Source organism: Larkinella terrae, assembly GCF_009668025.1.
GTDB lineage: Bacteria > Bacteroidota > Bacteroidia > Cytophagales > Spirosomataceae > Larkinella > Larkinella terrae.
In genome coordinates, this window is the sequence record NZ_WJXZ01000001.1 from 807872 (window position 1) to 865542 (window position 57671).

General features: G+C 54.1%; 41 protein-coding genes (1 of these 41 cut by a window edge). 23 read left to right on the top strand and 18 right to left on the bottom strand.

The annotated features are described in order from the left end of the window. From GJJ30_RS03340 to GJJ30_RS03360, 5 genes are all read right to left on the bottom strand, one after another. A protein-coding gene (locus GJJ30_RS03340) for a hypothetical protein (RefSeq protein ID WP_154173118.1) crosses the window boundary here: on the bottom strand, positions 1–120 show its 5' portion. It extends 1584 nt beyond the left edge of the window; 120 of the gene's 1704 nt are visible here — the first part of the coding sequence; the start codon lies at positions 118–120; the stop codon falls past the left edge of the window. Positions 121–188: 68 nt separating this feature from the next. Next, positions 189–701 (bottom strand): hypothetical protein, encoded by a 513-nt coding sequence (locus GJJ30_RS03345; RefSeq protein ID WP_154173120.1) that lies wholly within the window; start codon positions 699–701, stop codon positions 189–191. Positions 702–970: 269 nt separating this feature from the next. After that, on the bottom strand, positions 971–2956 hold the full coding sequence (locus GJJ30_RS03350) for a caspase family protein (protein ID WP_154173122.1): 1986 nt from the start codon (positions 2954–2956) through the stop codon (positions 971–973). 4 nt (positions 2957–2960) lie between these two features. Continuing rightward, positions 2961–3677 carry an anti-sigma factor gene (locus tag GJJ30_RS03355; RefSeq protein WP_154173124.1) on the bottom strand — a complete coding sequence of 239 codons (717 nt, stop codon included), beginning with the start codon at positions 3675–3677 and terminating at the stop codon, positions 2961–2963. 11 nt (positions 3678–3688) lie between these two features. Continuing rightward, positions 3689–4705, bottom strand: a complete 1017-nt coding sequence (locus tag GJJ30_RS03360) for an RNA polymerase sigma factor (protein WP_154173126.1) — start codon at positions 4703–4705, stop codon at positions 3689–3691. Between the two features lie 116 nt (positions 4706–4821). Between GJJ30_RS03360 and GJJ30_RS03365 the strand changes: the two genes are divergently transcribed. After that, complete coding sequence (locus tag GJJ30_RS03365; RefSeq protein WP_154173128.1) at positions 4822–7869, top strand: CHAT domain-containing protein; 3048 nt, start codon at positions 4822–4824, stop codon at positions 7867–7869. Positions 7870–7924: 55 nt separating this feature from the next. Here GJJ30_RS03365 and GJJ30_RS03370 read toward each other — a convergent pair whose 3' ends face one another. Then, positions 7925–8128 (bottom strand): hypothetical protein, encoded by a 204-nt coding sequence (locus GJJ30_RS03370; protein ID WP_154173130.1) that lies wholly within the window; start codon positions 8126–8128, stop codon positions 7925–7927. Positions 8129–8302: 174 nt separating this feature from the next. Here GJJ30_RS03370 and GJJ30_RS03375 point away from each other — a divergent pair, with 174 nt between their 5' ends. Next, positions 8303–8842 (top strand): RNA polymerase sigma factor, encoded by a 540-nt coding sequence (locus tag GJJ30_RS03375; protein WP_154173131.1) that lies wholly within the window; start codon positions 8303–8305, stop codon positions 8840–8842. After that, positions 8839–9519, top strand: a complete 681-nt coding sequence (locus GJJ30_RS03380) for an anti-sigma factor family protein (protein ID WP_154173133.1) — start codon at positions 8839–8841, stop codon at positions 9517–9519. Before GJJ30_RS03375 ends, GJJ30_RS03380 begins: the two co-directional genes overlap by 4 nt. On the opposite strand, the gene GJJ30_RS03385 is transcribed toward GJJ30_RS03380, so the two are convergent. Beyond that, complete coding sequence (locus tag GJJ30_RS03385; RefSeq protein ID WP_154173135.1) at positions 9498–12329, bottom strand: CHAT domain-containing protein; 2832 nt, start codon at positions 12327–12329, stop codon at positions 9498–9500. The two genes, GJJ30_RS03380 and GJJ30_RS03385, sit on opposite strands and share 22 nt — an antisense overlap. 366 nt (positions 12330–12695) lie before the next feature. Between GJJ30_RS03385 and GJJ30_RS03390 the strand changes: the two genes are divergently transcribed. The 8 genes from GJJ30_RS03390 (at position 12696) to GJJ30_RS03425 (ending at position 21042) form a co-directional block, all read left to right on the top strand. Then, complete coding sequence (locus tag GJJ30_RS03390) at positions 12696–13133, top strand: hypothetical protein (protein ID WP_154173137.1); 438 nt, start codon at positions 12696–12698, stop codon at positions 13131–13133. A gap of 4 nt (positions 13134–13137) precedes the next feature. After that, a complete protein-coding gene (locus GJJ30_RS03395; protein ID WP_154173140.1) occupies positions 13138–13725 on the top strand; it encodes a hypothetical protein in 588 nt (195 codons plus the stop codon). Between the two features lie 2 nt (positions 13726–13727). Further along, positions 13728–14291, top strand: coding sequence for a hypothetical protein (locus GJJ30_RS03400; RefSeq protein WP_154173141.1), 564 nt, complete (start codon positions 13728–13730; stop codon positions 14289–14291). A 27-nt stretch (positions 14292–14318) separates the two neighbouring features. After that, entirely contained in the window at positions 14319–15218 is a 900-nt protein-coding gene (locus tag GJJ30_RS03405) for a porin family protein (RefSeq protein WP_154173143.1), read from the top strand. Between the two features lie 18 nt (positions 15219–15236). Further along, positions 15237–16256, top strand: coding sequence for a vWA domain-containing protein (locus GJJ30_RS03410; protein ID WP_154173145.1), 1020 nt, complete (start codon positions 15237–15239; stop codon positions 16254–16256). Positions 16257–16280: 24 nt separating this feature from the next. Next, positions 16281–17417, top strand: coding sequence for a hypothetical protein (locus tag GJJ30_RS03415; protein WP_154173147.1), 1137 nt, complete (start codon positions 16281–16283; stop codon positions 17415–17417). Between the two features lie 4 nt (positions 17418–17421). Then, positions 17422–20217, top strand: coding sequence for a tetratricopeptide repeat protein (locus GJJ30_RS03420; protein WP_154173149.1), 2796 nt, complete (start codon positions 17422–17424; stop codon positions 20215–20217). A gap of 90 nt (positions 20218–20307) precedes the next feature. Then, positions 20308–21042, top strand: a complete 735-nt coding sequence (locus GJJ30_RS03425) for an outer membrane lipoprotein-sorting protein (protein ID WP_154173151.1) — start codon at positions 20308–20310, stop codon at positions 21040–21042. 196 nt (positions 21043–21238) lie between these two features. Here the strand turns inward: GJJ30_RS03425 and GJJ30_RS03430 are convergent, their stop codons facing one another. From GJJ30_RS03430 to GJJ30_RS03445, 4 genes are all read right to left on the bottom strand, one after another. Then, the gene (locus tag GJJ30_RS03430; RefSeq protein WP_154173153.1) at positions 21239–22243 is read right to left on the bottom strand and encodes a cytochrome c family protein; all 1005 of its coding nucleotides are present in this window, start codon (positions 22241–22243) and stop codon (positions 21239–21241) included. Between the two features lie 204 nt (positions 22244–22447). Then, positions 22448–26482 (bottom strand): ATP-binding protein, encoded by a 4035-nt coding sequence (locus tag GJJ30_RS03435; protein ID WP_154173155.1) that lies wholly within the window; start codon positions 26480–26482, stop codon positions 22448–22450. A gap of 138 nt (positions 26483–26620) precedes the next feature. Further along, positions 26621–27580: an amidohydrolase family protein gene (locus GJJ30_RS03440; RefSeq protein ID WP_154173157.1), complete on the bottom strand. Its 960-nt coding sequence runs from the start codon at positions 27578–27580 to the stop codon at positions 26621–26623. Positions 27581–27672: 92 nt separating this feature from the next. Further along, positions 27673–29463, bottom strand: a complete 1791-nt coding sequence (locus tag GJJ30_RS03445) for a serine hydrolase domain-containing protein (RefSeq protein WP_154173159.1) — start codon at positions 29461–29463, stop codon at positions 27673–27675. A 178-nt stretch (positions 29464–29641) separates the two neighbouring features. Here GJJ30_RS03445 and GJJ30_RS03450 point away from each other — a divergent pair, with 178 nt between their 5' ends. The 8 genes from GJJ30_RS03450 (at position 29642) to GJJ30_RS03485 (ending at position 44278) form a co-directional block, all read left to right on the top strand. Next, on the top strand, positions 29642–30043 hold the full coding sequence (locus GJJ30_RS03450; RefSeq protein ID WP_154173161.1) for a T9SS type A sorting domain-containing protein: 402 nt from the start codon (positions 29642–29644) through the stop codon (positions 30041–30043). A gap of 263 nt (positions 30044–30306) precedes the next feature. Next, entirely contained in the window at positions 30307–31626 is a 1320-nt protein-coding gene (locus tag GJJ30_RS03455; protein ID WP_154173163.1) for an esterase-like activity of phytase family protein, read from the top strand. A gap of 208 nt (positions 31627–31834) precedes the next feature. Further along, complete coding sequence (locus GJJ30_RS03460) at positions 31835–35038, top strand: TonB-dependent receptor (RefSeq protein ID WP_154173165.1); 3204 nt, start codon at positions 31835–31837, stop codon at positions 35036–35038. A gap of 272 nt (positions 35039–35310) precedes the next feature. Then, positions 35311–35658 (top strand): hypothetical protein, encoded by a 348-nt coding sequence (locus GJJ30_RS03465; RefSeq protein WP_154173167.1) that lies wholly within the window; start codon positions 35311–35313, stop codon positions 35656–35658. Positions 35659–35928: 270 nt separating this feature from the next. After that, positions 35929–37398, top strand: coding sequence for an arylsulfatase (locus GJJ30_RS03470; RefSeq protein WP_154173169.1), 1470 nt, complete (start codon positions 35929–35931; stop codon positions 37396–37398). A 493-nt stretch (positions 37399–37891) separates the two neighbouring features. Next, positions 37892–39070 (top strand): Gfo/Idh/MocA family protein, encoded by a 1179-nt coding sequence (locus tag GJJ30_RS03475; RefSeq protein WP_229312927.1) that lies wholly within the window; start codon positions 37892–37894, stop codon positions 39068–39070. Between the two features lie 99 nt (positions 39071–39169). Further along, entirely contained in the window at positions 39170–43387 is a 4218-nt protein-coding gene (treY, locus tag GJJ30_RS03480; RefSeq protein WP_154173173.1) for a malto-oligosyltrehalose synthase, read from the top strand. A gap of 117 nt (positions 43388–43504) precedes the next feature. After that, on the top strand, positions 43505–44278 hold the full coding sequence (locus tag GJJ30_RS03485; RefSeq protein ID WP_154173175.1) for a 3-hydroxybutyrate dehydrogenase: 774 nt from the start codon (positions 43505–43507) through the stop codon (positions 44276–44278). A gap of 9 nt (positions 44279–44287) precedes the next feature. Here GJJ30_RS03485 and GJJ30_RS03490 read toward each other — a convergent pair whose 3' ends face one another. Beyond that, positions 44288–46024, bottom strand: a complete 1737-nt coding sequence (locus GJJ30_RS03490; RefSeq protein WP_154173177.1) for an alpha-amylase family protein — start codon at positions 46022–46024, stop codon at positions 44288–44290. A 179-nt stretch (positions 46025–46203) separates the two neighbouring features. Between GJJ30_RS03490 and GJJ30_RS03495 the strand changes: the two genes are divergently transcribed. Together GJJ30_RS03495 and GJJ30_RS03500 are read left to right on the top strand one after the other, a co-directional pair. Next, positions 46204–46893 (top strand): DUF421 domain-containing protein, encoded by a 690-nt coding sequence (locus GJJ30_RS03495; protein ID WP_154173179.1) that lies wholly within the window; start codon positions 46204–46206, stop codon positions 46891–46893. A 9-nt stretch (positions 46894–46902) separates the two neighbouring features. Further along, positions 46903–47595, top strand: a complete 693-nt coding sequence (locus GJJ30_RS03500; protein WP_154173181.1) for a DUF421 domain-containing protein — start codon at positions 46903–46905, stop codon at positions 47593–47595. A 178-nt stretch (positions 47596–47773) separates the two neighbouring features. Here the strand turns inward: GJJ30_RS03500 and treZ are convergent, their stop codons facing one another. Both treZ and GJJ30_RS03510 read right to left on the bottom strand, forming a co-directional pair. Then, positions 47774–49651, bottom strand: coding sequence for a malto-oligosyltrehalose trehalohydrolase (gene treZ, locus GJJ30_RS03505; protein ID WP_154173184.1), 1878 nt, complete (start codon positions 49649–49651; stop codon positions 47774–47776). A gap of 13 nt (positions 49652–49664) precedes the next feature. Continuing rightward, positions 49665–51272, bottom strand: a complete 1608-nt coding sequence (locus GJJ30_RS03510; protein ID WP_154173186.1) for an alpha-amylase family glycosyl hydrolase — start codon at positions 51270–51272, stop codon at positions 49665–49667. A 230-nt stretch (positions 51273–51502) separates the two neighbouring features. On the opposite strand from GJJ30_RS03510, the gene GJJ30_RS03515 reads away from it, so the two are divergent. Continuing rightward, positions 51503–52555: a methyltransferase gene (locus GJJ30_RS03515; protein ID WP_154173188.1), complete on the top strand. Its 1053-nt coding sequence runs from the start codon at positions 51503–51505 to the stop codon at positions 52553–52555. A 189-nt stretch (positions 52556–52744) separates the two neighbouring features. Next, a complete protein-coding gene (locus GJJ30_RS03520; protein WP_154173190.1) occupies positions 52745–53188 on the top strand; it encodes a response regulator in 444 nt (147 codons plus the stop codon). 7 nt (positions 53189–53195) lie between these two features. On the opposite strand, the gene GJJ30_RS03525 is transcribed toward GJJ30_RS03520, so the two are convergent. The 4 genes from GJJ30_RS03525 to GJJ30_RS03540 all read right to left on the bottom strand — a co-directional run bounded on the left by GJJ30_RS03525 (position 53196) and on the right by GJJ30_RS03540 (position 57640). Next, the gene (locus GJJ30_RS03525) at positions 53196–54320 is read right to left on the bottom strand and encodes a DmpA family aminopeptidase (RefSeq protein ID WP_154173192.1); all 1125 of its coding nucleotides are present in this window, start codon (positions 54318–54320) and stop codon (positions 53196–53198) included. Positions 54321–54431: 111 nt separating this feature from the next. Then, positions 54432–55280, bottom strand: coding sequence for a 3-keto-disaccharide hydrolase (locus tag GJJ30_RS03530; protein WP_154173194.1), 849 nt, complete (start codon positions 55278–55280; stop codon positions 54432–54434). A gap of 100 nt (positions 55281–55380) precedes the next feature. After that, a complete protein-coding gene (locus GJJ30_RS03535; protein WP_154173196.1) occupies positions 55381–56490 on the bottom strand; it encodes an AI-2E family transporter in 1110 nt (369 codons plus the stop codon). Between the two features lie 124 nt (positions 56491–56614). Further along, complete coding sequence (locus tag GJJ30_RS03540) at positions 56615–57640, bottom strand: AraC family transcriptional regulator (RefSeq protein WP_154173198.1); 1026 nt, start codon at positions 57638–57640, stop codon at positions 56615–56617. Positions 57641–57671: the final 31 nt, after the last annotated feature.

Here is a 57671-nt window from a genome sequence, read left to right on the forward strand (position 1 = left end):
GCGCAACAAACTAACTAATCCACTGGTCGGCGGCGCCTGAGCCGACGCCGACACACTTATCCAACTCATCAGGAATCCGAGAATCCATCTCGTAAACCGGATACCGTTCAGTTTTTTCATCCCTTAAAATTTGTTTTGTCCGACCGAAATTGCCGACCAGATAGCGTAGCTGTTGAGACCAATGAGCGTTATTTACTTCCCAGAATATACCCGATCCGCAAGCCGCCGACCGGCGTGACTGCCCCGCCAAAAATCCCGGCATCTTCGCTGCCAACTCCCAGAGCAAAACCGCCCGCGATTCCGAGACAAGGCTCTATCGTGAATTTGTTTTTGATGATGAATTGATACCCCGCAATACCGCCCAGTTGAACGATTCCGACACCGGCGTTGAGATCGTCTTCGATAAAATCATTGAATCGGACGTACCACAGCAAAGCCGTAGGGGCGACCCAGAATCCGGCCGGAGCTTTCTTTTCCTTGTTCAGCAAGCCATAAAACCGGTATTCTCCTTTTACACCCAAAGCTGTAATACCGACGGTGGGCAGCGGGTAAATGGTCGCGCCGACGTAAAATGAATTTTTGTCATTCAGGACTTTTTCGTAGCCGACACTAACCAGCGGGGCATACTTGATAATCTTGTCCTGCGCCCGAACCGCGTTGATTACCAGGCAAAAAGCGAGCAGCAAAAGTGCTTTTTTCATGAATTTGGTAGTTTATTAAGTTAGCAATACATTCCCGGTGGCCTTCCGATTACCAGCCGTTTCGATCCTTTATCGTTCCCGAAAAGCCCGATTGTCAGGTGGGGGTTAAAAATTTTTTTTTGTATTTCGTTGGTCCTGCGCCGGTGCCCAAAAGGTTGCTTCCTTCTGCGGGCATTTTGGTGACAGCGTGATTGCAGAAAATGATAAAAACCGCAACGCCCACTCAGGTGACGATGAGCGGGCGTTGCGGTTTTACGAAAAAGAAGACGTCAGAGAGTTTTTTCCGGGACAACCTTGAACGTCACGGTCGTGGTGGCCATTTCGTCGGATGGAATGGGGGTAGGACTTTCACCGCGATAGGTATTGCCAACGAAAAACGCAAACGGATTTTGGGCTCCGGCGGAGCGATCGGCACCCCGGCTCTCCACCGTTGGTCGCAACTCGAGCGGACGCGGAGTGGCAATGATCTTGTAGAATTCAGTCCCGTACGGCGGATTGAACGCAAAGTAAAAAGGCGGACTTTTTTGCCCCGCCGGGATCAGCAATCCATCGATCTGGTCATCGGCGGTTTCGTCAGGAAGCAGGATCGACAGGCGACCACCCGGCGGTATATTGATCAGGGTAATGTACACATCCCGGTCACCTTCGTTGTAAATCGTTAGCTGTCCCTGAACGTCGCTCGGAAATTGCGGAAAAGCGGTTTTCAGGAGGGTAACGGTGTCTGCAGTCACGGAACCGGTTGTCGAGTCAGCCTGAACGCGGACCGGAACAAAGTCGGCCCGAATCGCGTAGTGCGGATTGGTAAACGACAGATTTCGGATCACCTTCGCCTGACCGTAGTCGATAATCCGATTGACGCAATACGCCACGGCATCGGGGGCCTTCAGGAGCACGGAATCGTAGGGCTGATACGTGTCCGTGTGCCGCAGGAGCAGGTAGTTTTGGCTTGTTTCAATCCGCAAATCACCGCTTTGTCCGACTAAAATAGCCGGTTGATTGCCCAGTGCCTGGCTGAGAGTTCGCTGTAATTCAGCAGGGACATTTTTTGCAATCTGTACCTTAACGCGCCAGTTCCCGAACGCTTTTTCCGTTTCCACCGCCCGGATTTCGGCGGGCAAACCGGCCACGCGCCCGCTGTCGATCCTGACCCACGACCGGGTTAGTGACCCATTCACTACGTGGCCCGTAGCGAGGGGTGCTTTCCCTCTGGCCTGGCCCGATTTGGGGTAAAAAGCGATTTTGGCGCGGTTGTATACGCCCGCTACGTAACCGCCCGCTACTTCGATCAGTTGTTCGCCCGCATTTTTTATCGCAGTCAAACTCAACACCGGTTGGTACGCCGTAAAACTTCCGCCCAGCACCCGTTCTCCCCCATCACCTTCCAGCGTTGGATTTTGCGTATTCGGATCAATAAAGGCAGCGGCTTTGCTGAACATCCGGGCGTAGGTATCATTGCGTTCCAGTTGCCGAAAAGCACAACTCACTGCGTACGTCAGGGCACCAATGGGTTTTCCCTGGTCATCGGTCAGATCGTAGTTGAGCTGGTTGGGCAGGCAAGCGGTCATCAGAATAAACTTTCCAAGCCCCGGGCCGGACGACGGAACCCTTTTTTTATCTAAATAGCCCGAACCTATTTCACCGCTTGCCGCCGTTCCTCCGGTTTTTTTGACCAGCACCGGTCGGATCGGCGGTTTTCCGCCCCGGACCGAACCTTCGCCCCGGTTGATCGTTCCTGAATGACACGAGTCCATGAGGAGTAATAAATGCCCGTTTGGCCCGATTCGGCGTCTGATTCGGTCAATCCAAAGACCAATCTGATCGTCACGAATGTGTTTTTCACCCTGACCGGTTTCACTGGGTGTATCGTATGCGACAAAGGCTTCGTCGTATTTCACATCGCCTTCGTCATCGATTTCATCGCCATTGTCGTCGGGAACCTGCTGTCCGTGACCGGAAAACAGAATAACGACTTTATCGCCGGGCGTTAAACTGGCAATGAATACCTCCATTCGCCGGTGAATTCCGGCAAAGGTGGCCTGCTGATTGGGAAGGACGCTAATGTTCTGATTGAGAAAACCGTGTTCCTGAAGAATCGTTTTCATGAGCACCAGGTCGCGATCGGCGGGCGTGTTGGGCCACCCCAGCCCCGCGGCCCGGTAGTTGGCAATTCCAATTAATAGCGCCCGTTTGGCAGGGGCTGCCCAAACCGGAACCACCAGCCAAATGCCCACCAGGAGACCCATCACTCGTTTCATACCATCAGGAATCAAGTCGGGCCAATAACCGCTGGGCAGCCTGACGGGAGGTATGATTGGGCTCGGCCGCAATTTTTCGCAGCAGCGGTTTGAGCTGTTCCCTATCGTCGGTTAGAAGATAAGCCAGACACAGATGCCATTCGGATTGCTGTCGGATGGTCGGAATGTCGGATTTCATCGCTTCCTGAAAGCTGGCAACGGCTTTTTCCGGTTCGGAGAGCTCCAGTTGAATCAACCCTCTCTGGTACGAAACGCACGCCAGCGACTGATTGGGCACTTTTTCGAGTGCCGCCAGCGCCTGTTCGTATTCCTTGTTTCGGCGTAATTCGATTACTGCGTCGATGGCTTCAGGACAGGCGGCTTCGCCCCGGGTTCCCAAATCGGGTTGGTAAAAGTCGTCGTAAAGGTCCTGATTGGAGTTTAACGAGAGCCGGTAAGCTCCCCAGCCTGCCAGTACCAGCACGATCGAAGCCGCAATTTGGTAAATGAGTCGCTTGCTGATCCATGCCTGCTCCACCAGAACTCTTTCCTTTTTGGACTGGCGCAACTGCTCCAGCGTGGCCAGATGTGCCAGACTGGTTTCGACTTTCTGAAAAGAGGCCACCCGCTTTTGCAGCGCCGGGTCGGATTGCAATCTGGCTTCAAAAGCCGCCCGGCGGTTTGAAGGAAGGGTGTCGTTCAGATAGGCCAGAATGTCCCGGGTTTCTTTATCGGAGGCCATGCTTATAAAAATTAATCATCGGAATTGTCAAGTAAATCTCGAAGGCGACCCATGCAACCTCGGTGTAAAGTTCGAACATACCCGTAGGATCTGCCAATTTTCTCAGCTACTTCCTCCAGCGAATATTCCTCCACGTGATGGTACCAGATGATGGAGGCACAAGGCTCTCCTAGCTTGGGAATCGTGGCCCGTAATTTGTCTATTTCGTAATGGTCATCCGGTTCGGGAGGGGCGTTTTCCAATTCTTCATTCCCATAAACGGGTCTGACTTTAATATCCAGCCAGCGGAACCGGGCAATATTCATAAAGAAAGAACTCATCAGAGCAGGTTCACCGCCCTTTTTGGTTTTGCTGCGGTCATACCATCGGTAACCGCTCTTCAGATCATAAGGTCCTTTTTTTATTTTTTTAAATAACTCCCTTAACGAGATGGACCAGACCAGCTCGGCATCCGATTCCTGTCCGCTGGATAGCGTAACCATGTGCTCGGTCGGGCCGTACGTCCGGTTTTCAAAACCCTGATACGCTTTGGCAAAAACCGGTCCCTTTATTCCTTTAATCACCTCATGCACGGCCCGTTCCGAAGGGGATTTGCCATTGATTAATTCCCGTAAATCGGTTGCCGACTTGTGCTGTACGTCCAGCCGGGTTCGTTGCCGGGCCTCACCAAACGCTTCTTCAATTTTAGCAAGCTTTTGCGTCACCTGCTCCCGGAAGTAAAGCCCGTAATCTGCTTCGGTTTCCCTTAATCGGTCCACAATGGCCGGAATGTCATCCGAGGTCAGCATTTTTTTTATTTCGTCATCCGACTCATCAAACAAGTCGCCGTACCGCGCCACAAAATCGTCAACCCAGTCCGCTACCGGTTTCTGGCCCCGCTCCAGCAGGTCGGCATAATCCGCGGCCCTTCGATTGGCGTATTCAAACTTTTCAAAAGCTACCCACATGACAAAAGCCATATAAAACCCCTTATCCTCCTCGACTTTGGCCCCATTTGAAGAAAATAAAAAATCTAAAATTTTGGCCATTGTTTAGGTGCTTTTTTCCGATTGAAAGGCACAATATACTTATATTTCCAAAATAGTGACATTTGTTCAACCGCCAGAAAACGAAAGAATAGAAAAAAATTGCACCGGCATTCTTTATGCAGAAATACGTACAAAAAGGAATTCTTTCGGGCCTTGTCCTGCTGCTGAGTCCACTGGCCTTTGGGCAGAATTTATTTACCAGACAAGTCAAAGTAATGGCGCTGATCCGTGATCAGTCTTACGCCGAAGCCCTTTCAATTGCCAAACCAACCGTCGACAGCCTTGAACAACTGCCTGATCATAAAAACTTTTTCTACGTAACCTGGGCCGGTTTACTGACCAATCTTTACCAATTCAACAACCGGGACGATACTGCAAAGATCTATTCGGAACGTACCGTAGCAGCCGCGGGGCAGCTGTTCGGAAGAAAGGACTTTCGATACCTTGAACATCTTGAAAATCTGGCCTTTATACATTTAGGACTGGGTGCGCTGCACGATGCCGATTCGCTTTACAACTCGGTGTTGACCGCCCGGGCTGAAATTGGGAAAGATAACCAGCGATACGCCCAGACCCTGACCGGGCTGGCGAAAGTCTATTTCACGATGGGGCGCTATGGCGAGGCAAAACCGCTTTATGAACAATCCCTGGCGATCAGCAAGGCAACGTCGGGTGAAAACACCGGTTCGTACGGAAAAGCCCTCACCCATCTGGCATTTGTCCACAAAACAATCGGGCAGTCGGCAAAAGCGGAACAGCTCTACCAGCAGGCGCTGGCCATTCATAAAGCAAATCTGGGCAAAGGAATCAGCCCTTCGGCCGAAGCACTCAACAAAGCCCTGTATGCCGAAACACTGGATGAATTGGCTTACCTCTATCAGGAATTCCAGCAACACGACCGCGCAGGACTACTTTTTCTGGAAGCGTTGCAGTTGCAAAAAGAAGCCTTTGGCGAGCGGGATGCCAATTACTTGGCTTCTTTGAATAGTGTGGGAACCTATTACGCATCCACCAAGAATTATACGCTGGCCGAACAATACTACCGGAAAGCGTTACAGTTGCAAAAGGAGGTATTGGGAACAAAGCATTCGGATTACGCCATTACGCTAAATAGCCTAGGTAACCTTTTTTTAAATAAAAACGAGTCCGCGAAGGCCGATTCCATTTTTCGGGAAACCACGCGCCTTCATGCCGAGATTTTCGGCAAAAACCACATTGGATACGCAATCGCCCTGAATAATCTGGCCCTCACTTCAACCAAATTAAACCGATACCCGCTGGCCGATTCGCTTTTCCGGCAGTCGCTGCAGATTTGCCGGGATTTATTTGGTTACAATCACATCCGCTACGTCACCTTTTTAAATAACCTGATCCGGCTGCAAACCCTGATGGGAAACGACTCGGCCGCCGATTCGCTGCTGCGCTCCGGAATGAAAATTGAACTGGCCTTAACCAGACAATACAACCAGTTTTTATCCGAATACGAGAATAATCAGACGCAGCGCCAGTTCACGGCTTTTCACGAATTTCAGGCTTCGTTCTACACCCAAAACCGCCAGCGGTTTCCGGAATCCATTGGCGCTTTTCTGAATACGTCCCTGCATCGAAAAGGAAACCTGCTGCAAAATCTGGAACTGCTGCGCCAGCGGATCGCCAGCAGTGGCGACACGGTTTTGACCCGCCTGTTTGCCGACTGGCAGAATCAGAAACGACTGCTGGCGCTTTACCTGCAACAACCCGCCCGGAAGCGAACGGTCAATCTGGTTCATGAAACGGAAAAAGCCGATCGACTGGAAAAAGAGCTGCTACGCCAGTCGCAGGCTTTCCAGCAGGCTCAGAATCTGGAAGATATTCAGTGGACCGCCATCCGGGACAGCCTGAAATCGAACGAGGCCGCCATTGAATTTATTCGCTTTGCCCACACCCGCAATAACCGTCCAACCGACTCCACCCTCTATGCCGCGCTGATCGTTCGGCCCGGTGACAGGCATCCCCGGCTGATTCCGTTGTTTGAAGAACAGAAATTGAGTTTGCTGTTGCAGAAAGCCCAGAAGAGCAAAACCGGTCCGGGGCAGCTGTACGCCCTGCGCACTTCGACCCTTTTATCCGGTTCGATGGCGGTGGATGGGCGACAGGTCTATCAACTGGTCTGGAAACCGCTGATGCGTCATCTGGATGGTGTCAATACGGTTTATTTTTCGCCCGCAGGGCTGTTACACCGGATTTCGTTTGCGGCCCTGCCCGTTTCTTCGGATTCGCTCCTGTCCGAACGCTTTACGCTCCACCAGCGGTTTAACCTCCGCAGCCTGGTCGAAAAAATCCCGCCCCTATCGCCCCAGAACGAATGGCAGGTGATTGCCTTTGGCGGAGTAACCTACAAAGCAAAACCAGACAACAACCCTCCAGCGCCCAAAACCGCTCCGGTTTCGGGACCACTGATGGCGTACCAACTGCCGAAGCCTGCCCAAAAACGTGGGAACCGGGGCGATTTGCTGATCGATCTGCCGGGCACCTTGGAGGAAATCAACGCCATCGATTCGAGTCTTCGCCATCGCACCCGGGAAGTAAAGTTGTTTCAGGGTTGGGATGCTACTGAAGAAGCCTTTAAAGCTATTGACCAAAAGCGCTCCCCGACGGTCATTCACCTGGCTACCCACGGTTTTTTCTTTCCTGCGCCCCAGCCAAAGCCGGACCAGCCGGTAGCCGTGGCGAGTCCGTCGAGCGCAAATACCTGGCGGGGCGCGGAAGATCCGCTGCTGCGGTCGGGGCTGCTCCTGGCGGGTGCCGAGCGGGCCTGGCAGGGACAATCATCGCTCGAGGGAGCGGAAGACGGTATTCTGACCGCTTACGAAATTGCCCGCATAAACCTGACGGACACGGAATTAGTGGTTTTGTCGGCCTGCGAAACGGGCTTGGGCGATGTGGTGGGCAGCGAAGGCGTTTACGGACTCCAGCGGGCCTTCAAGCTGGCGGGTGCCCGGCGGCTGATCATGAGTTTATGGAAAGTGCCCGACAAGGAAACCACCGAGTTCATGAACGAATTTTACCAGCAGTGGCAACCGGGCGTTCAGGCGAATCAGGCTTTTCGGAATGCGCAGCGGACGCTCCACCGGCGTTACCCGAAGGAGCCCCGGAAATGGGCGGCTTTTACGCTGGTGGAATAAAAAAAGTCCCGGCCTGCAGACCGGAACTTAACCTAAAACGTACGTACGTATTTCTTCATTTTCCTCCCCCGTGCCCGCCTTTTGGCGGTTTGGCCGACGGATTGTCCGGATCATCCGGATCGTCGGCAGCGTGCGTTGACGATGGAGATTGCGGAATCAGTTCTTCCTGGCAGGAAGTCAGGGTGAGTGTGCCAAAAATCAGCATGGCAAGCCCAAGGCGGCCAAAAAGTGTTTTGGCTGCAAAAGTTACATTTTTCATTTTTGATCGAGATTAAAGTGATGGCTTTAACCCGATGGGCCCCTCGGATCGTCGTCCAGTACCCTTCATCGTCGGCGAGCGGGCGGATTGTCAGATGGGGAGAAAAATTTTTTGTAACTTTTTTGAAGGCTGCTGGCAGTAACCTTTTGAACGAGTCGTTGTCTGTTCTGCATTATGCCCAGATTTACTGAAAGCGAGGTGGTGACCGCCTATAAAACCGGTCTTCAAATTGAAAGCGTTACCGAGTATATGTATAGCACGTACTACCCCACGATCCGCGAACTGTGTCGTCGGCTGGAAGGGAATGTTCAGGATTGTGAAGACCTGTTCCAGGAAACGCTGCTTATTTTTATCGAGCTGGTTCAGGCCGGTCGCTACAACCCACACGGGAGTGCTACGCTGAAAACGTATCTGTACTCCATTGCCCGAAACGTCTGGTCCGGGCGCTGGAAACGCTCCGTCCGTCAGCAGAATTGGGAGAAAAATTTTGCGGACACTTTTTATCCGGAGCAGGACACGATTGACCTGTACATCAATCAGATGACAGCGATGCAAATGCTGAATCAGCTCGGTGAGCCCTGCCGAACGATTATCAGCCGGTATTACATCGAAGGCTTCAGCCTGGATGAAATTGCCAGGGAACTGGATTTGAATGAACCCACGGTGCGGCAACGAAAATTTCGCTGTCTGAAAAAACTAAGAGATATGCTATGACATCCGACAACGACATGAACGAAATGGATCAGATTGAAGCCTACTTAGCGGGTCGGCTTGCGCCAGCGGAGCGGCAGCAGGTAGAGGAAAAAATTCAGTCTGATTCCGGTTTTTCGAAAAAAGTGGAAAGTATGCGACAAGTCACTCAGCTGTTGCGGAGAGCCGATATCCAACAGCGTACCCAGGTCACCCTACAAAACCTGTATCGGCAACGTCGTCAGCGCAGCCGTCGCCTGACGTACTGGTACGGAAGCGGTTTGACCACTCTGGCCGCCTGTCTGGCCTTCGCGTTTTATCTGGCGTTTACCGACGTGCATCTGCCGGTTATTGAAGACGATTTGCTGATCGTTCGTGGCCGGGAGATGGAAGAGCGCGCCCTGACCAGTGAGCAGTCGGCCTATGGAAGTTTGCTGGCCGGGCAGCAGGCTCTCAAACAGGGGAATTACCTGAAAGCCACTAATTATCTGGAAAAAACGCTCCGGTTTACCGATCTGCGGCCCTACTACCGGGAAGCCGCCCAGTGGTACCTGGTGCTGGCCTATCTTTACAGCGATCAGCCCCGGCGGGCGGAGGGGTATTATCAGCAGCTCCAAACGACCGATCAGCCGCAATATGTGGTCAACTCCATCGACCGCTGGAAAGTATATGTTCAGATTCAGCGCCAGAAGCTGTTGTAACGAAGGAACAACAAAACTCCGGCAATCAGCAGCGCAGCACAACTGCCGGTCATGACCCAGTGATCCGGTTGAGGCCACCGAAAACCAGGTTGATAAAGCGGCTCATTGGCGCCAATGACCACGAAATGGGCCCAGAAATACGGGTGGTTGTACGGACGACTCCATTCCAGTTTAAAAAAATCGGTCCGGGCTTTGCGCAGGGCCGTCGCCGGCGAATCGCCTTCCTGCAAATATGCGTAAGTCCGCCTGACCAGAAAGGCCGACGTCCGGTCGTGCGCATTCCACAAGGTGCTGATCGTGGTCGGGCAGCCCGCGTAGGCAAACGCGCGGGCCAGGCTCATCATGCCTTCCGAGCGGTAGAGTTTGCCGTTGCCTCCTTCACAGGCGCTTAGCGCGACCAGGCGAACATGGCGCAGATTCATCTGGCTGATTTCGTGGGCGTATAACCGGTGCTTCCTGGTGGTATCGTTGGGGTAAAAAGCAATATAGGAATGCATCGGCTCTTCGCTGTCGAGATGCGCGTGCGTCGACAGAAACCAGATGGAGTGGTTTTTCTGCGCGTTCAGGAAATTAGGGCGGGTTGCCTGTTCGCTCATCAATTGCCGGGTTGATAAATTGGCAAACTCGCCCCCGCTGGCGGAGAGGGTTTCGTACCCGAAATGATCGGAAATCGTGGGCTGAAGATCCCGGTTAAACGGAGCAATCGCCAGGACATCATCGGCGGAAATTCCCCCCGGCGAATGAGAAGTACCCCCCAGCGAAGTGGCGGTATAGACGTACCGGATGGTGTGCTGAAAGCCAATGTAATCGTTGACGGCTCGACCGGTTTCAAACACATCAATCGGCAATCCATCCAACACCCCGCCCGTGTTGACGACCCAGGATTCTTTGGATTCGATTTCCGAAAGCAACGGAGCAATAAACCACTCAAAAGCCTGAAGCGCAAACGGTGTTCCGGTATACTGACTAATGCCGGGGTGGCGCCGGAGCGACGAGCGCAGGGTGTCGAGAGTCCGAAAAAGGGTCAGCGAATCGACCGGAATCGTTTTCCAGCTACTCCGCTGGTGCGTAAGGGCAAAAGCGTGCAATTTGCCGTGGCTATAGTTATAGGTAATATAGGCCGCCGTTTCCGGCAATCGGGCCTGAACCTGCTGAACGGTAACCGGTTGGGTCAGGTATTTGGAGTAGTAATAATCCGGATACTTTTGCTCCCACTGCCGGAGCAGCAGGTAATGCTGGTGCAGCCGGTCGCGCTCCCGGGCGAGCAAACTGCGCTGGTGTTCGGGCGTGGGATTATCGAGCAGCTGCGCCCGGACGGACGACAGTTCCTGGCGGATTTCCTGATCGAGCCGGAGTTGCTCGGCGGGCAGGTACTGCGGTTTCAGGGTGGCTTCGGCGTAAAAATCCTGGAAACTGGTGGCGCGGCCCTGTTCGAGCAGCGTAAAAGCCATTCCGAAAGCCGACTCGGTCCGGTTTTGGCGATACAGTTGATAAGCCGCTTCCTGCGCCTGCTGGTACAACGGCAGAACGGTTTCGCTCAGATACAGTTTATCTTCCAGCACACCCAGGTGTTTCCGGGCCTGGTGAAACACATCAATGGCGCGTCGGTACGTCTGGAGGGCATCTTCCCATCGCTCCTGCCGGGTCAATTGATTGCCTTTCAGGAACAGTACCTCCACGGCCAGTTTTTCGTCCAGCACCTGATCGGTTGGCGGATTTCCCAGCTTATCCAGTAAAAAAGACGGTTTCAGGACCGACGCCAGGGCACGTTGCCAAAAGGTCATTCCGGTCTCCGGTTGCCCCTGCGCCATTTTGATTTTCCCTTTGACCAGCCAGCTCGTTGCCAGTATCCGGCCCTTACCGCCGTATTTCAGCGTGTAGGTCGAAACCGCCTTATTCAGGTAAAGCTCCGCTTCTTTTTCCCGACCGATTTCCCAGTAACACAAACCCAGGTGATTGTATAAATTAACCACCATCCGGGTGTCATTTTGGCTGGAATCCCGTTCGGTCAGGCGGGTATAAAGCCGGTACGACATCTGTAAATAGCGCAGGGCCGCCGGGTAGTGCTGCTGGCTCAGCAAATTCCAGCCGATGCCGGAATACATTCGGGCCAGTTGCAGATCCACCAGGGAATAATTGCGAATGCCTTCCCGACGCAGGGCCAGGGCCCCGGCAAAGTTTCCGACGGCTTCGTATTGCCCCGCCAGCACGTTACAGATGATGGCCACCTCACTTTTGATGTGAAAATCACGCGCCAGTTGCAAGGCTTTTAGAGCCAGGACCTGACTCACCGAAAACCGCCCCGCCGATTCGTGCAGCATGGCCTGGTTGCTGTAATGGTAGATCACGTAATCGGTAATTTCCCGGTTCAGCTGCGGATGCTTCTCAATCATCCGATCCGCTTTTTCAAAGAAGTGGGCCGACGAAGTATAGTCGTTGAGCTGACGATACAATTCGCCCAAGCTGGAATGGACTTTAAAAGCCGTTGAGTCGGCAACGGGCGTTTTTTTCAGCATGTCAAGCCCCTGCAAACACCGCGAAATACCGGCCTGATAGTTTCCCGCCAGGTAATCCATCGAACTCAAATCGACCAGCAGTGTAATGCTCAGCTCCGGTTGCTGCCGGGTCCGGCTGAGCTGGTAGGCTTGCTGGTAATAGCGGGTCGCTTCGTCATACCTCCCCAGATCATACAGCCGTTCCGCCTGATTTCGGAGCCGATGAATGGAGGCCGGTTGCGCCCGGGCTGAGTCCGTAAAGCCCTGCAAGCCAATCCATAACCAGCAAAAAAGATGAAAGTGCCGGGCCGACATTCCTTAGTGAAGAAGTAATTGGACTAGAAAGATACAATCGTGACCAATTGGTAACAAGCCTTCCCCCATAAAGTGTAAAAATCGCCGGTTGCTGTCACGGAACCGGCGACAGAACAAAGTAAGAGTAAGAGACTGTCTAAAATTTATAATTTTCCTTTTCCACATTGCCCCCAACCCACTAAAGGGGGCATTAATCGGCATTTCAAAGCCCCCTTTAGGGGGTTGGGGGCAGACCGAAGAAAGGAAGAATCTGAATTTTAGACAGTCTCTAAAGCCACCAAAAAAATTTACAGAAGGAGATGACAATCGGGGGTAATCGGCCCGATTAAGGGGTACAAACGCATCATCCATTTAACGAATCGAACTATGTCGAAACTCAATCACCCCACGGAAGGCAGTTCGTTGCGGTTCCGGCTTTGCCTGTTGCTGATGGCCGGAATCGGGATTGCCAGTTGGCTACGTCCGGCTTCATCGGGCTCAAAACCGCCCGCAACGGCGGCTAAAACCACCGAAGCCTTTACGCCCGTTCAGCAGGAAAACCGAAACTTCTACGGCGCGATCGGTTCGCTGGCCGAGCTGATGTTCGGGACCCCGGCCCAGCGCAAGTCGGCCTATGATGAAGAAGAGCGGGCCCGCCGGGACAGCGATGCGGCTCTGGATGAACGGCTCGGGCGGGAGCGGGAAGAACGCTACAAACAGGAAGCGGAAGAACGCTACCAGGACCATCAGGACTACCTGCAGCAGCAAAAAGAGCAAAACGACCAGTATTACGAACAGAAAAAAGCGGAAGAAAGCACCTATTAACGCCATGTCTATTTTAACCAAACCCGTCAAATGGGTACAACGGCCTATTGTGGGCCTGATTCCCCGGCCCGTGGAGCTTTTCCTGGGAGCGGTTCTGCTTCTGGTAGTGCTCAAATGGGTGCTGGGTCCCGGTGGTGGTCAAAGTCCCCGACAGGTTGCCCGGGCCGTTGCCGAAGGGATGATTACGGTTCTGAAGGACGACCAGAATTTGCGGCAGGGCGTCCTGTTTTTCACCAAAGACGGCCAAAACCACGATGGCACCGTCGAAATCCGGGACCTCGGGGCCGGATTGGGCGGACTGCTGCTGGGAGGAGGGCTGAACCGCGTTGGCGGAAGCGTCTATTTCCACGGTTACCGCCATTCATCGGGCGTAACGCTCACGGGCGGCCCGCTTGATCTGGAGTTCCGGGCTGGTTCTCAGGAAAATGGAGGGGCCAAACAAGCCGTCTTCCGCATGCAGGGAACCCTTCAGGTGGCGGAAATCGACCAGCCGGTTACCGTGCAGCTCGAATTCGTGAGCGAACAGGATACGTACCAGATTGACGCCCTGAAGGGTCAGATCACCATTAACCAACAAACGACAACCCTCTGATTATGAACCAGTCGACATTTATTACTCCGACTCCTACGCCTTCCGCACTGTTCGGAACGCCGGGCAACGATTTATCGCTGGCGGCCATCGGCGGAATGGTCAGCAGTCTGCTCGTGCTGCTCTACGACATCGCCCCCCTGCCACCGTTTCTGTTTCTGGTGCTTGTTCCTGCGGGACAGGGGCTACTCTACTGGGGCTTTCATCAGGTAGGCCGGTTTTATCACCTTAAGTGGGTGCTGCGCGGAGCCCGACTGATGCTGCTGGGCCTGCTGATGTCGTGGGTTTCGTCCCTGACCGGCTGGTCGCTGGCAAACTGGGTCTTTAAGTTTGCTTTCTGGGTGAGCCCCTTTCTGGTTTTCGTCGATTTGTGGCCCATGCGCCAGCTGACCAATCGCCCACTGGCTACAGCACTGGTTATCAGCCAGATTGCCTTTAACGCCGGTAATCATCTTAAATTCGTTTCACCCGACTGGACCGGTTTCTGGGAAGCCTGCACCACGGCATTAACCGCCTGGTTTCTGTACGATGTTGCCGAGCGGTTTTCCCGTACTCATCCTGCCAACTAAAATCTGTCATCCCAACCACTTTCTCTTATGCGCTCATTTTTTTTAACTGCCCTTCTGGGCCTGTTCGTTCATGCCGCCCTGGCTCAAACGCCCCGAACGGACGTATTACACAAACTGGATCGTTCGACGCTGAACGTCAAAGTAGACGAAGTGACGGAAACGGATGTGGTTTATTTTGAAGCCACGGCACCAACCGTCCGGAAGATGCTGCCCAAAAATGGGCTCTGGAAACTTGTTTTTGCGGATGGCAGCACGGAGGTTTTCAATCAGCCCACCGAGCTTCCTGCCGCCCCGCCCCTCGAATCGGTAGCCCAACGGAAAGACAGTACATTCAGAAAACCGCCTACGAGTCCGGGGTATCGCATCAATTTGACGGTTGGAACGGAAGTGTCTTACTTCCCCGCGGGACTCAACAAAGATTGGGTAGACGATTCGCTGGGCTACGGAATGGATCAGAACCTCGGTTTCAGCGTTCGTTTCGACTACCGGTTTATTCGCCCCCTGGCCGCTTCGCTGACGGTGGGCTATTCGCAGTGGGAATTGCTCCGGCGCTACACCCAGAACGGCAGCGATCAGTACCAGGAAACCGTCACCATGCGCCGGATTCCGCTGCAGGCCGGTTTGAAAATATACGTTGCCAACCATTTTTTCCTCCTGCCTTCCGGCGGCATTAACCTCCTGACCATCAAACGGAAAGCCAGCGAGACCCACCCGAATCCCACGGCAGAAAATACGTCATCCACGCCGATTACGTACGGGGCCAGCCTGGGTTACGAATTTCATGCCGGTCGTTTTCTGGTCGATCTGAGCGGCCAGTATCAACTGCTGAATATCCGCCAGACCACCAGCGCGCCCGGTTCGGCCACGCAGCAGAAGGTGCAGTTTGCGGGGCTGCGATTGGGTCTTGGCTTCAGTACAAAAAAATAACATTCAACCCTCTTACTCATGAAATCCCTACCATTTTCCTCGTTTTATACGGTTCTGGCTACGTTGCTCATTGGATTGGCCGCGTTGAGTTGCCGAAAAGAAGTCGAAATTGTTCTGCCGGGTCCGCTGATCGAAGGCCAGCCTTCGGCGGCTTCGATGGCCGGAAAACCGCTCAGCACGGCGGGCAGCGCCTTCAAATTTACGGTCGATCTGTACGTGGTCAACAAGAGTGGCCGGTACGTCTCCGGTTTGAGCAAACAGCATTTCAGCATTCCGGACAACACGGTCAGCCAGCGGAAGTACACGCTCGATGACGTCAAAACCGCCAGTCTGGTCAACAAACCGGGTGGTTATTCCGCGATGATCCTGCTCGACCAGTCGGGTAGTATTCTGACCACCGACCCCAATGACCTGCGCATTGAGGGCAGTAAAATTTTTCTGGATTACCTGGGGAAAGACGATTACGTATCGCTGGTGAGTTTTCCGACCAACTCATCTGATTCCCGGGCCAAATACCACAAAGGATTTTCGCGGGATATCAACGCCATGAAAGCGTCGCTGGATACGCTGGCACAAACCGAGCGCGGGGGCACTCCGCTGTACAAGACGGCTTTTGAAGTCACCAATTACACCGCGGCCAATGCGAAAACCGTCAACAAAGCCGTGATTGTCTTTACCGATGGGGCCGATACGGACGGGGGTAAATCGTTGCAGAACGTCATCGACAACGCCGTACAGAAAAGCATTCCGATTTTTACAGTCGGCCTGAGCAGCGGGGTTGATGTGAACGTCCTGTCGCAGATGGCCAACGAAACCGGCGGTGCCTTTTTCTGGGCTAAAGACGCCAAACAGTTGATCACCTCCTTCGGAACGCTGGGAAATCTGCTGCGGGGAACCGCTCAGGTGTACCGTACATACTGGACCGTCACCCGCGCCACCGGCACCTGGCGGGCGGGCGACGTGGTCACCGGCACGATCAAGGTCGACCTGAAAAATGGTGAAATCATCGAAGTTCCCTTCTGGGTCAAGGTTCAATAAAACTCCTCCTTTTTCGCTACTGTTATGAATTCTCTATTTCTCATCTTACTCAGTACCTTCCTGCTGCTGGCGGGAAATCTCCGGGCGCAGCATACCGTTTACCTGACCGATCAAACCCGCGTCGAAGGCAAAATCACCGAAATTACCGACGAAAAAGTGGGTATTCAGGTGGCCAAAGGTCAGTCGTCGGTCAAATATTCGTATAAACTCGACCGGGTGCAATTGCTCTTCAACCAAACCGGTTCGTATCTCTGCCCGACCGAATTAGGTGCCTTACTGCCCGGGGAGCGTTCCCGCCGGATCACGGATTTCATGGCGGACACGTCAGCCACCGATCCCGATCGTCCGGATGTTATCCTGAAAAAATCGTCCGACCTCATCGTCGCCCGCATCTCGAACGAGAATCAGGAGACCATTGATTACCAGACGATAGACGGAAAAACCGCTTCCATTTCCAAAACCGAGGTAGCCGCGGTGATCTACCGCGATGGTCGGCATGCCGTTCTGGCCGAGGCTGCCCTTCTGTGCGACCATCACCAGCTCGTGCAGCAGAGTCGGCAGAAACCGTCGCCAGCGGGTGCGGTTACGACCTCGGCTCCGAGAAATCCGCCCGTTCAAACCGACTCCTGGAGTGCCCAGGCGGTTGCCATCCTGAAACTATCCGAAACGGAATACCAGCAGTACCGCGACCGGGCCATCCGCAAAGTGGAAGAATTTGCGACCTACCTGGGGGTTATCACCGACAAAACGCTGGACGCCGATACCAAAAACAAAGCCATTGACGAAGCCTGTAAGATGTTTCGGGCGGATGCCACCATCGAAGTTTCGTCCATGACGCGCAGCGGAACCACCAATTCCTACGGGATTCGGGATTATTTGACCCGCTTGAAAATGCTTCCGTACCACACCATTTCCGTTCAATGGTCGAACGTGGAATACGTGCAGGAGTTGCAGCAACGCGCCGACAATAACTATTACGGACTCATCAAAGGCGAACAGCGGTTTTCCGGTTTCGGGAAGGACGGCCAGCTCCAGTATGGGGACATCACCGAGAAAAGCGTGGAAGTGATGCTTCAGGCGTATCAAAAGCAGAAAGAAGGTTCGGTTCAGAATCTGTGGGATATTTTGCTGGGCAACATTGGGGTATCGGCAACGCGTTGACGCCATGAACAACTGGAAGTGGTTTATTGGCTTTTGCCTCCTCTCCCTATCCGCTGGAGCCCAGGATCTGACTACCCGCGACAACGAGGAAGTCCGATTGCTGGCCCGGCGGAAAGTTGAACGTGGTCTTTACGACCTGCTCAACGTGCTGAGTCAGGAGGATTTAAACGAATTTGAGCGCAATACCCTGATTAGCGAAAGTTTTACGCAGGGGCCGAATCAGCTTTTTTACAACGGCGACGTGATTGTAGAAGATGATGTCAATCCGGAACGTACATCGGCAGCCAGCGTGCTGGATTTGAGCGTTGAAAAGTACCTGGCCAATTTTGATTTCCTATATCGGAAGTCGGCGGGTAGCTCCATTCAGTTCTCGAATTTTAAAGTATCCAACCTTAAAAAGGGCAATTCACTGTATGTCAAGGTGTTTTATACCTCGTTATTCAAAGAAAAACACAAACAGATTGCGACGCCGTACGTGCCCGTTCGCCGGATAGCCGAAGTTCGGGCCGATCTGGTCGGTAAAAAGTGGTCGTTGCTCATCACGCGACTGGCGTTTTTCACCCCGGCGGATTCCGTGCACTTTACACAGAATGATGTCGCCCTGCGCATTGATGCCAGTAGACCATTAGCCCCTGATTCCGTACAGGCGTCAATCCCAAAAACCGATCCGGCGCAGGTTCAGGAACAGGCCGCCATAACGGCTTACAATCAGTTGTTAAACGAAGGCAAAGCGGCTTTTGAAACCGGGAACCTGGTGCGGGCGCTGGAAGTTTTTCAGGAAGCCGATCGCACCAAACCGTATGAAGACCTGACTCCGCGCATCCGGATTTACAAAGTACAGAAAGCGCTGGAAGAACAAACCCGGCATTCCGATGCCGAATTGAAACGACGGGCTGAGTTAGCCCGGCGAAAACGGCGGTATGAGGAAGCGGCCCAGGTTTACCAGAAGCTGCTGGAACTGAAACCCGACTCCGCTGCGCTCGAATCGACCATTCGGGGATTGCTGGAAAAAGCCCGGCTGAAAGCGGAATACAACGAAAAATTCGCGTTGGGCAAACACCAGGAGCTAATCAAAGACTACAGCCGAATCATCAGCGCCGAGCGGAAACTGAACCGCCGGTCCGGTGATCAGGATAATAGCTCGGACTGGTATCTGGGACGCGGGCGTTCGTATTTTATGCTGAACAACCTCAGCGATGCGCTGGCGGATTACACGGAATCCCTGCGACTGGACTTTCAGAATCTGGAAGCGCTCGAAGCCCGCGCGGCCCTGTATGCCCGGCAACAAAATTACCCCCGGGCCATCGCCGATCTGACCACCTATCTGTCCATCGACAAAACCAGCGCCGAAATCGCAGCCCGCCGGGCCGCTTACCGCATTCAGACCAACCGCCCGGCCGAAGCCCTCGCCGACTACGATCTGGCCGTCAGTCTGGACAATCAAAATTACCGCTACTTCCGCGACCGGGGGCTTTTCCACCTCCGCAGCAACGCATTTGAGCGGGCTTTGGCCGATTTTAACGCTGCGATTCTGCGGAGCCGAACCCAGCCGGATCTGTTTTTTTACCGGGGCTACGCGCAAACCGGTCTCAGGCAATTTGAGCCGGCCGGGCAGGATTTTAGCCGCGCGACCGAACTGGGTTTATCCGCTCAATTGATGGCCCGGATCGACTCCATCGCCAACGTTTATTACCAGACCGGTCTTCAGGCAAAAGTGCCGACCGAAGCCCTGAAACTGTTTGGCGTTGCCTTGCAGCTGAAACCGGTTTATGCGGCTGCGTGGTCGGCCAAAGGGACTATTCACTTAAACCGCTCGGAAGATTCACTGGCTGTTCAGTCGTTCACGAAGGCCATTCAGTATGCGGGCAAAGACGCCAAAGCCTGGTTTCAGCGGGCGACCGCCTGGGCGCGGCTGAAGGATTTTGCGATGGCGAGCGCCGATTTCAAACAAGCCTACACGATTGATCCGGGCAATTATCCGGCGATGCAGAACGAAGCCCGTTGTCGGCTCGAAATGCGTCAGTTTGAGCAAGCCGGTCTGGTTTTGGGTACGCTCAAAGCCGCCCGCCGGGAGATCGAACAACGCTACCCAAAAGCCTTTCTGGCCGAAACCTACTGGCTGGCTGGCCGTTGCGCCAACGAACTGGGTCTTTATAAAACCGCCTTGCCGGATTTGTCCGCAGCGCTGGATGCCGACAAAAACTGGGCGCCTGCCTACACGGAGCGCGGCCGTAGTTACGAAGCCCTGGGTCGCCCGGAGCGCGCACAGGAAGATTACGAAAAAGCCGTCGCTCTGGAACCCACCGTGGCGACTCATTACCTGGCGCTGGGGCAGGTGCTGGAGGAACGCTTTCGATACAGGGAAGCCCTGGTCCAGTACGGTTTTTGCCTGGATCGCAGCCGGATCGCGACCGTAACCCGCCAGGCCCGCATCGGCCGCAGTCGTTGTTTTTTTTACCTGGAAAACTATCCCGGCGTCATTGCTGAACTCAATCAGGTGGTAAATCTAAAAGAAAATGTCGACGACCAGGCCCGAATGCTCTACGCGAAGGTGCGAACCGGGCAGTCGGAGGAAGTGCTGAAAGAAATTCATCCGGATTCAAATTCAGCCCGGTTACTGTATGTTTTAGGCTGCGCTAATCTGGCCGCCAACAACGAAGCGATGGCTTTGACAAGTTTCAAAAAAGCGTTACAAACCGGTTTGTCGAAAGAGGAATTGAAAAAAGATAAGCTGCTGGATTTTGTAAAAAAGGATTTCCGGAAGAATCCGCTTTTTACGGAATTAATCGATCGGCGCTGAACGCGGACCTTGCCGGTAACATCACTTAGTAGTTACACAGGTCATTCTTTTACTTTATATTTGAAGATAAATACCTAAATAACTATTCAAATGCTGAGAAAATCACTAATTATCGTAACGCTCTGGTTCAGTGTAAGCGGAATGGTAGCCGCACAAACGTCGGACGAGGTAGTCGGAAAATACATTCAGGCGATGGGTGGTGCGGATAAACTGGCTAATTTAAAAACGCTGAAAATGAGTGCCGCTTTTCAAATGGCAGGCATCGAGGCTTCCCAGAATACGACCGTTATTAACAATAAAGCGTTCAAACAGGAAGTAGTTTTTCAGGGAATGTCAGTCGTGCAGTCGGTGCTGGACGGCCAGGGATGGGCCATTAATCCGTTAATGGGTCAGAAAGACCCCACCGAACTACCCAAAGAGGCCATCGATATGGTTGCCGACCAAATGGACCTGACCGGGTCGCTGTTTCAAAGCAAGGAAAAAGGCAACACGGTAGAGCTGGCGGGCAAAGAAACGATTGGTTCAGCAGAAACTTATAAATTGACCGTCACCAAAAAAAATGGCCGGACTGAAATTTATAACCTGGACACGAAAACGTATTTACCCGTTAAAATCACATCGGCGCAGAAAGTGTCGGGGCAGGAATTTAAACAGGAAATTACCACTTCTGATTACCAGAAAATTGATGGATTAGCCTTTCCATTTACCCTATCAATCAAAAGTGCCGCGATACCGGGTGGTGGGGCAATGCTTGTAAAAGTTACCAAAATTGAAGTCAATCCGGCCGTCGACGAAGCGATCTTCAAAATGCCCGCAAAAAAATAATTCTGTTCTGAGCGGTTCAGTCATACGGTTTTTCCCGTTCCCGCCAGTTGAAGGAGGCTGCTTTCAGACGTTGTTATAAAAGCAAAAAATACCCCGGTCCGGAAGTCCGGACCGGGGTGATTAGTGAACCAAGAAACCTTATTGTTTTACAACCTTTAGGGTCACGTTTTTCAGCCCGCTGCGGGCTTTCGATCGCTTAGCGGATCGCTACTTCTTTTCCTTTGGGAGAGAATTTAATCACCGCATTCTTCACCGGACTGACGGTTTTCAGGTACGAATAAATCGCTCCCAGATCCTGCTCACTCATCCCGGAATACATAATCCAGGGCATGATGGTGTTGAATTCTGCGTGTTCGAGGGTCAGCGGATGCTTGAAATCCGGCTGAGCGGCTGCTTTGAACCGGGCAATAAAAGCCGGTTTCGTCCAGGTACCGATACCGGATTCGGCATCCGGGGTCAGATTCGCAGCCCGTACCGTTCCGGTCGGCATCGGAAACGACCGTCCCCCTGCGAAGTCCATGCCCGGCAATTTCTGGCCCTTGTCATCCACGGGCGTGTGGCAGTCGCCACAGCTGGCCAGCGTCACCAGGTACTTGCCATACGCGAGCGAGTCAGCGGGATCGGGCCGCTTGCTGCCTTCGGATTTAGTCGGAATTGTATTGATAATCAGGTTCATCGGAAAGTCCGACTCCGGTTCCGGAATCGAGTTGTTCTCAATCGGCTTGAGCGATCGCACGTAGGCAATAATGGCTTTAATATCTTCCGGATCGGCCTGCCCGAAATTGCCGTACGGCATAACCGGAAACAGGGCGCGTCCGTCTTTGGAAACCCCGGCGGTGATGGCGCGGTAAACTTCGCCGTCGGTCCAACTGCTCAGGTGCGCGGGCGTGATGTTCCGGGCGAAGTAGAGGCCCGGAAATCCCATTTCGCGGGTAAACGCTTCTCCGCCCTTGCCTTCCGTGCCGACCACCACCGGGCCGCTGGAGATTTTCCAGTTCCGCTCGGAATGGCAATCGATACAAACCGCTACGTGGTTGGCCAGGTATTCTCCCCGGGCAACCTGGGCGGTGTCGGCCTGAACAACCAGGTCAGGTGCCGGGCCGACATTGGGGAGCGCGAATTTGATGTAACTAATGCCACCAGCGACCAGGAGTACAATGACGCCAGCGACGATGGCCAGGATGCGCAAAACTTTTTTCATGGTATCGGTATAAAAGAGTGGGTAGGTTTGGGTTCCGGCAAGCAGAAACCGCAGGAAAAAAAGATCATGAAAGGTTATGGAAAAGGCTTGAGTACAAACCTAGGGGAAGAAACACAGACCGGCGATAAGGCTTGTTCCAAAAACCATAACGAATGTTCCAAATCCGCCGAACAGCCCAAAAATCAGCCGAAAAGGAAGGACGAATCAGGATTGAGCGGCAAATTCGCGGGGGGTGAGGTGGTAAAGCTCCCGGAAGCATTTACTGAAGTAGGACGGGCTGGTGAAACCCACCTGGTAGGCGGCCTGGTTGACACCCTGCCCGGCCCGCAGCAATTGGGCCGCCCGTTTGAGCCGGTAATTCCGCAGCAGATCGTTCGCCGACAGATCGGTCAGCGCTTTTACTTTCCGAAACAGATTGGTTCGGCTCATGCCCAGTTCCGCCATCATCTGTTCCGTGCCAAACTGGGAATCGCCCAGATGCTCTTCCAGCAAGTCATACAGACGAGTCAGGAAAGGATCGGTGGGCTCGGTAGCCGCCGGAGAAGCCGCCGGATTTGGATTGATCAGATTGGCCCGCGCCCACTCGCGCTGCCGCTGCCTGTTAACCAACTGGTTGCGAACCCGGAGCTGGAGTTCGGAAATCTGAAAGGGCTTGGTCAGGTAATCATCCGCCCCCAGCGCCAGCCCCGCCAGGCGGTTTTCGACCGAGGCTTTGGCCGTCAGCAGAATCACCGGAATGTGGTTGGTGCGCTGGTCGGTTTTCAACTGGCCACACAGGGCAAAACCGTCCATTTCGGGGCCAGACTGGATAGTTCCGTTCTCGACGGGCATCATCACATCCGAAATGATCAGGTCGGGCAAATACATCAGGGCCTGATCCAGCCCGTCGCGTCCGTTGACAGCCCGCCGAATGCGGTAATGTTCCGGCAAACTGTCGGCAATAAACTGCGCCAGCTCGTCATTGTCTTCCACGATTAGCAAACGGGGTTCGATGGAATCATCGGCGGCTACCCAGGCATTGGCGTTCATATCCCGGTGCCCGGAAGTCGTTATTTCCGTAGTAACACCCTGTAAATCAACCTTTCGATACGGCAACAGAACCGCAAACTTTGTTCCTTGAGTAGGCTGGCTCTCGACGGAAATCTGCCCGCCCTGCAACTGCACCAGCTCCTGCACCAGCGCCAGGCCGATTCCCGTACCCGGTGTCGCGGCCCGATCAGAAACCTGATAAAACCGGTCGAAAATATGCGGCAGGTGCTCGGCCGGAATACCAATGCCCGTATCGGCCACCGCCAGCCTGATTTGACCGGAAGCGGTTTCCAGCGAGACGCGAACGGCACCGGTTTTTGTAAATTTCAGGGCATTGGATGTCAGGTTATAAACAATCCGTTCCAGCTTTTCAGCATCGAACCAGTACTCACCCTCGACCTCCGAATCAAACGTCAGGCTCAATCCCAGCGTTGCGGCCTGCTCACTGAAAGGCTGCAACCACTGCCGGATCGACTCGGTCAGATTGCCCCGGGACTCGTTGACTGGCATAACACTGGCCTCCAGCTTCGATAAATCCAGCAGTTGATTGATCAGCCCTAAAAGTTGTTGCGCATTTTGCTCGATGGTTTGCAGCCGCCGACGGTTTTTGGGGTCCGGATTCTCCCGCACCATCTGCTCGGCTGGCCCCAGAATCAGCGTCAACGGCGTCCGGAATTCGTGGGTAATGTTGGTAAAGAAATTCGTTTTGATCGTATCGACGGACCGAAGCTGGTCGGCTTCCTTCTGCCGCAACTGAATGTCCTGTTGCAATCGCAACCGGTTCAGGTAAACCTGCAGCAGGCCCCAGGCCACGCTCAAACCGATCAGAACATACAGCCCAATGGCCCACCAGGTCGCCCAGAACGGGGGTTGGATCGTAACCGCCAGTTTGCGCACCTGATGGCTCCAGCTACCTGACGTGTTGGAGGCATTCAGCATCAATACGTAATCGCCCGGCGGCAGGTTGGTATAAATAGCTTCGGGCCGGTCAGTTAACTTCCAATCGGTTTCCAGCCCTTCCAGACGGTAGCGGTACCGGTTTTTGGTCGGCTGATTGAATTGCAGGGCCGCGAACCGAACGGTCAGGTAATTCTGGTTGTGCGCCAGCGAGAGCTGATCGGTCGCCTGAATGGGCACCTCACCCAGAATGGAGCGGTTTCCGGCCGGGATCGTATCGATGATGCGGGTTCCCGGAAAATCCTGCTGAATGATCTGGTTGTTGACTTCCAGTTCGGTCAGTTCGATGGGCGGAGCAAACGTATCCTGCCCGATCTTCTCGGGATAAAAAATTGTAAATCCTTCCAGTCCACCCATGAGGATTCGGCCATCGGGAAACTGGACGTAATGGTAGCTGTTAAACTCGTCGGCCATGATCCCGTCATCCCGCGTAAAGGTCTGGGTTGTGAAGGTCCGGCGATTCATCCGGCAGAGTCCTTTGTTGGTCCCCATCCACAAATATCCAAACCGATCCGGTTTCACCGAATACACCACATTATTAGGCAGCCCCTCGGCTTTGGTAAACCGCCGAACCCGCCCGGTCTGTTTATCGAACAGGCAAAGACCACTCCCAAAGGTTCCGATCCAGAGGTGATTGGGATCGGCGGGATCGGCCGAAATACTGTACAGCGAATTGCTGCTCAGCGAAGCCCGATCGCCCGGACGATTGACGAACTGTTGTCGTTGGCCGTTCCGGCGGTCAACGCGCCAGAGGCCACCCGACCGACTCGCCAGCCAAAGAAACTGCGCATCGACCACCAGTTCCGTAATCGGGCTTGTGATTTGACTGGGAATCGGATAAGAAAAAAGGACCCAGTTTTGCTTTTGCTCATCGAACCAATAAGCCGTTGAGTCATAAACCGCCCAAACGCGTCCCTGAGGATCGGTCGTCATCGGGCAGGGAATGTAGCCGGGGGCAGTCCAGCGAAAGGCAACAGGTAGCGGAAATCGCTCGGCCTGGCGGGTTTTACGATTCAGTCGATAGAGGTCCGAGGTGCCCACATTAAACCAGAACCGGCCCTGCGCGTCGAAGGTGGATCGAAAATTATAACTGCTCAACCCCTTTAGGGCCGTCTGTACAATCGGGGAAATGGCGGGCAAACCCAGCGAGTCGATCGTGAGCAGATCCTGATAAAAATCGCGGCTGTATCGGCGAGTCTGGAAAGAGGATGGTTGCAGATTGTAGGTGCGGATGCCGGAACCGGCGGTACCGATCCATAGCACATTCGTGCGATCAACGAACAAACTGCTGCAGCCGTCGTTCAACTGATTCCAGCGCTGAACGACCTGAACACCTTGCTGGTCGGTAAATCGAAACAGGGTGTTAAACTGATCGAAATAGACGGCTCCCTGCCGGTCGGTTGTCATCCTGTGTCCCTCCAATTGATTTCCCAGTGCGGGCAGGCGGTACGAGCGTAACCGGCCCGTCCGGGGTTGAACCAACGTCAGAAACCGTCGGGATGTGGCCATGATCTCTCCGGTTGGTCGGCGATGGAGCCGGTACACCGTATCCTCGGGCAGCGATTGAGGATTCCCGGGTTGGGGTTGCAGGGGAACAAAGCTGCGCGTTACTTCGTCGAATCGATTCAACCCCTTTGCCGTAGCCAGCCAGATGCGTCCATCGGCCCCTTCTATCACATCCGTTACGTAATTCGTACGGAGTGATCCGGGCTGATCAGGCTGGTGGCGAAACCACTGGCCCTGGTTCTTTTTAAGATCCCAGCAAATGACGCCATCGCCTAGCGATATCAGCCAAAGCCGATCCTGCCGATCGGTTCGTAGCGCATAGGGCACTTTATTTTTTGTCAGCTGACGAAAAGCGGCTTGCCGGGACAGGTTGACAAATGTTTCGCTTCGGGGATCGAATTGGTCGATATCGCCCCGTTCAGAAACGATCCAGATTTTGCCGTGGTGGTCCAGCTCGATTTGGTTCAGACCCGCAAAGGAGAGGTAGGGTCGCCCATCGGGGTCCGGCTGAAACACTTTAAACTGGTGCCCGTCGTAGCGGCAGAGTCCATCGCGGGTAGCGGCCCAAATGAAACCCCTTTTGTCCTGAAGAATCGAAGGAACAAAGGCTTGTGGTAGTCCCTCCCGGTCCGTAATCTGCCCGGGTTTGGGTAAGCGAAAAGTCTGAGCCCGCAGCCAGCCGGACGAGGTCAGGAGAGTGAACAGAACGAATAGTAACCGACAGGCAGAGAGTAGATAATCAGGCAAAACGGATGGCAAAGGCTGGTTACTTTTAAAGTATTAACATTTATTTATTTACTGATATAAACGAAAGCTTTCAGTAATACTTTAATGAACCAAACAAACCTTTCTGTCGAGTTGTTGAAAATCAGCGAAGAAAAGGGGTTATCCGGGCTGCGACGAATCGCGTTTTTGCCAGTGGTAAGCCGCAATCGAGTTCTTCCAGAAATATTTTTCGGCCACGGTTTTGCCTTTTGCGTTGAAATAGTCATTCACCAGACCCAATCCGACCTGAATGGGCCGCCACTTGTCACTGTTGGGCCAGTCGCTGCCGTACAAAACCCGATCTTCGCCAAAAATGCCGAAAAACTCATCCAGCCGCGCCCGGTAGAAATCCAGTGTCTCCGGAATTTTACCATCCACCTGCCGAAGAACCTGCGAAATCTTCACGTAAACCTGAGGTCGTTTGCCCAACTCCCGCAGGTCGGCTTCATACGCCTTTTGGGCCGCAGCCGCTTCCGGAATTGTGATTTGGGGCAGGTGATCGATGATAACCCGCAGATCCGGCACCTGATCCGTCACCCGCACCATAGCCGCCAGTAAGGCCGGATTCGGGTTGGCCGTATCCAGCGTTAGTCCGGCCTGGGCCAGGTAACGAAGATCCGCCATGAATTGGGGATTCGACAGTTGGCGGGACGGGTCCCGATCCCAAAGATTGCCGTTGCGAATGCCCCGAAACAGCGGATTGCGCCGGAAGCGGTCGAGCTGCTGCCGGAAGTCGGGCTGGCCCGGTTCGAGATTGCCCACGGTTCCGACGATGATTCTGTCCTTCGCAGCAACGTCGAGCACCCACTGGTTGTCTTCCAGCCAGGGACTGGCTTCCACGACAATGGCGCCCACCACGCCGAGGGGCCGGGCGAGTTTGCGGTAGCGGTCCGGCAGCGCAGGCTGATAAAGGACCTTGTCGGTTTTGGATGGCCACGGCACTCCCTGCGGACGATTCGTGTCAAACAGATGAATGTGGGTGTCGATAATCGGGATGGCGGTATCCGCCCGGCTTAAAGCGGGAAGCCCGGATGCCGCGACGGCACCGATGGACAGGGAAAGAAAGTTTCTGCGGTTCATGGCCTGCATGTAGTGATTCCAACTCCGCTGCCAGAACCAGCCCGGCGAGCGGTTTTTTGTTCCCGGAAATTGAATAACCGGTTTTTGTACCCTCAATTCCCCTGCACAACGGCTTCGTAAAACCGGTCCAGAATCAGCGTCCGGATATTCAGCGTCGGTTTTCCGTACGTTTTGCCATCGTCGGGATACACCCGGTTGGTCAGACAAACGTACACCAGATTGTATTTGGGATCGACCCAGACGTAAATGCCGGTGTAGCCGGTATGCCCGTAGGATAGCGGAGAAGGATAGGCTTTGGGACCTTGTTTCGGATTCGTCGCCCGCGCAAACCCGTAGCCTCTTCCACTCCTGGATTGCTCCGACGTAAACAGATCGACCGTTGCAGGTTTGAAATACGTCTGCCCGCCGTACGACCCTTTATTCAGATACATTTGCCACAGAATGGCCAGGTCGTTGGCGTTGGCAAACAAACCGGCATGCCCTTCGACGCCCCCGGCCATTGCCGCCCCCGGATCGTTGACGTACCCCTGAACCCGCATGCTGCGGAACCAGTTATCGTTTTCGGTTGTGGGCACGATGCGCGAGCGGGGAAACCGGTTTCGGGGCAGAAAACCCATCGTCTGTAAGCCCAGCGGCCGGTAAAATTCCTTCTGCACATATTCATTCAGCTTTTGATGGGTAGCAGTTTCGATCACTTCCTTCATCATGTACATGCTGACATCGCTGTAAACAAATTTACCCCGGGTGTCGCCCTTCGATTTCAGCGTGGTCGGCCACATCACTTCGTCGAAATAATTGGCCCGCAGGAAAAAACCGTCGGCCACTTTGGTCGGAAAGGCCGCCGACGAATCGGAGTTCAGGTCCAGCGGTTTCAGTTTTTCGTAGAATTTAATATAAGGCGTATAACCGGCTTCGTGGAGCATTGCTTCCCGAATGGTAACTGTCGCCTTATCCGGAATCGTCCGGGTGCGGGCCACGTAGGTACTGATGGGCGTTTTCAGATCGATGGTGTTCTGATCAACCAGCCGCATGACTGAGGGCGTCGTGGCGCTAACTTTGGTGACCGAAGCCAGGTCGAAAATGTCATCGGGCTGGGTTGGTTCTTCCTTCGAATAGGTATGATTTCCATAGGCTTTGTGAAAAACCACCTGCCCATCCTTCGCCAGCAGCACCACCGCCCCGGGCGTAACGTGGTCGGCAATCGCCACTTTCATCAGTGAATCGATCCCTGTCAGCCGATTGCTGCTCACCGAGACCGCTTCCGGCACGGAATAGCCCAGCCGGATTTTGGTGGTCGAAAAACCGCTGCCGGATTTAAACACGTTGCCGTAGGCGGTTTCCAGCCGGTGGCTGGCCGCCATTCCACCAAAGATCAGCTGCGCAGCGGCCGATGCGCCTTCGGCCGTATTGCCGGGGTACCAGATGATGGGCGAACGCAGCGATTCCAGCAAAGCCAGGTTTTTTCCGCTGCCGGTCAGCACCACCAGCACCCGGTTGATCGCTTCCTGGTCTTTGATAAAACGCAGCAACTTCGCATCAAAGGTCGACAGATCCGATAACGTAATGAGAATCAGGTTATACAACTTCAGCTGATCGTGCAAGATCAACAGCGCGGAATCGGCCGGATTGTGGGCGATCGAATAGCCCGTAACCGGGCTGTACTTCGATGCAATGCTGTCAAAAACCGCCTTTTGGCCAAAGGCGTACTGAACGCTGGCAATTTTCAAATCCCGGAGGTCGGTAACCGGAACCAATCCCGACGCGTTGTTTAGCAGGGTAATCTGTTTTTCGGCTTCTTTCAGGGCCGTCAACCGGAAGGGACTCTGGGCAAAGGCCGTGCTACCACCAAGAAGTAACAACAGGCTATATAAAACGTTTTTCATACGTTTGGCAATAAACAGGATTATTACTGATTTGTCAATCTCTTCCCTCCCGGCGCTCCGCCATTTGCCCGCATTTCCCAAAAGTGACAGCGATTGACTCATTTGTGACAGTGTCTTTCGGCGATCCGGCCGACCTTTGAATCATTCAAACAGGCCAAAACACTAAACATCAAATATCATGAAAACGCTCATCAAATCCCTGCTCGTCGCCGTTTCGCTGACTGTCGTTTCTTCCTCTTTCGCTGCCGCCAAACCCATCGGCCGCCCAAAAACCGAACCGGTTGTTGCCGCCTACCAGAGTAGTCTGTACACCGACGCCCAGGGCAAGTTGCGGATTGCCATTGATAAAGAAACCGGTGGAACCGTCGAGGTCCGGCTGGTCAACAGCGAAGGCAAGGAAGTATTCGTTCAGGAAGTAGGCAAACGTCGGAAAACCGCCCGGATGCACCTGGATATCAGTGCACTGCCCGACGGCGCTTATCAGGTAGAAATTACCAACGGTGTCGATACGAAGGTCAATCACGTATCGCTGGCGACTCAGCAACCGAGTTTCACCAATCGATTGATTGCCGTCAAATAAAACCGCAATAAAGTCAACACAAAAGGCCGATTCCAGCGTGGAATCGGCCTTTTGTGTTGCGATAAAAGAGCGGAATTTACTTCATCGGCCCGTTGCGGCATCGGAAATTGAAAGGGTGGTCAGCCGAAACTTACTCATTAGTTAGAAGACTGATTCTGTGTGAGTTAAAAACTTAATATTTGATTAACACCCTTATTAAATCGGTTACATTCAGGTAATATATGACGATTTAGTTTTGCAGATCAAAACCCCGTTTCTGCTCTATGAACCGATTTTCTATATCCTCTTCCGTTGCCTTGCTGGGGATTTGTGCCAGTGGCTTGCTCGTCACTTCCTGCTACGACCACCTGCTGCCATCTGTTTCCTATCCGGCGTTTTCCGAAGCCTCGAACCCGAAAATACTGGCCGTTTCGCCGAACCAGACGACCATTTACAACGGCGGTTTTGGATCGGCCATTGCCGCCGACCCGAACGATCCGAACGTTTTTTACCTGCTGACCGACCGGGGACCGAATGCCGCCGGATCAACGGGTACCAATCCCATTATTTTCGGAAAAGCTGATTTTACGCCCCAGATCGGCAAATTCCGGGTCGACGGCAGTACCCTGAAACTGGAAGAAACGATTCTGCTTAAAGCGAAAGACGGCACCCCGTTGACCGGTTTGCCCAATCCCACGGGCGCAGGCAATACCGGCGAAACCGCCTATGACCTGACGGGTCAGGTGTTGGGAACCAGCGCCGACGGCCTGGATTCGGAAGGGCTGGTGCGGGATTCGGACGGCACGTTTTGGGTGAGCGACGAATACGGCCCGCACATTGTGCATTTTGACGCCACCGGCAAAACCATCGAACGCATCAATCCGTTCGGTACGGGAACCGGTGGCCGGAAGCTGCCGCTGGTGCTGGCGCGTCGTCGGCCCAACCGGGGCATGGAAGGACTCACGATTACACCCGACGGAAAAACGCTGGTGGGCCTGATGCAGTCACCGCTCTATAATCCGTCGTCGGGAGCGGTTTCGGGTTCGTTGGTTCTGCGGGTTCTGACTTTCGACATTGCGACGGGCGCGACCAAACAATACGTTTACCTGATGGAAAACGCAAGCCTGACCGGTTGCAGCGAAATCGCGGCCATCACCAATACGACCTTCCTGGTGCTGGAGCGCGACGGCAACTACGGTGGCAATTCGGTCAATCCGGCAACGTTTAAACGGGTTTATCAATTCAATCTGGCCGGTGCCACGGACATTTCCGATCCGGCGAATGGCGCGGGCGGTAAACTCTACAATACGGACAAGACCGTTGAAGAATTGAAAAATCTGGCCGGTTTACAGGGCGCTGGCATTGTTCCGGTTACCAAAACGCTGGTTTTTGATCTGTTAACGGGGCTTTCACCGGTGTATCCGCACGACAAAGCCGAAGGGATCGCGCTGATCGGGAACAACATCCTGGCGATTTCCAACGACGACGATTTCGGGGTGGTCGATAACGGCGCCAATGGCTTTATGGCCAAGATTCTGCCCGCGACCAACACTGTCGATAAAAACCGGATTTACTTCGTAACCTTGCCAACGCCGTTGCGCTAAGATCGGTCGTCCGGTTTGCAAAACTATTGAAATTATCTAGCTGATTCGTAACGGGTTGTGGTAAAACTGCAACCCGTTTTTAGTTGTACCGTGCCACTTTTATGTACCGAAAATAGTACAATGGTTACAAATTGGTAATAAACTGATAACACCGTTTAAAAGTAGATGCGCTCTCTTTGCAGCTGGGAAAAATCGACTATCCAATTGCATGAAAAACCATCTATTATCTACTTTTTTAGGATTATTTTTAGTTTGCTGCTTCATCGACCACGCATTTGCACAAACGACGCAGGCTTCCATTTCGGGGGTCATTTCGGAGAATCAGAAAGGCGGACTTCCCGGCGCCACCGTTCAGGTGCGGAACGGCTCGACCGGTTTTACGACGGGAACCGTCACCAACGCCAAAGGGGAATATTCGTTCAAGGAATTGCCACTGGGCGGTCCTTACACCATTTTGGTAACATTTATTGGCTTCGGTGAACAGAAACGGACAGGCTACATGCTCAATCAGGGCGACGCCGTCCGGGTCAATCTGAACATGCAGGAAGACAGCCAGACGCTCGAAGTGGTGCAGGTGGTGGCTTCCGGCATGAAAAACAAGATCGATAACCTGGGAGCGGCCACGGCGGTTTCGGCCAAATCGATTGCGGCTTTGCCGGTCAACGGGCGGAATTTCACGTCGCTGATGGACCTTTCGCCCCTGAGCCGGGGTGGTAACATCTCGGGCCAGCTCGGTTCGTCGACCAACTACACCATCGACGGAATGAATGCCAAAAACCCAACCTCGGCGGGCTCGACCACCAGCCGAAGCGGAGCGCCGTATTCCATTTCCATCGAAGCCGTTCGGGAATTCAAAGTCGTTACCAACCAGTATGATGTGACCTACGGACGCAGTGGGGGCGGAACCGTCAGCGCGGTGACCAAATCGGGTACCAACAAACTGAGTGGAAGCGCTTTTAACTACAGCCGCGCCAACTGGCTGTCGAGCCCGTACGACATTCGGGGCAATAAGCGGAACAATAAATTCTCGACCAACCAGTTCGGTTTCTCGCTGGGCGGCCCGATCATCAAGGACAAACTGCACTTCTTTGTGGCCTGGGATCACCAGCAGGATTCGCGCCCGCTGATCATTGCGGATGTTCAATCGCCTGCCGACGAAAACCGGTTTAACATTACCCGCACCACGCTCGACCGGTTTGTGTCGATTGCCCGCAGCCAGTACGGTGTGGCCAACACGCCCCAGTACGGCACTTTTGACAAGGGCCGGGGCTCGGATGCGGCTTTTGCCCGAATTGACTGGCAGATCGACCCCAAAAACCTGCTGACCATCCGGAACAACTACACCAACGATCGCAACAAACTGGGTCTGGCCGATAATACCGCCATCAATATTTACGAATCGTACGGGAATGACTACAACTGGGACAACAGCTTTCTGGCTAGTCTGCGGACGTCGGTCAATCCCAGGATCACGAACGAGCTGAAGCTCCAGCACCTGTATACGTACCAGAAAAGTAGCCCCGGCGATCAGTTGCCGTCGGCCAATATTCCGCGCGCCATCGTGGAGGGCGTGGTTTCTACCGTCGATGGCGGCACCAAATCGACCAACATTCAGATGGGCGGCCACCGGTTTGCGCAGGAAGGATTTGACAACAACGTGATTCAACTGGTTGACAACCTGTATTATAACACCGACAAGGTTCAATATACGTTCGGGCTTGACCTGATGTATACGCGGGCGCATTCGCTGTACGGCAGTGAGGTCAACGGCCGGTTTCATTACACCGTCGATGCCGCAGCCGGAATGACGGCGCTGGATAAATTTGCCGCGCTGCAACCCTACCGGTATTACCGCGAAGTGCCTCTGGTGGCCGATCCCAGCGTGGTGGGAAAAACCCTGAACGCCGGTATTTACGGGCAACTCACAACCAAACTGGCACCGGGCCTGGAAATGACCGCCGGTTTGCGGTTCGACTACGCCCACTATCCTTCCTCTCCGCTGAATCAGGTGGTTTTTGATGAGTTGAAATTGCGCACGGACAATAAACTGAAGTCGTTTGTCGCTCAGCCGCGTTTGCAGTTTACCTGGGATGTGAATGAAAAACACACGGATTATATCCGGTTTGGAGCGGGTGTTTTTGCGTCCGATATCAACAACTACGTCATTATCAACAACCTGACATTTGACGGCAAGCACCTTGCGACCGTCGATGTGCGGGCTCCGAACATTCCGACGCCGGATTTTGCGGCTTACCGCAGCAACTACGGCAGCATTCCGTCGCTGGCGGCTTTCCAGCTTCCGACGATCAACATGACGGGCGCCGACGCGCGGGTACCGGTTTTGTACAAAGCCAACCTGTCGTATAACCGCTATCTGACGGATAAACTGAAAGTGGGAGTTGCCGGTTACGCCAGCCTGGGCCGTCACAACTACATGTACGTCGACCGGAACATGGCCGTCGATCCGTTCTTCCGCCTGGCCAATGAAGACAATCGCGGTGTGTACGTGCCGCTCAGCTCGATGCCGGCCAACGGCGCGGGCGACTGGCTGCAGGGCCGGATCAGCCAGAAACTGGGTCGCGTGCTGGAACTGAACAGCCAGGGCAAAGTGAATCAGTTTGCGGTGGTTCTGGATGCAACGTATCAGTATTTCCGGGATGGCGAAATTTCGGCCAGCTACACCTGGAACGACACCAGGGACAACACCTCCTACAACGGAAACGTGGCCAACACGGCAACGCTGTCGTTACCGGTAAAAGACGATCCGCGCAACCTGAGTAAAATGTCATATTCTGATAACCACTTCCGCAACAAAATCGTCTTTTACGGAACGCTGCCCAGCTTTCTCGGGATCACGGTGGGCGTGCGGTATTCGGGTATTGGCGGTACCCGGTATTCGTTGTTGTCGGGAGCCAACAGCAATGCCGACTTTGTGTCGGGCACGAACGACCTCGCCTTCATTTTCGACCGAAACAGCGAGAGCGTTCCGGCCAACGTGCGGACCGGTTTGCAGGCCATCCTGAACAACGCCGACGCGAGCCAGAGCATCAAGGATTACATCACGAAATACTCCGGCAAAATGGCCGAGCGGAACGGCGGCATCAACGGTTTTTACGGCGTTTTTGACATTCGGGCGAGCAAACGCTTCCGGTTCTACAAAAACCATAGCCTGGAAGTTTCTGTCGATGTGTTCAATTTCGCCAACCTGCTGAAGAAAACCTGGGGTGCCAACAAGTCGCTGGGAACACAGGCGCTGTACGCCCTGGGCATTCCGGCGTCGGGCACGACGCCCGCCGTTGCCGGTTTCGACCGAGCGAACCAGCGGTTTGTCTACCGCGTCAACACCGCCGGAATCGTGTCGCCTTCGGGCGATCCATACCAGCTCCAGATTGGCGCGCGGTACAGTTTCTAAGGCTTCGCTGCTCAACTGGCAAAACTCCCTGAGTCATTCCGAATGACTCAGGGAGTTTCATTTTCCGGACATCTTCGTGCGACCAATCGGTTGAATTCCTGAAAAATAATCAGGCGCAGTTTTTTATTCAAAAACTGCGAAATAGCGGAATGGATGATTCCAATAACCCGCCGTTTATCATTTGTAGTTTAAGAATATAATTTTGTCGGTTAAAAGCATAAATAAATTGAAAAAGAAGTAAGTTAGCGGCTTAACTCTATACCCTTACTCAAATGATGACAAAGTTTACGCAGGTAGCCCGTGGCGGGTTGTGTTTTGTATTTCTGGCGGGTTTATTCGGGCGATGCAGCATGCCCGACCATTACGCTCCGCAAGAGTCCTGCTCCGAAATACGGGCGGCATTGACCAGTTGCAAAAATGGGTACGAACTACTCGCCATTGTGAACCAAAAGACCAACGAGCGTACCGTTCCGACTACCAAAGTTGCTTTTGTTGCTGACGATCTTAAATCCCTGGGATCAGAATGTTTTTATAACGGAAACCTGATTGTCGAAAGCACGGCCACCAGCTTAAAAGTGGCTGACGGAACCAATTTTTACGAATACGGTTGTGCGAAATAAATAGCAACCATTCCGGTTTGAAACCGATAAATGGTTAAAATCCGAACTGATTTTATAAAGCGGTATCGAGGATCTCGGTACCGCTTTTCTGGTTTTGTGGCTAGTTGGTTAAAAATGGCAGTTGGGGCAAAAACCGCTTTGTATCCCGAACGGTTTCGTACAATATCCAGAAAAGTGAGTAAGATCGGCCCGGAATTGCTTTTTATCCCTGATGAACCGGTTCATCAGCCGCAACCTGACGGCTTTCCGTTTAGCAGAAAAGCACTTTCCATGAATCCGAATATCCCCGTTCGAACGGTGTCTCAAGTGATTACCAGTTTGTTGCTGCTGGCAACGCTCCCTTTCACGGCTCCGGCCCAAAACCGCCCCAACTCTACCCCCAAACGACCCAATATCATCTTTATCCTGGCCGACGACCTCGGCTACGGCGACCTCGGCATCAACGGCCAGAAGCTCATCAAAACGCCCCATATCGACCGGCTGGCGGCCGAAGGAGTTCGGTTTACCCAGTTTTATGCCGGAACATCGGTCTGCGCGCCCTCCCGTTCGTCGCTCATGACGGGCAAACATACCGGCCATACCTACATCCGGGGCAACAAAAGCGTCGAGCCCGAAGGACAGCAGCCCATTGCGGACTCGGTGGTAACGGTTGCCGAGATTTTGCAGAAAGCTGGGTATGCCACAGCGGCTTTCGGGAAGTGGGGCTTAGGGCCCGTCGGTTCCGAAGGCGATCCGAACAAACAGGGTTTCAATCGTTTTTACGGCTACAACTGCCAGAGTCTGGCCCACCGCTATTACCCTGATCACCTCTGGAACAACGGCGAAAAAATCGTTCTGAAGGAAAACGAAAACCTGACCCAGACCAGGCAATACGCCCCCGATCTGATTCAGAAGCAGGCGCTGGAGTTTGTCAAAGCCCGCGATTCGCAACAACCGTTTTTCCTGTTTCTGCCCTATATTCTGCCTCATGCCGAGTTGCTGGTGCCCAACGACAGTATTTTTCAGTATTACAAAGGCAAGTTTGCCGAAAAACCGTATAAGGGAGCCGATTACGGGCCGAACGCCAGCGATGGCGGTTATGCGTCCCAGGAATATCCGCGCGCAACGTTTGCGGCCATGGTCACGCGACTTGATCTGTATGTGGGCCAGTTATTGGCGACGCTGAAAGCGAAAGGGCTGGATCAGAACACGCTGGTTATTTTTTCCAGCGACAACGGTCCGCACCAGGAAGGCGGGGCCGATCCGGCCTTCTTCCAAAGCGGGGGCGGTTTTCGCGGTGTCAAACGCGATCTCTACGAAGGCGGTATTCGGGAGCCTTTTATTGCCCGCTGGCCGGGAATCATCAAACCAGGCACGAAAAATGACTACATCGGCGCTTTCTGGGATTTGCTCCCCACCTTTGCCGAACTGGCCGGAACCAAAGCGCCCACGGCCATCGACGGCATTTCGTTCGTCCCCGCACTGACGGGGAAGGGTGTCCAGAAAAAACACGATTACCTCTACTGGGAATTCCACGAACGGGGTGGTTCGCAGGCGGTTCGGCAGGGGAACTGGAAAGCCGTTCGACTAAACGCGGCTGCCCATCCGGGCGGAGCCGTCGAACTGTACGATTTATCGAAAGACCCGGCAGAAACCACGAATCTTGCCGGGAGCCAGCCGGATAAAGCCAACGAACTCGGCCGGTTAATGAACGAGTCCCACCTGGCTTCGGCCCTGTTTCCGTTCGGAAACGAAAAGTAAGACCGCATAAGCCTGAATCAATCTCAGTCATAAAAAAAACTTGCTGTGGGGACAAACCGCCGTCACAACCGCTGACGGGGTTTTTACGAAAAAACGACCCGGCTACGAGCCAGGTCGTTTCTGAATACCCACCGTAACTTGTACTCTTCTTGTTTGACAAAACCGGGAAAGCCGGTTAAGTATAGTTTCCATACGGAAATAATGAGGTAATGGCCCATCTGCTTCCGTAGGCCTTTCCAGCGCCTGCTGTCCACTCCCTTACTAAATACGGGTTTCCCAAACCATTCGCTCCCGCTGCCGTTAAAAGAGTGCAGACAAGAACCCTGCAACGAACCGGAACTTGCTGCATCTGCGGGACGCGTGGCGACAGGCTCCGGCACCCAACTCAACCCAGTCGTTTAAAATTTCCATACCAATTTAGGATATGACTCAACGTCCTTTCAATCGATTCAATAGCCCGATAAGTCGTCGGGATTGGGTACGTTATTGCGGCATGACCACCGCAGCGCTGCCCGGCCTTCTGGCCGTTTCCGGCCTGCAGGGCTGCGGAAATTCGGATCATCAATCAACCGGCGAATCCGCCACCGATTCCACCGGGTCGGCCGCAGGCAGAAGCGAATCATCCGGTCGCAAACTCGGCATTGCCCTCGTGGGTTTGGGGAAATACAGCGAAGGCCAGCTGGCTCCGGCTCTGGAAGAAACCAACCTGTGCAAGCTGGCCGGTATTGTCACAGGCTCGCCCGAAAAGGCCGAGAAATGGAAGAAAAAATACGACATTCCGGCGAAGAATGCCTACAATTACCAGACATTCGATCAGATCGCCGACAATCCCGATATCGACATTATTTACGTCGTGCTTCCCAACTCCCTGCACGCCGAATACGTGATCCGCGCGGCCAAAGCCGGTAAGCACGTCATCTGTGAAAAACCGCTGGCAACCTCAGCCGCGGACGCGCAAAAGATGATCGATGCCTGTAAAAAAGCCGGAGTCAAGTTTTCGGTCGGGTATCGACTACATTTTGAGCCTTACAACCGGGAGATCATGCGCCTGGGTCAGCAGAAGGTTTACGGGCCGGTGAAAAAGATTTACGCCCAGAACGGCCAGAAAGAAGGATACGATACGCCCTGGCGGCTGGACAAAAAACTGGCGGGCGGGGGGCCTTTGCCAGACGTCGGTGTCTACTGTATACAGGGTGCGATCTACACGAAAGGTGAAGTGCCCATTGCGGTATCGGCGAAATATCATCCCAAAACGGATCTGAAAAAATTCAAGGAAGTAGAGGAAGGCATGGATTTTCAGCTGCATTTCGCCGACGGAGCCATCGCCGAATGCCGCACCAGCTACAACGACGAATACAATCTGTTGCGGGGCGAAACCGATCAGGGCTGGTTCGAACTGTCTCCCGCCTATGCTTACGAAGGGCAGAAAGGCCAGACGAAGGAAGGCAAGTTGGACTTTGAGAAAGTCAACCAGCAGGCCCGGCAAATGGACGCTTTTGCCGATTGTGTTCTGAACAACAAAGAAACCACCGTGCCGGGCGAAATGGGCTTGCGGGATGTGCAGTTGCTGGAAGCGATTTACCGGGCGGCCGATACCGGGCAGAAAGTTTCGACCAAAGATGTCATTCAGAACGCATTTGATCCGGTAGCCGCAAAGGCCACGGCATCGTAAACAAAGCGCTGCGAAGCCCGGCAGATTGCGCCACCTGCAGTTTGCCGGGTTTCGCAACGTCTTATCCATCAGCCAACCAGCTGTCATTGACCAATTTTTATGAATAATCCGGTTACCAGCTATCGCATTCAGTTTCACCACGGTTTTACTTTTAAAGACGTTGACCGAATCGTTCCTTATCTGCAAAAACTGGGCATTGGAACGCTCTATGCATCCCCGGTTTTTGAATCGGTTCCGGGCAGCGAACACGGGTACGACGGTGTCAATCCGAACCACATCAATCCGGAAATCGGTACGGAGCAGCAACTGAAAACCCTCAGCCAGCGGCTTCGCAAGCTCGGCATCAACTGGCTTCAGGACATTGTGCCCAACCACATGGCTTTTCATCCCAACAATCCGTGGTTGCTGGATGTGCTGGAAAAAGGGCCGCTGTCGCGGTTTGTCCCGTTTTTTGATACCGCCTGGTCGAGCCAGCTCTTTCAGGGCCGGTTGCTGGTGCCGTTTCTGGGTGCATCGCTGGACGAGGTGATCCAAAACCGGGAGCTGAAAGTCACCTACCGGGATGGCCGGTTTATGCTGACGTATTTCGAATCCGCCTATCCGCTGCGGCTGCGTTCGTACCCCACGGTTTTGCAGGCTACGACAAAACCGGTTCCGGAAGCAATTCAGCAACTGCTCGACCAGATCCGGCCCATTCAACTGGTGGAAGAACCGGAAGCTTACGCGCTGGAGCTGAACGAATTCCGGCAGCAACTGGCGGCCTTACAGAAAAATCCAGCCACTAAAGCCTACATCAAAGCCTGTCTGGCGACCCTCAACCGCGATCCGCAGCAAATCCGCCAACTGGCGGATGAACAGGTGTATCGGCTGACCCACTACCAGGATACCGACCAGCAGATCAATTACCGGCGCTTTTTTACGGTGACCAGCCTGATTGGGCTGAACATGCAGAACAACGACGTCTTTGCGGCTTTTCACCAGCCAATCAAAACCCTGCTGGACGAGGGTGTTTTTAGCGGTTTACGAATCGACCACATCGACGGCTTGTACGATCCCAGCCGGTATTTGCAGCAATTGCGCGAACTGATTGGCGAAGCGACGTACCTCGTTGTTGAAAAAATTCTGGAACCCGGCGAACCGCTGCCCGACGCCTGGCCCGTTCAGGGTACAACCGGCTACGAATTTCTGGCGCAGCTCAACAATCTGTTCACCCGGAAAGCCAGCGAAACCGCTTTTACGGAGTTGTATGAGCAGTTGGTCGGCGACAATACGCCCATTCCCCGGCAGATTCTCGAAAAAAAGGCGGCTATTCTGTACCAGTACATGGGCGGAGAACTGACTAATCTATACCGGCTTTTTCTGGAACTGAATCTGGTAGAGGTGGAGGTGCCCGCGGATACCCTGCAAACCGCTATCGGTACCTTCCTGATTTACTGCCCGGTTTACCGGTATTACGGCAATCGTTTTCCGCTGGACGATCAGGAAGCGCAGGCTGTTGAGGCCATTCTGAGCCGCATCCGCGACGATAAACCGGAACTAACAGCCGCTGTTGACCTGCTGGAAGACACGTTTTTACAGAAACCGCAGGACGCTGACGACGACTACAACCGCCGGGTTTCCCGGTTTTACCAGCGATGCATGCAATTTACCGGCCCGCTTATGGCCAAGGGCGTAGAAGATACGCTGATGTATACCTACAACCGGTTCATCGGTCACAATGAAGTCGGCGACTCCCCGGAGGTTTTTGGCTTCCATCCGGCTGATTTTCACCAGTTAATGCAGGAACGGCAGCAACGCTGGCCCCTGGCGCTCAATGCCACGTCGACCCACGATACCAAACGGGGTGAGGATGTTCGGGCCCGGCTGAATGTGTTGACCGATCTGCCGGATTTGTGGCTGAAAACCGTGCGGGAATGGCAGCAGTTAAACGCGGATTTGAAACAAAACGGTGCGCCCGACGCCAACGACGAATACTTTATTTACCAGACACTGGCGGGAGCCTATCCGATGCCGGGGCAGGACAACGACGGTTTTGGCGACCGAATGGAGCAGTACCTCGAAAAAGCCCTCCGGGAATCCAAACGACGCTCGAACTGGAGCACGCCGGACGAAGGGTATGAGAAGGCGGCCAAGTCGTTTGCCACCGGTTTATTGAACCCCAAAAGGCCGTTCTGGAAGAATTTCCTGCGATTCCACCAGAAAATCGCCGATTTCGGAATCATTAATTCGCTGGCGCAGGTTGTACTGAAAACCACCTGTCCCGGCGTGCCCGACATTTACCAGGGATGCGAACTGTGGGACCTGAGTCTGGTTGATCCCGACAACCGCCGACCCGTCGATTACGAGCAGCGGCAGCAGTGGCTGGACGAATTGACCGGCGCCGATTCGGAGTCCGACGAAGTCATTCTGAGCCAGCTTTGGCAAAACCGCTACGACGCCCGGATCAAACTCTGGCTGACGTACACGTTGCTGAACGAACGAAAACGGCAACCGACTCTTTTTTCCCACGGGCAGTATATTCCGCTGGCAATCGAGGGCCGCTACAAGGACAATGTGCTGGCATTTGCGCGTCGGCACCAGCAGTCCTGGCTGGTGGTTGCGGTTCCCTTGCACCTGGGCGCGATGTGCGAACAGCAAGGGCGGGGAGCAACGGCGCTGGACTGGAAAGATACCCGTATCGTGTTGCCACCGGATGCGCCGGACGAGTGGACGCACGGCTTTTTGAAAACCAGCGGCCAACCCGCGAATCAGGTCGCGGTGAAGGACATTTTTACCATTTTGCCCATGGCAATTCTGACGTTAAAACGAGCTGTTACCAACCGTAGCGCTGGTTTATTGCTACCCATTACGTCGCTGCCGTCGGCTTTTGGAATTGGCGATATGGGGCCGGAAGCCCGATCATTCGCTGATTTTCTGAGCCGCAGCCGCCAGAAATACTGGCAGATTTTACCGCTCAACCCGACCGAAACCGGTACGGGCCATTCCCCGTACAGTACCTACTCCAGCATGGCCGGAAACATCCTGCTGGTCAGTCCGGAACAACTGGTGCAGGACGGTTTGCTGAGCCCGGTCGAGTTGGCGCACCACGCCCTTCCGGCGACCAGCCAGGTCGATTACGCCAAAGCCGAATGGGTTCGGAATGAGCTATTTGAAAAAGCCTTTCAGGCATTTCGGCAGGGAAAATCCGAGTTGCTGCGGCAGGAATTCCACTGGTTTTGCCAGCGCGAAGCCCACTGGCTCACCGACTATGCGCTGTATATCGGATTGAAGCAACAACACCAGGGCAAAGCGTGGTTTCAATGGCCGGAAGAATACCGCCTGCGCGACCCAAAAGCGCTGGAATCGTTTGCTGAAAACCAGGCCGAAGCACTGGAAAAAGTGCGGTGGCAGCAGTTTATTTTCGACCGGCAGTGGCAGAGCCTCAAAACGTATTGCAACGATCTGAACATCCAGTTGCTGGGTGATCTGCCTTTTTACGTGAGCTACGATTCGGCCGATGTGTGGTCGCATCCGGACATTTTCAGTCTGGACGAGGAGGGCCGGTTGACGACGGTCGCGGGGGTTCCGCCCGATTATTTCAACGCCAACGGCCAGCTTTGGGGCATGCCGGTTTTTCGCTGGGACCGGCTCAGGGAGCGGAATTACGACTGGTGGATTCGGCGCATTCAAAAAAATGCGGACTTGTACGACATTGTCCGCATCGACCATTTCCGGGCGTTGTCGGCGTACTGGGAGATACCGGCTGACGAAACCACGGCCATCAACGGGCAATGGATCACAGCGCCGGGGGCCGATTTTTTTCGGGTATTAAAAAAAGAACTGGGTGAGTTGCCGCTGGTGGCCGAAGATCTGGGCGACATCAGCGAGGACGTTTACCGGCTTCGGGATGCGTTCAAATTGCCGGGCATGAAGGTTATCCAGTTTGCCTTTCACCAGAATCTGGCCCAGTCACCGCACATTCCCCACAATTATTCCCCCAATTTCATTGCTTATACCGGTACCCATGACAATAACACGACGCGGGGCTGGTACCGGGAAAGTCTGACCAAAGCGGAACGGAAGAAGCTGCAGGAATATGCAGGGAAACCCGTTTCCGAGAAAAACGTGCATCTCGTACTCGGTCAGTTGATCTACGCTTCCGTGGCCCGAACCGCTATTTTGCCCGTGCAGGATGTGTTGGGTCTGGACGAAACCGCGCGAATCAACACGCCAGCCGCCACGGCCAACAACTGGCTCTGGCGCCTGCTGCCGGGGCAACTAAACGACGAAGCCGAACATCAGCTCCGGGAATGGGCCACGCTGTATAACCGCTGGTGAGTATGCGCACGTACCCACGGACTTTAGTTCGTGTAATCTGGAAAATTCCAGAAGTCACCCGTTCATCTGAAATGTCACGGACAAAAGGCTACGCGCTCCGGTCCGTGGGTACGTACCATGCAGAAAAAAACCGTACTGATTACCGGCAGCACCAGCGGAATCGGATTAGCCATCGCCAGAGCCTTTGCGCAACAGGGACACAACCTGGTCTTTAACGGACTGGAAATGGATGGAGAACAAATTGCGGCCTCCGTCGCGGAAGAGTACCAAATCGACTACTTGTTTGATCCGGCGAATATGCTCCATCCGGCGGCCCTGCGGACGCTGGTCGAACAGGCCGAAAACCGGTTTGGCACGGTCGATATTCTGATCAATAATGCCGGTATTCAGCACGTGTCGCCCATCGAAACGTTTCCCGAAGAAAAGTGGGATGCCATTATCGGGATCAATCTCACGGCGGCTTTTCACCTGACGAAAGCCGTTTGGCCCGCCATGAAAAAGCAGAATTTCGGCCGAATCATCAATATTGCGTCCGCGCACGGTTTAATTGCCTCCGAATTCAAAAGCGCTTACGTAGCCGCCAAACACGGTTTGATCGGTTTAACCAAAACTGCTGCGCTCGAAGGGGCAACCTGCGGCATTACCGTAAACGCCATCTGCCCCGGTTACGTCAAAACGCCTTTGGTGGAACGACAGATTGTCGACCAGGCGCGAAGCCATCAGATTTCCGAAAAAGACGTTATTGAAAAAGTTATATTAGCCAAACAAGCCCTCAAACAGTTCATCCCTACCGAATCCATTGCCGCGATGTGTCTGTTTCTGGCTTCGGAAAGTGCCGCTACGCTCACCGGCGCATCCCTGTCGATCGACGGCGGCTGGTCGGCGCAGTAATCGCGGCCGTTATTTTAACCGGTACCAGTTGTAACCGTAACCGCTTAGCTGAATCGGAAACTTGCCGTCGTTTTCGGCCCGGTTTTGGGCTTTGTCCAGCAAACTGACCAGCGTTTTTCCGGTTTTTGTAGCGGTATTCAGCCGAAACCGCTGGGGTTCGGGGCTGAAATTGTGCAGCATCAGCAGCGACCGGCCCTGCCAGTCGTACCGGATCGCCAAGACATGCGGAGAATCGGTCGTCAGGAGTTGCCAGTTACCCCAGCCAATCTCGAGACAGTTTTTCCGCAACTCCGACAGACTTCGTATCCGGTTGAGCAAGGAAGCCGAGTCGGCGAGTTGGGCGGCTACGTTTATCTTGTCGTACCCAAACGCCCCCGCGCTGATGACGGGGCGCACGGTTTTGGCCGCCGTCGAAAAACCGCCCTGGGGCGCGTTCGACCATTGCATCGGCGTCCGGATCGATTCCCGTTCTTTCAGCCGCAGGTCATCGCCCATCCCGATTTCTTCACCGTAGCGGATCACCGGCGTTCCCGGAAGTGAAAACAACAGGCTGTAGGCCAGATCGATCAGGTTCCGGTCACCCAGCATCGGGGCCAGCCGTCGGCGAATGCCCCGGTCGTAGAGTTGCATGGTGGTGTCGGGGCCGAAGCGTTCATACACCTGGTTACGTTCCGTTTCGCTGAGCCGACCCAGGTCGATTTCGTCGTGATTCCGCAGAAACTGCGCCCACTGCGCCGTCGGCGGAATGTCTTTTGTGTCGTTCAGTGCCTTCGCCAACAGCTTGACCTCGCCGGTGGCCAGGGCGTAAAACAGGTGCTGGTTCGCGAAAAAATTGAACATCGTCTGCATCCCCTGCCCATCTTTGCCGAAATACGGTTCCTGCTCTTTCGGATCCACATTGGCCTCGCCCAGCACAATCGCGTCGCTTCTGTGCCACTGGATAAACTGGTGCAGTTGCGCAATCATGTCGAACTGGTGCTCCGGTTTGTCGGGGTCAAAATCCGCATTGGCAATTTCGATTAGAAACGGAACCGCGTCGAGCCGAAAACCGGCAATGCCTTTGTCAAGCCAATGTTTGACGATCTTCCTCATTTCCCGTTGAACCGCCGGATTCTGCATGTTCAGATCGGGCTGAAAATCATAAAACCGGTGGTAAAAATAGGCACCCGCCTGCTTGTTAAACGTCCAGACGGTTTTTTGAACACCGGGAAAAACCATGCCCCGGTCGTGTTTTTTAGGTAACTCCTTCGACCAGACGTACCACGACCGGTAGGGCGAGGCCGGATTGTGGATGGCCTGCTGAAACCAGGGATGCTGGTCGGAGGTGTGGTTGGTCACCAGGTCCATCATGACCCGGATGTTGCGCTGACCGGCCTGCCGCATGAATTCAGCAAAATCCGCTTCGGTGCCCAGGTGCGGATCGATCCCGTAAAAATCCGAAACATCGTAGCCGTCGTCGCGGTTGGGAGTCGGCTGAAACGGGGCCAGCCAGATGGTCGTCACACCGAGATTTTTCAGGTAATCGAGTTGCTGGGTCAGGCCCCTGAAATCCCCAAAACCGTTGCCGTCAGAATCCTTGAATACCTCCACATCTACGCTGTAAATCAAGCTGTTTTTGTACCAGAGTTCTTCGATAAAATCCGTTGGAACCGGAACGGGGGGCGTTTTCGTAGAATCGTTCTCGGAAGTTTGCGATTGACAGGCGAGCAGGAAGGTAAGGCTTAAAAGCAGAAAGTATTTTTTCATAAGCGGAACAAAATCGCATCGTTATAGCGTGATCGGAAGGGTAACTCAATGCGAAGCGTCTGGTCTAAAATTTTATCACTTCCCGATTTACTGGCCCTCATCCGGCACATTGGCTCAATTCTTCCGTTTTTTTTCCCGAACCGGTCAATCACTTGAGCGAAACAAAAAGTTAAGCCGGTATGAATAAGGAGGAGATTGAATTTGGGGATTGGCAGCGCATTCTGATCGGGAACGCACCGGCCGAATTTCTGCTGGAAGTGCTGATCCGCACGGTAATCGTTTATTGCCTGCTCATTGTGGTCTTGCGGTTTTTGGGAAAGCGAATGAACGGGCAGATAACGAATCTGGAAATGTCCGTCATGCTCACCATGGGGGCCATTGTTTCCCCGGCCATGCAACTCCCCGACCGGGGAATTTTATCCGGGTTGGTCGCCATGCTCTGCGCCCTGACTTTTCTCCGCGTTACCAACCTGCTGGGTTTCAAAAGCCGGGCAGTGGAACACATTGTTCAGGGAACCGAAACGCTGCTGATCAAGGACGGGATTATTCAGTTAGACGCGATGGCCCAAAACCGGTTGTCGCACCAGCAGATCTATTCGGCGCTGCGCAGCAGTAACGTTTACAACCTGAGCAAAGTCAAACGCATGTACCTGGAAGCCTACGGCATGTTCAGTATTTTTTCGGATCAAGCTGACCGGCCGGGGCTGTCGGTTCTGCCGCCTTACGACGACGAAATCCACACCATCCATCGTCCGACGGCAGAGCCGACCCTGGCCTGTACCAATTGCGGTTTTACCGCACCGACGGCCGCCGGTAACCAGCCCTGCCCGAGTTGCCAGGCCAATCAATGGGTTAATGCCATTTTGTAAACGTAAACAATGGAAAAAGACGCTATTCATTTATCCGACTGGGGGCGAATTCTGGTAGGCGAAGTGCCCGGAATTTTCTACCTGGAAATCCTGCTACGGGCCGCGACCATTTATCTGATTCTGGTAGTTTCCATGCGACTCATGGGCCGCCGGATGGCTTCGCAACTCAGCCGCAACGAAATGGCCGCGCTCATTTCGCTGGCTGCGGCCATCGGGGTGCCGATTCTGGACCCCGGCCGGGGTTTGCTTCCGGCGGTGATCATCGCGCTGGTGGTTATTTTCATTCAACGCCTGATTTCGTACTGGGCCGCCCGAAACGAAAAATTCGAGGGAATCTCGCAGGACATCTCCAGCGTGATGGTGGAAAACGCCGTGCTGCAACTCGAAAACATGAAAGAGTCGCGCATCACCCGGGATTTGCTGTTTGCGCAGTTGCGCTCCACCGGCGTATTGCAGCTCGGCAGCGTCAAGCGGCTGTACATCGAAGCCAACGGATCGTTTACGCTCATCCAGCGACCTGAGTCCCAACCGGGTCTGTCGATTTTGCCCGAATGGGACTCCGAATTCATTGCCAAGCAAAAACCGGTTACGGATCGGTATGTGTGTTACTGGTGCGGCCACGACCAACCCGCCGGGACCGGCGATTCGGTGCGATGTCCGAATTGCAAAAAACAGGAATGGGTACAGGCCATTCGCGGGTGATTACACGGCCAAATGGATTTAAATTGAATAATCGCCGGAATGACCATTTGTTAGCCCCCGGTTGAAACCGGGGGAACTCCGGATGCTCGGGCAAATAGGGAACCGTTTTAACGGTTTTCGGCCGCTAAAACGTTAAAACGGTTTCTTTACCAGGCGGTTTCTTTCGCTTTACCCACAGCTAAAGCAGTGGGCTGGTATTTCTTTCGGCGACCCCTGAATGCCCCTGATAAACCGTTACACTGACGGGTGGCAGCCGGAGCGTTTGCCCGGGATTGGGCTGCTCGGGTAAAACCGGCTGAGCGGTTTCGGGGTTTTCCAGCCACTGCGGTTCTTTGGAATCCAGCCGTTTTTGCCAGTTGGAAGCCCAGTCGGGCAACGAGTAATCAATCTCTTCCTCGAAAAGATTGAATAAAGCCAGGATGTGGTTCAATCCTTCGGGGTCCTGCCGATGAAGCACAAAACCGGCCGATCTGAGCACCGTTACCTGAATGCCTCTTTTAGCCATATTCTGCAAAACCGGTTCGGTTCGTCGGAGACCGATCAGGGTCCGGTGCCAGTCCAGCATGATGCGGTGTTTGCCGACCGTGCGGTTTTCCCACCGAAGTCTGGAATCCGTAAACGTAGCTTCCTGAAAAGGGTCAATGTGGTCGTCGTCAGCGTTGAAAGCGGCAAATTCGGCTTTTCGGCCTTTCTTCACGGCGTGAATCAACTCTTCTTCCGAATGATCGGCAAAGTAGAAAAAGGGCGCTTCGTCGGCGTATTCCTCGCCCATAAACAGCAGCGGCACATATGGCGACAGCAGAACAGCGGCCGCAGCCAGTTTCAGTCGTTCAAAATCGACTAAAACCGACAGCCGCTCCCCGCCGATCCGGTTGCCCACCTGATCGTGGTTGAGGTTGAACACCACAAAATGATCCCCCGAAATACCGGTCGATGAGGCCCCGAATTTTCGCTTCCGAAACGCCGTGTATTCGCCAGTCATGACAAAACCGTCGGTGTAGGCTTTGGCCAGTTGTTCCAGCCGCCCGTAATCGCCGTACCGGTTTTTCCCGTTCTGATCGAGCAGGACATACAGTGAATGGTGAAAATCGTCGAGCCATTGCGCGTCGAAGCCAAAACCGCCTAATTCGGTCGTTTTGAGCACTTTCGGGTCATTCAGATCCGATTCGGCCAGCAGGTGGAGCGGGCGGCCCAAGCGTTGTTCCAGGCGTTTAACGTTGTCGTGAAGTTGCGTCCAGATGGAAACCGCCCCCATGTCGAAAATTTCGTGGATGGCATCGAACCGGAGACCGTCGATATGAAACTGTTCGAACCAGAAGAGGGCATTGTTGACGAAAAAATCCCGAACGCCATCCGACCAGAGACCGTCGAAATTAATCGCATCTCCCCAGGGCGTATGGTATTTGCTGGAAAAATACGGCCCAAAAGAGCCGAAATAATTACCCTCGGGTCCCATATGGTTGTAGACCACATCCAAAAAAACCGCCAGGCCGCGGGCGTGGCACGCATCGACCAGCTTTTTCAGGCCCTCAGGGCCGCCGTAGGAATGCTGGACCGAATAGGGATATACGCCGTCGTAGCCCCAATTCCGATTGCCGGGAAACTGGGCAACGGGCATGATTTCCAGGGCATTGATTCCGGTTTCAACCAGCGCATCCAGCCGCGAAATGATCGCTTCAAACGTACCTTCCGGCGTGAAGGTGCCGACGTGCAGTTCGTACAGAATCAGGTCCCGGAACGGCAGTCCGCGCCAGAGCTGATCCTGCCAGGCATAGGCCGAGTGGTCCACCACTTCGGAAGGGCCATGAACGCCCTCCGGCTGGAAATGGGAAGCCGGATCGGGATAATCGGTGCCGTCGTCGGGTTGAAAAAAATAGCGATCACCGGCGCGGATGCCGTCAACGGTGACGCTGAAATAGCCCTCGTTGTCCTTTTCCATCGGAACCTGCCGATCGGTCGGGTGAACGAGGTGTAAAGTCATGCGGTTCTTTTCCGGCGCCCAGACCGTAAAGACAACCGTCTCCGGCCCGGAAAAACCGGCTCCAATTCTCTTCATTCCAAAATAATCATTAGTCCAATCGAATCACCAATCCTTCATCACCGCCCAGTTGAATGGAATCGCCGACGGTTTGCCCTTCCCGTTCGGGAAAAGTAGCTACTTCGACGACGCCCCTGAGCGATGGGTCTTTGGCTTTAAAATACGCGGGGCGATGGCTTAAGTTCAGAATAATGAGGAAACGGGGATGCCCCTCGGCCTGCCGCAAATAGGCAATTAGTTGCGTATCGGCAAAAACCGGCACATAATTGCCTACCATCAGCGAAGGTTCCCGCTGCCGCAGACCGATGAGCCGCCGGTGCAGCGTCAGCATCGAATACGGATCGTCGCGCTGCGCCTGGACATTCTCCCGGCGGAACTGATCGGCCAGTCGTAGCCAGGGTTTTCCGGTCGTAAAACCGGCATTCGGGCTGTTGTCCCATTGCATGGGCGTGCGGGCCGGATCACGGCTGAGGTTTTTATCGGGCATGTTCAGTCCCTGCGGGTCCTGCACCTCGTCGAACGGAATCGGGACGTCGCGCATGCCAATCTCATCGCCGTAATAAACGGTTGGCGTTCCCCGCAACGTCAGCAACAACAAAGCGGCCACCCGGGCCTGCTCGCGACCCACCCGGCTGGTAATCCGGGGCTGATCGTGGTTGCCAAGCACCCAGTTGGGCCAGCCGCCCGTGGGCAAAACGCCTTCGTACTGGTCGATGGCGGCCGCAATTTGCCGGGCTTCCCACGGCAGCAGCAGTAGCTGGAAGTTAAACGGCAAATGAGCGCCTTTGCCATCGATGCCGTAATAGGCCACCAGTTGGTGAATGGGCAGGTAAATCTCCCCGATCATCAGCCGCTCGTCGTAGGCATCCAGCACCTGCCGCATTTCGAGCACCAGATCGTGGACTTCGGGCTGGTCGGTCGAGTAAACCGGTAGCAACTGTTCGTAGGTCGCCATGTGGGGCTGATAATCCGGATTAACCGGGTTGTCGCGGAGTTGCTGATCCTTGATCATGTGCCACATTACATCCACCCGAAAACCGTCGACACCCAGATTGAGCCAAAACCGCATGACGTCGAACATGGCCCGCCGGACCGCCGGATTGCGCCAGTTCAGGTCCGGCTGCTCTTTCAGGAACGCGTGGTAATAATACTGCCCCGTCGTTTCGTCCCATTCCCAGCCGCTGCCGCCGAATACGCTGAGCCAGTTGTTGGGGGGAGAACCGTCGGCCTGCGGATCGTGCCAGAGGTACCAGTCACGCTTCGGATTGTCGCGCGAAGAGCGGGATTCCAGAAACCAGGGATGCTGGTCGGAGGTGTGGTTGGGCACCAGATCCAGGATCAGTTTCATGCCCCGCTGGTGCACCGCTTCCAGTAAAGTTTTAAAATCCTCCGGCGTTCCGAACAGCGGATGAATACCCTGATAATCCGAAATATCGTAGCCGAAATCGGCCATTGGCGACGGATAGATGGGCGACAGCCAGACCGCCGTCACGCCCAGCCATTGCAGGTAATCCAGCCGACCAAGAATCCCTTTCAGGTCACCGATTCCGTCGCCGTTGCTGTCCTGATACGAGCGGGGATAAATCTGGTAAATCACTCCTTCCTGCCACCAGAGGTGTTTATTCAGTCCGTTTTGCATGCGTTTTTCCGGTCAAACCGATTCGTAAATAGGCAGGTCCTTTGCCACCGGATTAGCCCAGAGAGCTGCGGTTTTGCAGGATACCTGCTTAGGTATCAACCCGAAAATCGCCATCGGGTTCAAATGAAATGCGCCAAAAACGATTCTGTGGTTCTTTTCTGGTAAACCGGTGTGCTTTGCTTCTTGCCCGCCCTCCTTATATTTGGCCCTGGTAACAAAACCGCTGACTCATGCTGGAGAATCCCCAACCCGACCTCGCTCCCATTACCCGACACCTGCGCGCCATGTTTGGCTCCCGCTTGCTGATTGCCGCCGTTCATCACCTGGCGGTTTTTGAAGAATTGAGCAACCGCCCGCTTTCCGTGGCCGAACTCAGCCACCGGATCGGATTGAAAGAACGACCGGCAGCCGTACTTTTTCCGGCCCTTTGCGCCATGAACTTGCTCGCATACGACGAATCGGGCAACCTCCGGATTACGGAATTAGGGCAGTACGTTACGCAAAAACAGGTACCCAACCTGATCGGGTATGTGGGTTTGGAAAAAAACGATCCGGGGGCGGTCGAAATGGCAGTTCGGTTGAAAAACGACGGGCCTCTGGATACAACCGGCGGTATTTCGTACGTGAAAGAAGGCGATGAACCGTCGCCGATGGACGACGCCGAACTGTCCCGGATGTTCACCCTGGCGCTGGCCGGACGCGCCCAGAAACTCTCGCCCATCGTAGCCGCCAACCTATCGAAAAGCGACGGTCATTTGCTCGATGTAGCGGGAGGAACCGGTTTTTATACCTTTGAATGGCTGCTCCTCAATCCGAAGGCAACCGCAACGCTTCTGGATCGTCCGGCCGTTCTGGCGGTGGCCGCCGAATTACTCGAAACGTTCGGAAAAAACGGCCGGCCGGGGGCCGAAACCGTTCAGGAACGCGTGACGTTCCACCCCGGCGACATGCTGACCGATGACTTGCCGCAGACGGATATCCTGCTGGCAGCCAGCCTTTTTCACGACTGGCCGACCGAAACCTGCCAGCCCCTGGCCGACCGGTTTGCCGCAGCCCTGCGCCCGGGTGGGGAGTTGTGGGTGCATGACGCTTTCCTGAACGACGAACTGGACGGGCCGCTGGCCGTTACCGATTATTCCGCCCAGTTGTTTTGGGGAACCAAAGGTCGCTGCTACAGCCGCCGGGAATACCGCGCGTGGTTCACAAAAGCCGGACTCGAACCAACCGCCGAGAACATTTCAACGCAAATGGATTACGGGCTGATTTGGGCGAAAAAGAGGTAAGCGATAACTCACGCCAATTACTTACGTATCAGTTAGTAAAGACAGCGTCCGACCCGCAATTCTGCTTAAGCAGAATTTCGGGTCGGACGCTAAGTAAGAAACCTTAATATAATTAGTAAATATTCTTAAAAATATTTAATATGAGTCAGGAAACAATTCTATTTTATCTTAGAATAAGTATAAATAATTATGAAAATCCCGGCGGGCCTCCAACCGTTCGTTATCGAGCATCTGGATATAATCCTGGTAGTTGAAGACAATCTCGATGATCAGTTGATCTTACATTATTTATTGCGAAAACAGATTCCCGGTATTTTACCGGTTGGCGCGACATCCGTTGAGCAGGCTTTTACCTATCTGACGAATTGCCACACGCAACACTTTGCGCTCCCGTCTCTTATCTTACTCGACTTGTATCTGCCCGATCCGGGCGATGGCTGGAAACTGTTGCGCCAGCTCCGGAACCATCCGGTTTATCAGAACATTCCGGTGGTGATCGTCAGTTCGTCAACGGATTTGAATGATATCGAACAATCGTATCAATGCGGTGCGTGCAGCTACCTAATAAAACCAATTACGCTGGAAGGTTGGGAGCAAATGCTGCAGTCCATTCCTCCTTTATTCAGAAAATAAGGCGTCATTACTTCACCTGACCGGCTTTTTTCAATAATTCGACGACGCGCTCGACCGGCAGTTGAGTGATCTCATAGCCGTTGCTGGTGGTCATGGAGCGTGCGGCAAACAACGAATTAATAATGGCTTCCTCGGTTGCTTCGATAGCCGCCATAAAGCAGGGCGAAGCGTCGTCGTTGCGGAGGAATTTCACCTCATCGACGCTACTTTTTGAAGAATTCGGAACCCGGTTGGCCGTCGAAACGGCGATGACATAGTCGCCACTGCCGTTGGAGGCAATGCCGCCCGTGCGGGCCATACCCATAAAGGCCCGCTTCGCCAGCCGTTTCAGGTTTCGGGCATCTAGCGGAGCGTCGGTCAACACCACCATCATGCACGATCCATCGAGTTTTTCCTTGAACGAAAATTTGCCCAGTTCAACGCCAACCGGAACGCCCGCAATCTGCAAAACGCCCCCGAAATTGGTCTGTACCAATACTCCGACCGTATAGCCACCGAGCGAAACCGGCAGTTTCCGCGAAGCCGTACCGATGCCGCCCTTGAATCCGAAACAAACCGTACCCGTTCCGGCGCCCACGTTGCCTTCTTCAACCGCCCCGGTTTTCGCTTTCTTAATGGCCTCCAGCACGTGCGGTTTCGTCACGGGGCGGCTGCGAATGTCGTTCAAACCGCCGTCGTTGGTTTCGCCCACCACCGGATTCAGGGAGCGCACCTGTTCATTCCCGGGTTGTGCCAGCGTATAGTCAATAACAGCATCGGCCGCCGTCGGAACACCCAGCGTATTGGTCAGCACAATCGGCGTTTCAAGCGTGCCCAGTTCTTCAACCTGCGTGTAGCCCGCCAGTTTACCAAAACCGTTGCCAACGTAAATAGCCGCCTGACATTTCTCCTGAAACAGATTTCCTTCATGTGGCAAAATGGCCGTCACGCCGGTCCGCACCTGCTGCCCTTCCAGCAGCGTCACCTGCCCAACCCGCACGCCCGGCACGTCGGTGATGGCATTCAGGGCGCCGGTGGGCATCACTCCGAGCCGGATGCCGTAGTCGCGGGGGCGTTTGGACGTTTGCGCCATTAAAGTAAAGCTGCTGATAAGGCAAAAAGTCGTCAGAAGTAAAAAGGAAGCCGTTTTCATACCGGAAAATACGGAATAGAAATGAATGATGAATGTAAACGGGGCCGCCCGCGCGGTGCTGAATGTCGAATGTAAAAGTGTTCTTTAATTTGGCACTTTTACATTCGACATTCATTTTCCATTTTTCATGGCCTCTTCCACTTCTTTCGGCAACGACTGAATCGGTCGGATTTCAATGTTTCGGTAAAACAATTCCGCGCCTTCCGACTGAAGCTGTAGTTTCCCTTTGGTGAGCGGCACTTCCTGGCCGTCGACAATGTGCCGGGCGTTGGTCACCACCAGATTCACCTTGCCGTTCATGACATGCAGACAGCTGTCGCCCAAGCAGTAAAGTTCCAGCACATTCCACTCGCCGGACGGTTTTTCGTTATCCGGGTTTTTGACGCACCAGCGGCCCACCGGCGTTTTGTCCCGGAACGTCACGGGGTCGGCGCCCGGCTGATAAACGTAGCGCCCTTTCTCGTCTTTTCGGGCCGCAATATCCGCCGACACGTTCATCACGCCCCAGTAATCGCCACAATCGCCTTCCTGAATCTGGAACTCCAGCGATTCCATCCAGAGGTGCGCCGTTCCGTGCGGGCCATTGCTGTGGTAAAGCAAACCGCTGTCGCGGGGCCGGTCAAGCTTGGGGGCCCATTTGAGTTGCCCCCACTTGAATTCCAGCTTCAGGTGGTAATTTTCAAATTCGGCCAGCGTATTGATACCGCCAAAGACTTCGCCCGAAACCCGAATCGCCGGTTTTCCGTCGGTCTGCACCACCGAAAAAACCGCCTTCGGATCGTTGTTGAGACCCAGCGGTTCCGTTTTGGACTGGAACGGGCGATCGAGGTACGACTCCCAGCCACTCAGATCTTTTCCGTTAAAAAGTGACGTCCAGCGATCGGCTTTGAGGGGAGATTGGGCCAGCGCAGCCGACGCGATCATCCAAACAAAACCGGCAGTAAACAGTCCGTGTTTCATGAGAGGTTTACCCAAAATCAAGCGTTCAAACGGCTAATTTACCTATTTTTAACCGGGAGAAAAGCGGTTTTTTGCGTTATAGACGGACCTTTTCTCCGGCTCAGTCGACCGGAACCTTCTTCTTCCGCCGTCGCAATCGCAGCATTTTATTGATGTCTTCCTCGGAGGTCTGGTCGCCGAGTAAAATGCCCCAGGGTTCCAGGCCTTCGACACGGTCGAAAATTACTTTAAGGATCGCAATAATTGGAATCGACAAAAACATGCCGGAAACGCCCGACAACGCCCCGCCAATCAGCACGCCTACAATCGATACGAGTGCGTTGATGCGCACTTTGGAACCGATAATAACCGGCACCAGAAAATTGTTGTCGATGAACTGCACGACCAGAAAAACCGCTACGACTCCCAGCAAGGTTGCTGGTTCGGGGTGATTCACAAACGTAACCGCCACCGCCAGACCGGTTGCTACCAAACCGCCGATGTACGGAATCAGGTTCAGAATGGCGGCAATGACGCCCATCAAAACCGCATAGCGAACCCCCAGAATGAGCAAACCCACCGAATTGAGGATTGCGACACAAACCGTTTCGGTGACCAGACCCACCACGTAGCTCTGAATAACACTCCGGATTTCGCCCAGCACTTCGCGCACGCGTTCGGTATGTTCGCTGGTAAACGACCGAATGACGAACTGAATCAGCATGGCCCGGTAATACAGCAGCAGAAAGACGTAAATCGGCAGCAGCAGCAAAGTGCCGAGCGGCCCCGTGATGACCCCGAGCGTGTCAGACCCCTGCAGGGTATCCATCGTTTGGGCCTGGGCTTTTTTGAAGTACTGATCCTGCTGGCTGTAACTCACGTTGTATTCCTGCCGGACCCAGCGCCGGGCGTCTTTGTAAAAATCGCTGAGATTCTTCTGAAGTTTGGGCCAGTCGTCAGCAAAGTGCGAAATCTGCATGGAAATGACCATCGTTAGGCCCACCAGAACCGCCACCGCCAGAAACAGCGCCAGACTGATTGCAATGACCTTCGGAATACCGCGCCGGATCATCCAGGCTTCGACGGGGCGGAGCAAAACCGCCAGTAAACCCGCCATCGCGAACGGCACGATGATGTCCTGCCCGAGGTAAAAAATGGCCAGAATCAAACAAATGGCCAGAAGAGAAAGTGAAAGCCGGTGGTAGAACGGCGGGTTGGTAGCCGAAGGCATATTCAGTGAACGTTACGTAAATTCTGTTTATTCCCCGGTCACCCCACTCGTTCTGCTGCAATTCCGGACTGGTCGAATCACCTATAAACGGGATTGGCCGGGATTTGTTTTGGTACCGCTCTTTTCAAAGCGGTTTGGTAAGATAGCCCTGCTGATACGAAACCGGCGTCCGCCCCGTCCAGCGTTTGAACGCGCGGCTGAACGCACTTAACTCGTTGTAGCCTAGAATATACGAAATCTCTTTAATCGGGTATTTTCCCGACGACAAATAATTCATGGCCAGCGATTTGCGGACTGCATCGGCCACCTGCTGGTAGGTAACGCCCTCGTCCTGAAGCTTCCGTTGCAGGCTGCGCGGACTGGTGTTGAAATTGGCCGCCAGTTGCTCCAGCGACGGAATGCCCAGGTAGGCGTTGGCCAGCAGAAACCGGCTGATGCGCTCCTTCAGGGCCTTGCCGGTTTCAAATTCCTGGTACTGCTCACCGACTTTCTTCAGCAACAACCGTTGCAACTCGAAATTGGCGGTAAAAATGGGTTCGTCCCAGTACCGGTTTTCAAATTCCATCGCGCACTCGTCCGGTTTTACGACCGGTTTACAACGCAGCACCCGTTCATATTCGTCCGGATTGGGCAGATCGAACGGGAGCCGGACCGCTTTGGGACTGATCTTTTTCAGCACCAGGCCGTCGGCTTCGTGCAGGACAAAGACCAGGAAGAAATCCAGCAGCTGCCGCAACAGCGGAGCAAATTCGGTTGCCTTCGGCTCGTTCGGCACAAACCGGATCGTGAACGACCGGTCGGTTTGGCTCACGTCCATCCGAAACAAATCCGTAATCAGCTGCGTGGCGGCAGCCGCGTGCGTCAGAGCTTCTCCCACCGTCGCGCAGCTTTGAACGAGCTGACCCACCACGCCCAAGGCCGCCAGTTGCAGCGACTCGCCGAAATGCAGCCCCAGCAGCGGATCATGGGTCAACTGAATCGCATTCAGCCACAGGTCATTCAGTTGTTTCTGCGTCAACGGAGCCGCCGATTGACCTTTCAATTCCGCTAAATCGATTCCGGTTAACGTACACAAGCGTTCCGGGGCAACATCTTTCTGGGCGGTATACGCCAGCAAACTCAGCGCAAAACGTTTCCGGGGATCTTCCATGCGCTAAAAGTACGCGTTATCCGGAAAGTTC

Coding starts and splice junctions, on each gene's coding strand:
- GJJ30_RS03470 (WP_154173169.1), top strand. CDS start 35,929: ATGAATCCGAATATCCCCGTTCGAACGGTGTCTCAAGTGATTACCAGT.
- GJJ30_RS03500 (WP_154173181.1), top strand. CDS start 46,903: ATGGAAAAAGACGCTATTCATTTATCCGACTGGGGGCGAATTCTGGTA.
- GJJ30_RS03535 (WP_154173196.1), bottom strand. CDS start 56,490: ATGCCTTCGGCTACCAACCCGCCGTTCTACCACCGGCTTTCACTTTCT.
- GJJ30_RS03425 (WP_154173151.1), top strand. CDS start 20,308: ATGCTGAGAAAATCACTAATTATCGTAACGCTCTGGTTCAGTGTAAGC.
- GJJ30_RS03390 (WP_154173137.1), top strand. CDS start 12,696: ATGTCGAAACTCAATCACCCCACGGAAGGCAGTTCGTTGCGGTTCCGG.
- GJJ30_RS03365 (WP_154173128.1), top strand. CDS start 4,822: ATGCAGAAATACGTACAAAAAGGAATTCTTTCGGGCCTTGTCCTGCTG.
- GJJ30_RS03510 (WP_154173186.1), bottom strand. CDS start 51,272: ATGCAAAACGGACTGAATAAACACCTCTGGTGGCAGGAAGGAGTGATT.
- GJJ30_RS03515 (WP_154173188.1), top strand. CDS start 51,503: ATGCTGGAGAATCCCCAACCCGACCTCGCTCCCATTACCCGACACCTG.
- GJJ30_RS03405 (WP_154173143.1), top strand. CDS start 14,319: ATGCGCTCATTTTTTTTAACTGCCCTTCTGGGCCTGTTCGTTCATGCC.
- GJJ30_RS03520 (WP_154173190.1), top strand. CDS start 52,745: ATGAAAATCCCGGCGGGCCTCCAACCGTTCGTTATCGAGCATCTGGAT.
- GJJ30_RS03525 (WP_154173192.1), bottom strand. CDS start 54,320: ATGAAAACGGCTTCCTTTTTACTTCTGACGACTTTTTGCCTTATCAGC.
- GJJ30_RS03440 (WP_154173157.1), bottom strand. CDS start 27,580: ATGAACCGCAGAAACTTTCTTTCCCTGTCCATCGGTGCCGTCGCGGCA.
- GJJ30_RS03360 (WP_154173126.1), bottom strand. CDS start 4,705: ATGGCCAAAATTTTAGATTTTTTATTTTCTTCAAATGGGGCCAAAGTC.
- GJJ30_RS03350 (WP_154173122.1), bottom strand. CDS start 2,956: ATGAAACGAGTGATGGGTCTCCTGGTGGGCATTTGGCTGGTGGTTCCG.
- GJJ30_RS03420 (WP_154173149.1), top strand. CDS start 17,422: ATGAACAACTGGAAGTGGTTTATTGGCTTTTGCCTCCTCTCCCTATCC.
- GJJ30_RS03410 (WP_154173145.1), top strand. CDS start 15,237: ATGAAATCCCTACCATTTTCCTCGTTTTATACGGTTCTGGCTACGTTG.
- GJJ30_RS03495 (WP_154173179.1), top strand. CDS start 46,204: ATGAATAAGGAGGAGATTGAATTTGGGGATTGGCAGCGCATTCTGATC.
- GJJ30_RS03475 (WP_229312927.1), top strand. CDS start 37,892: ATGACCACCGCAGCGCTGCCCGGCCTTCTGGCCGTTTCCGGCCTGCAG.
- GJJ30_RS03415 (WP_154173147.1), top strand. CDS start 16,281: ATGAATTCTCTATTTCTCATCTTACTCAGTACCTTCCTGCTGCTGGCG.
- GJJ30_RS03400 (WP_154173141.1), top strand. CDS start 13,728: ATGAACCAGTCGACATTTATTACTCCGACTCCTACGCCTTCCGCACTG.
- GJJ30_RS03540 (WP_154173198.1), bottom strand. CDS start 57,640: ATGGAAGATCCCCGGAAACGTTTTGCGCTGAGTTTGCTGGCGTATACC.
- GJJ30_RS03450 (WP_154173161.1), top strand. CDS start 29,642: ATGAAAACGCTCATCAAATCCCTGCTCGTCGCCGTTTCGCTGACTGTC.
- GJJ30_RS03455 (WP_154173163.1), top strand. CDS start 30,307: ATGAACCGATTTTCTATATCCTCTTCCGTTGCCTTGCTGGGGATTTGT.
- GJJ30_RS03485 (WP_154173175.1), top strand. CDS start 43,505: ATGCAGAAAAAAACCGTACTGATTACCGGCAGCACCAGCGGAATCGGA.
- GJJ30_RS03445 (WP_154173159.1), bottom strand. CDS start 29,463: ATGAAAAACGTTTTATATAGCCTGTTGTTACTTCTTGGTGGTAGCACG.
- GJJ30_RS03430 (WP_154173153.1), bottom strand. CDS start 22,243: ATGAAAAAAGTTTTGCGCATCCTGGCCATCGTCGCTGGCGTCATTGTA.
- GJJ30_RS03530 (WP_154173194.1), bottom strand. CDS start 55,280: ATGAAACACGGACTGTTTACTGCCGGTTTTGTTTGGATGATCGCGTCG.
- GJJ30_RS03375 (WP_154173131.1), top strand. CDS start 8,303: ATGCCCAGATTTACTGAAAGCGAGGTGGTGACCGCCTATAAAACCGGT.
- GJJ30_RS03465 (WP_154173167.1), top strand. CDS start 35,311: ATGATGACAAAGTTTACGCAGGTAGCCCGTGGCGGGTTGTGTTTTGTA.
- GJJ30_RS03355 (WP_154173124.1), bottom strand. CDS start 3,677: ATGGCCTCCGATAAAGAAACCCGGGACATTCTGGCCTATCTGAACGAC.
- GJJ30_RS03490 (WP_154173177.1), bottom strand. CDS start 46,024: ATGAAAAAATACTTTCTGCTTTTAAGCCTTACCTTCCTGCTCGCCTGT.
- GJJ30_RS03395 (WP_154173140.1), top strand. CDS start 13,138: ATGTCTATTTTAACCAAACCCGTCAAATGGGTACAACGGCCTATTGTG.
- GJJ30_RS03385 (WP_154173135.1), bottom strand. CDS start 12,329: ATGTCGGCCCGGCACTTTCATCTTTTTTGCTGGTTATGGATTGGCTTG.
- treY (WP_154173173.1), top strand. CDS start 39,170: ATGAATAATCCGGTTACCAGCTATCGCATTCAGTTTCACCACGGTTTT.
- GJJ30_RS03370 (WP_154173130.1), bottom strand. CDS start 8,128: ATGAAAAATGTAACTTTTGCAGCCAAAACACTTTTTGGCCGCCTTGGG.
- treZ (WP_154173184.1), bottom strand. CDS start 49,651: ATGAAGAGAATTGGAGCCGGTTTTTCCGGGCCGGAGACGGTTGTCTTT.
- GJJ30_RS03460 (WP_154173165.1), top strand. CDS start 31,835: ATGAAAAACCATCTATTATCTACTTTTTTAGGATTATTTTTAGTTTGC.
- GJJ30_RS03380 (WP_154173133.1), top strand. CDS start 8,839: ATGACATCCGACAACGACATGAACGAAATGGATCAGATTGAAGCCTAC.
- GJJ30_RS03345 (WP_154173120.1), bottom strand. CDS start 701: ATGAAAAAAGCACTTTTGCTGCTCGCTTTTTGCCTGGTAATCAACGCG.